The organism is Paenibacillus sp. J45TS6 (assembly GCF_018403285.1).
GTDB lineage: Bacteria > Bacillota > Bacilli > Paenibacillales > Paenibacillaceae > Paenibacillus.
This window is the reverse complement of sequence record NZ_BOSJ01000004.1, coordinates 288357-346027: the sequence shown is the minus strand read 5'-3', so window position 1 is coordinate 346027 and position 57671 is coordinate 288357. Positions and strand designations below refer to the sequence as shown.

At 42.8% G+C, this 57671-nt stretch carries 46 protein-coding genes, 1 tRNA gene and 1 pseudogene (2 of these 48 cut by a window edge); 3 read left to right on the top strand and 45 right to left on the bottom strand.

Annotation, left to right across the window (positions count from 1 at the left end; genetic code table 11):
• The 10 genes and pseudogenes from KJS58_RS08760 to KJS58_RS08715 all read right to left on the bottom strand — a co-directional run.
• Positions 1 to 827 carry the 5' portion of a carbohydrate ABC transporter permease gene (locus KJS58_RS08760; protein WP_213532146.1) on the bottom strand. 40 nt of this gene lie to the left of the window's left edge, so only the first 827 of its 867 coding nucleotides appear in the window; it begins with the start codon at positions 825 to 827; the stop codon falls past the left edge of the window.
• On the bottom strand, positions 824 to 3088 hold the full coding sequence (locus KJS58_RS08755) for a DUF5696 domain-containing protein (protein WP_213532145.1): 2265 nt from the start codon (positions 3086 to 3088) through the stop codon (positions 824 to 826). The genes KJS58_RS08760 and KJS58_RS08755 overlap by 4 nt, the downstream gene beginning before the upstream one ends.
• On the bottom strand, positions 3085 to 5217 hold the full coding sequence (locus tag KJS58_RS08750) for a YIP1 family protein (protein WP_213532144.1): 2133 nt from the start codon (positions 5215 to 5217) through the stop codon (positions 3085 to 3087). Before KJS58_RS08750 ends, KJS58_RS08755 begins: the two co-directional genes overlap by 4 nt.
• A gap of 30 nt (positions 5218 to 5247) precedes the next feature.
• Positions 5248 to 6120 (bottom strand): carbohydrate ABC transporter permease, encoded by an 873-nt coding sequence (locus KJS58_RS08745; RefSeq protein ID WP_213532143.1) that lies wholly within the window; start codon positions 6118 to 6120, stop codon positions 5248 to 5250.
• A pseudogene (locus KJS58_RS08740) lies at positions 6120 to 7100 on the bottom strand (carbohydrate ABC transporter permease). The gene KJS58_RS08745 and the pseudogene KJS58_RS08740 overlap by 1 nt, the downstream one beginning before the upstream one ends.
• Positions 7081 to 10053, bottom strand: a complete 2973-nt coding sequence (locus KJS58_RS08735) for an extracellular solute-binding protein (protein ID WP_213532142.1) — start codon at positions 10051 to 10053, stop codon at positions 7081 to 7083. The pseudogene KJS58_RS08740 and the gene KJS58_RS08735 overlap by 20 nt, the downstream one beginning before the upstream one ends.
• A gap of 27 nt (positions 10054 to 10080) precedes the next feature.
• A complete protein-coding gene (locus tag KJS58_RS08730) occupies positions 10081 to 11202 on the bottom strand; it encodes an ABC transporter ATP-binding protein (protein ID WP_213532141.1) in 1122 nt (373 codons plus the stop codon).
• Between the two features lie 95 nt (positions 11203 to 11297).
• On the bottom strand, positions 11298 to 12641 hold the full coding sequence (locus KJS58_RS08725; RefSeq protein WP_213532140.1) for an ABC transporter substrate-binding protein: 1344 nt from the start codon (positions 12639 to 12641) through the stop codon (positions 11298 to 11300).
• Between the two features lie 441 nt (positions 12642 to 13082).
• Complete coding sequence (locus KJS58_RS08720; protein WP_213532139.1) at positions 13083 to 14135, bottom strand: alpha/beta hydrolase family protein; 1053 nt, start codon at positions 14133 to 14135, stop codon at positions 13083 to 13085.
• A gap of 25 nt (positions 14136 to 14160) precedes the next feature.
• Positions 14161 to 14526, bottom strand: a complete 366-nt coding sequence (locus KJS58_RS08715) for a DUF4180 domain-containing protein (protein WP_213532138.1) — start codon at positions 14524 to 14526, stop codon at positions 14161 to 14163.
• Between the two features lie 540 nt (positions 14527 to 15066).
• On the opposite strand from KJS58_RS08715, the gene KJS58_RS08710 reads away from it, so the two are divergent.
• Complete coding sequence (locus KJS58_RS08710; protein WP_213532137.1) at positions 15067 to 15375, top strand: hypothetical protein; 309 nt, start codon at positions 15067 to 15069, stop codon at positions 15373 to 15375.
• Between the two features lie 62 nt (positions 15376 to 15437).
• Here the strand turns inward: KJS58_RS08710 and KJS58_RS08705 are convergent, their stop codons facing one another.
• The 7 genes from KJS58_RS08705 to KJS58_RS08675 all read right to left on the bottom strand — a co-directional run bounded on the left by KJS58_RS08705 (position 15438) and on the right by KJS58_RS08675 (position 25695).
• A complete protein-coding gene (locus KJS58_RS08705; RefSeq protein WP_213532136.1) occupies positions 15438 to 15902 on the bottom strand; it encodes a GNAT family N-acetyltransferase in 465 nt (154 codons plus the stop codon).
• A gap of 2 nt (positions 15903 to 15904) precedes the next feature.
• Positions 15905 to 20293 carry an Ig-like domain-containing protein gene (locus KJS58_RS08700; RefSeq protein ID WP_213532135.1) on the bottom strand — a complete coding sequence of 1463 codons (4389 nt, stop codon included), beginning with the start codon at positions 20291 to 20293 and terminating at the stop codon, positions 15905 to 15907.
• Between the two features lie 213 nt (positions 20294 to 20506).
• Positions 20507 to 21037 carry a phage tail protein gene (locus tag KJS58_RS08695; protein WP_213532134.1) on the bottom strand — a complete coding sequence of 177 codons (531 nt, stop codon included), beginning with the start codon at positions 21035 to 21037 and terminating at the stop codon, positions 20507 to 20509.
• Positions 21038 to 21052: 15 nt separating this feature from the next.
• Positions 21053 to 21556 carry a phage tail protein gene (locus tag KJS58_RS08690; protein ID WP_213532133.1) on the bottom strand — a complete coding sequence of 168 codons (504 nt, stop codon included), beginning with the start codon at positions 21554 to 21556 and terminating at the stop codon, positions 21053 to 21055.
• Positions 21557 to 21585: 29 nt separating this feature from the next.
• A complete protein-coding gene (locus tag KJS58_RS08685) occupies positions 21586 to 22104 on the bottom strand; it encodes a phage tail protein (protein ID WP_213532132.1) in 519 nt (172 codons plus the stop codon).
• A 28-nt stretch (positions 22105 to 22132) separates the two neighbouring features.
• Entirely contained in the window at positions 22133 to 25306 is a 3174-nt protein-coding gene (locus KJS58_RS08680) for a coiled-coil domain-containing protein (RefSeq protein WP_213532131.1), read from the bottom strand.
• Between the two features lie 316 nt (positions 25307 to 25622).
• Positions 25623 to 25695 (bottom strand) — tRNA-Ala (locus KJS58_RS08675).
• Between the two features lie 179 nt (positions 25696 to 25874).
• Here KJS58_RS08675 and KJS58_RS25845 point away from each other — a divergent pair.
• Positions 25875 to 26081, top strand: coding sequence for a DUF6199 family natural product biosynthesis protein (locus tag KJS58_RS25845; protein ID WP_483874588.1), 207 nt, complete (start codon positions 25875 to 25877; stop codon positions 26079 to 26081).
• Positions 26082 to 26190: 109 nt separating this feature from the next.
• On the opposite strand, the gene KJS58_RS08670 is transcribed toward KJS58_RS25845, so the two are convergent.
• Together KJS58_RS08670 and nrdR are read right to left on the bottom strand one after the other, a co-directional pair.
• Complete coding sequence (locus KJS58_RS08670; protein ID WP_213532130.1) at positions 26191 to 27327, bottom strand: DUF2264 domain-containing protein; 1137 nt, start codon at positions 27325 to 27327, stop codon at positions 26191 to 26193.
• A 33-nt stretch (positions 27328 to 27360) separates the two neighbouring features.
• The gene (gene nrdR, locus KJS58_RS08665) at positions 27361 to 27828 is read right to left on the bottom strand and encodes a transcriptional regulator NrdR (RefSeq protein ID WP_213532129.1); all 468 of its coding nucleotides are present in this window, start codon (positions 27826 to 27828) and stop codon (positions 27361 to 27363) included.
• A gap of 116 nt (positions 27829 to 27944) precedes the next feature.
• On the opposite strand from nrdR, the gene KJS58_RS08660 reads away from it, so the two are divergent.
• Positions 27945 to 28169 carry an alpha/beta-type small acid-soluble spore protein gene (locus KJS58_RS08660; protein WP_191797975.1) on the top strand — a complete coding sequence of 75 codons (225 nt, stop codon included), beginning with the start codon at positions 27945 to 27947 and terminating at the stop codon, positions 28167 to 28169.
• An 87-nt stretch (positions 28170 to 28256) separates the two neighbouring features.
• Here KJS58_RS08660 and KJS58_RS08655 read toward each other — a convergent pair whose 3' ends face one another.
• From KJS58_RS08655 to KJS58_RS08525, 26 genes are all read right to left on the bottom strand, one after another.
• Positions 28257 to 28820 (bottom strand): lytic transglycosylase domain-containing protein, encoded by a 564-nt coding sequence (locus KJS58_RS08655; RefSeq protein ID WP_191797974.1) that lies wholly within the window; start codon positions 28818 to 28820, stop codon positions 28257 to 28259.
• Positions 28817 to 29413: a dephospho-CoA kinase gene (gene coaE / locus KJS58_RS08650; protein ID WP_213532128.1), complete on the bottom strand. Its 597-nt coding sequence runs from the start codon at positions 29411 to 29413 to the stop codon at positions 28817 to 28819. Before coaE ends, KJS58_RS08655 begins: the two co-directional genes overlap by 4 nt.
• A 14-nt stretch (positions 29414 to 29427) precedes the next feature.
• Complete coding sequence (locus KJS58_RS08645) at positions 29428 to 30165, bottom strand: manganese efflux pump (RefSeq protein WP_249717036.1); 738 nt, start codon at positions 30163 to 30165, stop codon at positions 29428 to 29430.
• A 157-nt stretch (positions 30166 to 30322) separates the two neighbouring features.
• Positions 30323 to 31153 (bottom strand): DNA-formamidopyrimidine glycosylase, encoded by an 831-nt coding sequence (gene mutM / locus KJS58_RS08640; protein WP_213532127.1) that lies wholly within the window; start codon positions 31151 to 31153, stop codon positions 30323 to 30325.
• Between the two features lie 65 nt (positions 31154 to 31218).
• Positions 31219 to 33876 (bottom strand): DNA polymerase I, encoded by a 2658-nt coding sequence (gene polA / locus KJS58_RS08635; protein ID WP_213532126.1) that lies wholly within the window; start codon positions 33874 to 33876, stop codon positions 31219 to 31221.
• 148 nt (positions 33877 to 34024) lie between these two features.
• Positions 34025 to 35623 (bottom strand): glycine betaine ABC transporter substrate-binding protein, encoded by a 1599-nt coding sequence (locus KJS58_RS25720; RefSeq protein WP_306433066.1) that lies wholly within the window; start codon positions 35621 to 35623, stop codon positions 34025 to 34027.
• An 83-nt stretch (positions 35624 to 35706) separates the two neighbouring features.
• Positions 35707 to 36375, bottom strand: coding sequence for an ABC transporter permease (locus KJS58_RS08620; RefSeq protein ID WP_225229008.1), 669 nt, complete (start codon positions 36373 to 36375; stop codon positions 35707 to 35709).
• A complete protein-coding gene (locus tag KJS58_RS08615; protein WP_213532125.1) occupies positions 36362 to 37519 on the bottom strand; it encodes an ABC transporter ATP-binding protein in 1158 nt (385 codons plus the stop codon). The genes KJS58_RS08620 and KJS58_RS08615 overlap by 14 nt, the downstream gene beginning before the upstream one ends.
• Before the next feature lie 274 nt (positions 37520 to 37793).
• Complete coding sequence (gene phoU / locus KJS58_RS08610) at positions 37794 to 38453, bottom strand: phosphate signaling complex protein PhoU (RefSeq protein ID WP_213532124.1); 660 nt, start codon at positions 38451 to 38453, stop codon at positions 37794 to 37796.
• Positions 38454 to 38508: 55 nt separating this feature from the next.
• Positions 38509 to 39267, bottom strand: coding sequence for a phosphate ABC transporter ATP-binding protein PstB (gene pstB / locus KJS58_RS08605; RefSeq protein ID WP_213532123.1), 759 nt, complete (start codon positions 39265 to 39267; stop codon positions 38509 to 38511).
• A gap of 191 nt (positions 39268 to 39458) precedes the next feature.
• Positions 39459 to 40190, bottom strand: a complete 732-nt coding sequence (locus KJS58_RS08600; protein ID WP_213532122.1) for a response regulator transcription factor — start codon at positions 40188 to 40190, stop codon at positions 39459 to 39461.
• A gap of 106 nt (positions 40191 to 40296) precedes the next feature.
• Positions 40297 to 42114 carry a two-component system histidine kinase PnpS gene (gene pnpS / locus KJS58_RS08595; RefSeq protein WP_213532121.1) on the bottom strand — a complete coding sequence of 606 codons (1818 nt, stop codon included), beginning with the start codon at positions 42112 to 42114 and terminating at the stop codon, positions 40297 to 40299.
• Positions 42115 to 42161: 47 nt separating this feature from the next.
• A complete protein-coding gene (locus KJS58_RS08590; protein ID WP_213532120.1) occupies positions 42162 to 43127 on the bottom strand; it encodes a bile acid:sodium symporter family protein in 966 nt (321 codons plus the stop codon).
• Between the two features lie 158 nt (positions 43128 to 43285).
• The gene (locus KJS58_RS08585; protein ID WP_213532119.1) at positions 43286 to 44149 is read right to left on the bottom strand and encodes an SDR family oxidoreductase; all 864 of its coding nucleotides are present in this window, start codon (positions 44147 to 44149) and stop codon (positions 43286 to 43288) included.
• A 326-nt stretch (positions 44150 to 44475) separates the two neighbouring features.
• Positions 44476 to 44895, bottom strand: a complete 420-nt coding sequence (locus KJS58_RS08580) for a hypothetical protein (protein WP_213532118.1) — start codon at positions 44893 to 44895, stop codon at positions 44476 to 44478.
• A gap of 210 nt (positions 44896 to 45105) precedes the next feature.
• The gene (mdh, locus tag KJS58_RS08575; protein WP_213532117.1) at positions 45106 to 46047 is read right to left on the bottom strand and encodes a malate dehydrogenase; all 942 of its coding nucleotides are present in this window, start codon (positions 46045 to 46047) and stop codon (positions 45106 to 45108) included.
• Positions 46048 to 46059: 12 nt separating this feature from the next.
• Complete coding sequence (icd, locus tag KJS58_RS08570) at positions 46060 to 47355, bottom strand: NADP-dependent isocitrate dehydrogenase (RefSeq protein ID WP_213532116.1); 1296 nt, start codon at positions 47353 to 47355, stop codon at positions 46060 to 46062.
• 126 nt (positions 47356 to 47481) lie between these two features.
• The gene (gene citZ, locus KJS58_RS08565) at positions 47482 to 48594 is read right to left on the bottom strand and encodes a citrate synthase (protein WP_160032941.1); all 1113 of its coding nucleotides are present in this window, start codon (positions 48592 to 48594) and stop codon (positions 47482 to 47484) included.
• Positions 48595 to 48899: 305 nt separating this feature from the next.
• On the bottom strand, positions 48900 to 49295 hold the full coding sequence (locus KJS58_RS08560) for an FxsA family protein (RefSeq protein WP_213532115.1): 396 nt from the start codon (positions 49293 to 49295) through the stop codon (positions 48900 to 48902).
• A gap of 6 nt (positions 49296 to 49301) precedes the next feature.
• Positions 49302 to 49820, bottom strand: coding sequence for an acyl-CoA thioesterase (locus tag KJS58_RS08555; protein WP_374705798.1), 519 nt, complete (start codon positions 49818 to 49820; stop codon positions 49302 to 49304).
• Positions 49821 to 49928: 108 nt separating this feature from the next.
• Complete coding sequence (gene pyk, locus KJS58_RS08550; protein ID WP_213532113.1) at positions 49929 to 51344, bottom strand: pyruvate kinase; 1416 nt, start codon at positions 51342 to 51344, stop codon at positions 49929 to 49931.
• 140 nt (positions 51345 to 51484) lie between these two features.
• Positions 51485 to 52450: an acetyl-CoA carboxylase carboxyltransferase subunit alpha gene (locus tag KJS58_RS08545; protein ID WP_213532112.1), complete on the bottom strand. Its 966-nt coding sequence runs from the start codon at positions 52448 to 52450 to the stop codon at positions 51485 to 51487.
• Between the two features lies 1 nt (position 52451).
• Entirely contained in the window at positions 52452 to 53342 is an 891-nt protein-coding gene (gene accD, locus KJS58_RS08540) for an acetyl-CoA carboxylase, carboxyltransferase subunit beta (RefSeq protein ID WP_213532111.1), read from the bottom strand.
• Between the two features lie 211 nt (positions 53343 to 53553).
• Positions 53554 to 53742, bottom strand: a complete 189-nt coding sequence (locus tag KJS58_RS08535; protein WP_191797943.1) for a glutamate decarboxylase — start codon at positions 53740 to 53742, stop codon at positions 53554 to 53556.
• Positions 53743 to 53910: 168 nt separating this feature from the next.
• Complete coding sequence (locus tag KJS58_RS08530; RefSeq protein ID WP_213532248.1) at positions 53911 to 54402, bottom strand: phosphatidylglycerophosphatase A family protein; 492 nt, start codon at positions 54400 to 54402, stop codon at positions 53911 to 53913.
• A 199-nt stretch (positions 54403 to 54601) separates the two neighbouring features.
• Positions 54602 to 57671, bottom strand: the 3' portion of a protein-coding gene (locus tag KJS58_RS08525; RefSeq protein WP_213532110.1) for a DNA polymerase III subunit alpha. Its footprint extends 638 nt past the window's final position; the window shows 3070 of its 3708 coding nt (coding positions 639–3708); its start codon lies beyond the right edge, outside the window; it ends in the stop codon at positions 54602 to 54604.

Sequence of the window (57671 nt, the reverse complement as noted above, 5' to 3'; positions counted from 1 at the left end):
AGAAGAAAGATGAGCCCGAGAAGAAGAAAAATGATGGTGAAATAGATCCAAGCCAGTGCACTGGATTGTCCGTAATTTGACGTATTCACCTTCGTAAGAATCGGGTTCGTCGGAAAAGTAAACAAATCCACCACCGTATAGATGAGATTAAGCATAATAAAAGGTGTCATTGCAGGCAGTGTAATTTTCCAAAAAACTTCCCAAGGATTTGCTCCATCGATTCGTGCAGCTTCATATACAGAACCTGAGATCGTTTGACGTCCTGCAAGAAAAATCAAAATCTGTACACCCGAATACCAGAGTACGAGTACAAACGAATCCATAATGGCAACAATCGGTGTAGCCAGTGTTTTTGGAAGATTCTCTGCGATAATTCCAGATATATTGTATTGGTCAAGAAAATTAAGTTTTCCTTCGCCTTGGCTAAGAAACTCCTGAACCAGCTGCCCCGATGCGAAGATCACCGGCAAGAAGAAAACTCCACGGAAAAATCCTCTCCCCACAAAGCGCTGGTTCAAAACAATGGCAATCATGAGCGAGAAAACAATAATTACAGGGAGCATCATCAGTGATTGAATAAGAAACGGGATAAGATCGTTGTATAAGATACCCCCGCTAGTAAACAAAATGAATTTGTAGTGATTCCAGCCCTCAAAACTGGTTTTAATTCCCGTAGCCAAAATTTCAACATTATGAAAACTCATGTACAGAGAGTAACCCAGCGGAAAAGCCATAAAGACCATGAACCCGATGAGCCAGGGAGAAATGAATAGCAGGCCTTCTAAGTACTGAATGGTCGTGCCGGATAGTCTTCGTCGTCGCTTCATGAGGCTTCCTCTCCTTTCACGAGCGTATAACCAAGCGCAGGAACAGATATCTCCTCGTCATAATAGACTTCATCTCCATAATTCACTAGAATGCGAGTTCCATTCTCGTAAACGGTCTCCTTCACCCTGTTCGTAATAGATCGGTGAGAGACAATGAACTGGTCCTGTACCGCGGAGAATAGTTCATTAAATATCTGGTATTCTTTTACTGCTTCCGATTCCCATTCCGAGAACTGGGTGCTGAAGTACCGGAAGGCATATGCGTCTGTCATTGCTGACGCAGGTACGTCTGTAAAAATAAAAGCAGGATACGATCCATACTCGATGTCTCTTAGCATATCTCGCTCATGCTCTTCGCGGTTGTTAGCGTATCCAGAGGAATAACTGATAAGACCATGAAGTGCCATTTGAGCGAAAGGTATAGGAGTATCTGTTAACAAATCATGAGAGTAATCATCATCGAGATCCTGAATCCGATTCAGGTAAGGCAGAGAATAAAAACCTGATCCATTCCCTTGCACATGTTCAAGCTGATCCTTAGCTTCTTTTAAAATAGACTGCTGCAGGATTTTCGCTTCACTACGAGTTGCCTTATGTTTAGTGTTGTAATCACTAAACAAATCACGCCCGATGGTGTTGACACTTATCCCATCTATGTCTAAAGCTCCGTAATCATCCCACTTGCCTCTCATTTGGGCCTCTACAAATCGGTTGCTGACAAGGGGTGCTTCCTCACTTTTTCCGAAAAGTTGGCTCAGCTTTCGACCCGCTAGGTTAACAATTCCATCAAAATTGCGTTTAAATCCTCCCGCACCGGTGTTATTTAAGCCATACTCGGTATCCAAATACACCGAAGCACCTAACTCATGTGCCAGCTTCACAAAGCGTTCCATACCGCGATTCCCGCCGATCCTATTATCCACGGGGAGTCCTTTACCGTAAGCACTGACTCCGTTTTTTTGCCAGCCCACATAGGTGACTTCCATACTTTTAACTCCTTGATCAGATAGCTGGCGCAGCATTTTTTCGGCTTGATTCGTTGTCGTTGCTTTAATGTAGCGATCAGTCAATATTCCTTTCTCCTGGTCACCGCCAAGAAAGGTAAGATAAAGCGGAATAAATGGTGCAGACTCCATTCGCTGTATTCCTTTATCCTCCATTAGATAATCCCGATAACGTCCTGCCATGCCTGAATAATTTGCTTCATCCTCTGGAAGCAGATAGTAACGTGTCGTTCGATCGCTTCCGAATAGTTCCTTCTCGTTATAAGCGGTGTACCCTTGATTTTGTTTTCGATTGGTTGTCTGGTAGAACATAGACCGGTAGTTCATCTGAGAAGTTACCCAATTGAAACTGGTGTATACGCCAGCAGGTGCAGCCACGATATCCGCATATTCTTCGCCTTCCTGAAGTACTGCTATAAATCCGGTGCTCCCGGACTTCATACCGTACACTGGCATCACAATGCGACTTCTAGTTTCCAAATTACTCTCATTAAGCCGGAAGGCTTTATCATGGCCGTATACGCTAGCCTGATAAATAGATGTTTGGATCGCGGACGAGACCTGCTCTTTAAACGTAATCAATGCCCCGCCACCATCAGGAACGAACATATACCCATCTTGCCCTGCCGACTCTACGGCTTCAAAAAAAGGAAACAGCCTTATCCAAATGAGCCCATTTATACTTTCTTTAATTCCTTCACGAAGCACCGTCGTCTCAATATAATCGTCTTTAATCGTGACCTGTACTGGAATTTCTAGTCCGGTGTTTGGAAGTTCATAGGTTAATCTGTACCCGTTCTCTATTTCTTCAAAGTCTTTGACAGTGCCATCGTCCTTCAGTAGATCCGATTCTTTTGGCTGAGCTTTACTATCATTAAAATTCAAGGTCTGGAACATGATAGGTGAAGCAGTATGCTGCTTCCAAAGCCCTTTAATCCCTGCTTTCTTCCACTGCTCAGGATCCGGAAATGTTGTATACTCATGGCCGTTTCGTTTATCCTTCGCAATAAAATGTCCGGTGGCTTGATCGACACTCAGCTGAATAATCTCCGTCTCAGCAACGGGTTTGAATGCAGCGGATTCAGGCAGTGCTGCTTCCTTACCATCGCTTTGTGCAGTTGATACCTTGGCTGATTCAGGAGATTCGGCTAAGCGCAGCTCGAACTTTATATTCATGCCTGCAGCTACGATGAGAATAAACACAAGTATCGCTGCTGTAATTCCTATCACTACTGCTTTTTTACTAAATCTTCTCATCGCAGGCTCACCTCCAGATAAATCTCCCTGATGAACGATAGCAGATCTCCGCCAAGCCCACCGATGACATATACCATGACCGCGATCATGATTAGCGTAAAGGCTGATAATAAGATATTGATTGATGTCTCGCCTACGCTATAGTTATGAATAGATTGAATCTGCCAAAAAAACAGCAGCCCGATCCATAAAAGCATCCCTTTATCAAAAAAACCATAAATAGAAGCTTCCGACATGGTCATTCCATTCGATAGAATGGCTAGTGGAAGTCCAATCAAAATAACAGGAAGTAAACAGTAACTGCTTCCAATAAAAACGTCCCGGAACCGACCTTCCCCCCGGTAAATGGAGCTGATTAAATAATTAGCCAGTACCCAGCCGAACCAAATGAGCAAAAAACGCAGCATAATAGAGATTACATCAATCTCACGAACAACGATTTTATTAAAGGAAAAACTAGTCATATATTCATTTGCAATCAAAGATACAATGGCACATGCTAAAACGATTCCCGCTCCCAAGTAGCTCGCCTTCGATTCATATCTGATCGCTGTAAAACCATCAATAGGATGGCGCAATAAATAAAAAGCATGCTTCAGCTCTGTAAGGAACGTTCTCTTCTCCGCATGTAATGGCTGAGAAGACTTTCTCTTCTTCCCTCGCGCCGCCCATTTCGTGACTCCCACATACAAAGCGGTCACAATCAAAAACAACATAACCAATCTAGAGAAGTTTTTCTGAAACCAAACCAGGCGGATTTGCCAAAATGAGTCTGAATAGCCCTCTTGTGAACCGGCTTGCCGGAACAGCTCTTTGGCCTCCTCATATTGACCTTTCTTGTAAGCAGCTTTCGCTAGTCCAAACACTGCGGGAGTAAACCCTGCATTCTGACGTAGTACTTCCCGCCATGGTTTCTCACTTTCCTCATAACGCCCATTTAGAGTTAACTGATTCGCTGCACTGACCAGACTTCCAAACTCCGTAAGACGAAAACCTTGAATCAGGTTCATTTGATCATCAAGCACAAACAACTCGCCGCGAGAATTGAAATCAAGTGCTCTTGGACTTTGCAGCAGCCCTAACTGATTAGAGGACGTAGGGGCTGGGCCTCCCCAAAAGTAGAGTAAATTCCCGGTAGAATCATAGTGACTGATATATTTAAACTGTTGATCAATCACTGCCATATTGCCACTACGATCCACAGCAGTGTCGATAAGCTGTACTTTCTGTTCAGCCTTCTTCACTTCTGAAATCAGGTACTCTCCGTAAGAGCCATCCGATGTTTTCCCAAATTCACTCTCCGCGGTAAGCAGGTTATCGCCCCGTGTATTCAGCTTCCGCAATTGATTCTTCTCAATATCTCCACCACTAACTGTATAGATGAATCCTTCCTCATCGGTAGTGACGCTATTGATCGATCCAGGAAGTTTGCTAATTTCGTTAGCATACATCTCTTTGCTGTACAAGGCTCTCTTAATACCATCCATTACAGTAAATCTTGCATCATTAGCCCCGTAAAAAGATTGAAATTCACCGTCAGGATCTAGTTGTAGAAGTCCTTGATACCCACCGTTGGTAGCAATATACAAAAATCCTCGTTTATCCACGATCAGCTTCACCGGATCATACTTGAGTGACTCTGGAATATACCTTGACTCAGGACGTCCGTATTCCTTTACTAACTGTCCATTCGCATCTAGTTTTATAACTCGCTGATTTCCTGTATCTGCAACGTAAATATCTCCGGTATCCGTAACGAATACACCTTCTGGATTATTTAGCGGACTGTCCGGAATGGTAATATAACGAGCCAACTCTCCACCAGCATTCAACTGAATAATACGGTTGTTGCCTGTATCCGCAATATAGATATCATCCTTTTTGTCAATGAAAATATCCTTTGGCCCCTGCAGTTTCGAGGGCAGTGTCTTGTCCGGGTGGTCTGGATCCTGAACGGTCAGATCATTCCCATAGACACTGTCCGGATAATAAACAGGCTGCATATATACCAGATCCGAATAACTGTTCAGGGTATAGGTGGGATATTTCACATCAGCCATTACTTTTGCCGGTGCCGCCGCAAGGATAATGAGCGAAAGAATAAGCAGGAATCCGGCTTTTCTATTCATATCTGACCCCTCCTATTTTAGGCGCTGTTATTACTTGATCCCGGAATGGGCCATTGTTTGAATGACTTTCCGTTGAAAGAAAAGGAAAAATAAAAAATTGGGCAAAAACAAGATTAAGGCTGCTACAGCGGCTGCCCCTTGACGCGCCACATTATTAGCCAAATTACTTGTGAGTGTATTTAGAAAAAATGGGAACGTCTTCATTGCTTCGTCCTGCATAAAGAGGGTTGAAGTCTGGGTGTCCCCCCAAACTCCCTGAAATGTGATGATCGCCACCGTTGCAATCGCAGGGCCCACCATAGGAAGTACTATGCGGGCAAATAACACATGCTCATTTGCACCATCCACCTTGGCTGCTTCGAAAAGTTCCTTAGGAATCTGATCAATAAATTGCTTGAGCAGGAAAACCCCGACGGGAGCAGCCAAATGCGGTAAAATGTGTCCGAAGTATTGATTATTAAGTCCAAGATTAACGGCAACAAGATACCTTGGAATTGCTACTGTTTCAGGTGCAAACATTAAGGACAATAGAATGGTCCCGAAAAACAGCTTATGTCCCGGAAACTGATGCTTTGAAATTGGATAGGCACACAATGCGCTAATGATGGTTACTAGAACAACGGTAACGGCTGATACCACAACACTGTTGAATAAATATCGACTGATCGGAACAATGGAATTCTTCGTGATATTGAGCAGTTCCTGTAAATTCTGTAGTGTAGGCTGTCTAACAAAAATCGTAGGCGGATAGAGAAACAGCTCATGATAAGGCTTTAACGCATGATTAAAAATATAAAAGATAGGCAGCAACATAAAGATTGCACCCGCTGTCATCACAACAAGCAGCATCTTTTGAAAAGGGTCCATCGCTTTCAGCTTTGAGGCTTTGCGGAACAGCAGCATTATTCATCCTCCTTCGTTCCGAACAGCTTGATGCTAAACCGATTGGCGGCGAACATGATGAGAAGCAGAAATACTGAGATAGCTGAGGCGTAGCCCAGTTCATATCGTACACCGCTGTAATCGTCAATAGAGCTGATAATAACGTGTGCTGAGTATTCAGGCGTCGGGAATGAACCAGATAAAGTCGTACCAATTTCGCCTGATTTTAGTGTTCCTACAATAGCCATTACGGCACCAAACAACATCTGAGGCTTCATTGATGGTATGGTGATATACCAAATTTCCTGAAGCCGACTCTTGATTCCGTCAAGACGCCCTGCCTCATATAACTCCTGATTAACATTGAGAACACCGGCTAACATAGCCAGAAAACCAATCCCCATACTTGACCATAGGGTTACACCGATCATCGACCCCATTAGATAGGCTTTGTCTTGTACCCATAAAATAGGAGAATCTATAAACCCAAACTTCATTAGGAAGCTGTTTAAGTAACCGATTCGGTCACCTGCTAGTAACGGAAGCCATACAATACCCATCGCAATGGTCCCTGTAAGTGAAGGTGTATAGAAAGCAAGTGCATACCATGTTCGCGCCTTGTTTGGCAGTTGGGCAATAAGCCAAGCGAGTAAAAAAGAAAGAATATATCCGCCTGGCCCAACGAAAAGAGCAAATTTGAACGTATTCGGCAGCGAATGCTGAAGAAAAATCAAATCTTGAGATAATAGATATTAAAAGTTCTTCCACCCAATGAAGCGTGGAGGTTCGATGGCATTGTAGTAGGTAAAACTAAGACCAAATGCCATCACAATCGGAATGAATATAAACGCCAGAAAACAGAAGGTAAACGGCGCGATATATAGGTACGAAATCCGGTGTTTATAGATCGCCTTGAGAAGCTCGCGCAACCTCGAGTTTCCTTTGACATGCCGCTGGATGTCCTGTGGATTCACCAACAGCTCATTTTTCGGCAATTCCATCCACTCCTTCCCAAGGTTCGTCGATTTGCGGCAGATCCAAGGTCTTCAGCAGATGTCCTTCTTTATCAACAAGCCCAAACTCCTGCTGCTTCCGAAGCAGCTCTCTGTTGATTTCCATGACAGCCTGCTCCAGCGAAGAACGATAATTCATCCCATCCAGAACAGTGCGATACCAGGCATTATTCAGTTCTCGTGTCACAAAATAAGAGCCAGGTACTTGAGGCACTCCCTTATACCACTTCCACTGTTCTAGAATGACTTTCAGTTCCTCCTTCGACCAAGGCAGTCTAGCAAATGCCTCAACATTAGAAGTATTCCAGCGGAATTGAACGCCGTTTAGCGCCTCCAGATCGGAGCCATATTTCTCTTGAATATCTGCAGATAACCACCACTTCATAAATTCCCAAGCTTCCTGCTGTTTATCTGATTTTTTAAAAATAACAGCTGCCTGTTCGCCTCCCTGTGCCCATCTCTCCACGGTGCCATCTTCACTTTTTTTCCCTGGAAGCGGAGCGATTCCCCATCTTCCGGTAAGCTCAGGAGCAGCAACACTCATCGTGACATACATGTTGTAGTCAGCTACCCCAACCGGCATAGAACCGTCTCTAAAATGTTGATAAAAACTGGGTACGCTTTTCTCGATGCTGTAGATCGTATAAAGATTAGTCCAATCCTTAAATCCCTGAAAGGCTTCTGGACTGTCAAGACCGCTCTTCATCCCATCTTCCGTAAAGAAATCCGCACCATTTTGATATATAAAGGTAGAAAAATCATTCGCCGGGAAATAAAAATCCATATTATCTTGCTGAAGAGTTGGCAGCATACTGATCACATCATCCCATGTATCCGGAACGGTAAGATTCAGTCGCTCCAAAATATCTTTACGATAAAAAAGTACTTTAAAAGATTGGGTCTCCGGCAAACCATAGATCCCTTTATCGTAATAATAGGGAAGAAGTGCACCGGGAGCGAATGCGCCTGCAGTCTCTTCATAATCATGAAATTGGGATAAATCGACAGCCGCATTACGAATCGCAAAGTCAATTGGTTTATCTTCTGACAAACCCAAAGCAATATCGGGTACGATATTAGCGGCGTTTGCGAGAACAAGCATATTCGGGTCATTCAGCAAGTTTACTTTTACTTTCATACCATTTACTGGCGTGTAATATTCATCCGCATATTGCTGTAGCAAGTTGACATAATCTCTGCCCCTTGCAACCCACACATTCAGTACATTTTCATCCATATCATTTAATTGATTTTCTTTCACAAAAGAATAGCTGAATTCGTCAAATCTATTTTTGGCCTTTGACCACCAGCCTGCTTCCATCTTCGGAAAAGAAGACTCAGCTGGAACCCAATAGATTTGATCAAGCTGCAGTGGAGAAGCACTGAGCCCTGACTGAATATTTCCAAGCTTTCCAAGCAGGTTTGTAATATCGTCGTAATGATAAGGGATTTCATCTCGATTCTTGCTGATGCTTCGCAGATCTTGAACTGCTGATTGAATCGTTTGAACATAGGTATCTCGCTTGCCATTGATTTTTGTAATTTCCTTAGCAATCTCAGTAAGCTCGTTTTGAATGATTTCAAGACGCTCAATAATGTCGGGATAATCTTTCTCTGCATTCCAAGTCCGATTGCGGTCAATCTTACTGCCCGTCATCGCCTTCACATCATAGTCAACCTCACGCAGTACACTCAGCACATCAAGTAGTCGTTCTATGGAAGGGGAAAACGGGGCATAGGTTGCTTCCATCTGGATCGTATGGCTGCCCTTTTCTAAATAAAAGCGGTATGGCTCACCTTCTTCGCTAGAGATGACACTACCCTTCCACTTGGATGCATAAGGAAACCGGTAATCAAGGAGTTCGTTAAAAGGTACCTTACCGTCAATATAAATGGTTCGAAATACGGCCTTGTTGGAAGTAAAACCCTGATAGGTCCGCATAGCAAGCTTATAGATCCCGCTTTCGGGTACATCAAAGGTCCAAGTCAATGCCTGATTGCCTGAAGACCACCTTTCTCCGCCAACTGAATTATAAACAATATGATTATTAGCTTTAGGCGTCATTGCCGGATCTTGTTCGGAGACAAGTGGAATTGCTACATCATTTTTCATGTCAAATTGTTCCGCCTGAATAACGATCGTTTCTGTAGAAGCATTTTTTTGCTGCACCGGGTGCTCGTAAGCTTCGGTTTGTACTGGTGGTACAAGTGCTATGGACTCAATAGCTAGGGATTCTGGACTTATGAGCCGGATCGTGTGAGTTCCTTTGCTAAAATGCCATAACAGCGGTTCTGTATAACGCCCATCGGAATCACGCAAAGCTTGCGTCTGCCACTCTTCGATCGGCTTCGGTTTTGGCCTCACTTCATCTCCTTGATCGTCTTTACGCACCTGCTTTTCATCCGCAAAATATCGAAATAATGGTAGAGCTCTCGCTTCCATGAATGGATAGGTCCCGTCAACGGTCATCGAAAGCACAATCGGCTGATAAGAGATTCGTGCATTCTCGGATGTATCTGAAATAACATGATACGTGATATGTAGTTCATACAAGCCTTCATCTGGTATATCCGTTTGAAACTCAATCCAAGAAGAATCCTTATTGCTATTCCAGACCAGTACATTCTCCTTTCCCTTATAACTCTCTGCTTTGACACTTGCCTCTGTGTCATGATGTACCAGCCGATCTGCTGTGATCTGAACCTGTTCTTGTCCAGTAATGATCTCCTTGTTCTTCCATTCCTGCCTCATTTCAGCTTGTCTAGGTTCCATGGTTTGTGTAAGCTCATCCGAATTCCCCTCTACAAGCGACTTCAAATCCGTAACCGGGCTTGCTTCGGCTGAACTGAGATTCGGCCTGGCAGCTTGAAGCGGATACATTAGGCCAATACAGATGAGAAGCATGAGCATGCGGCGAAGCTTGAATATAACAACATTCATGATTCATCTCTCTCCTTCTGTACATGCTTAATCGATGAGCCGTTCACCGGTATCCTTATGAAAATAAAGCGCCTTGCTCATATCTACCGTGACATGAAGCTGTTCATCCCTCGCATACTGATTTCGTGGATTCACTCTAGCAATGAGCCATGACTTAAAACCGATATCAAGGTATATATATCGATCTGCCCCCATAAGTTCAGTCAGTTGAATGGAACCTGGAATCTGACTACTCGGAGAAGTGTCATCCATCAATGGCCCTATACCCACATTTTCCGGGCGAATCCCGAGTGTCACCGTCTTATTCAGCATTCCGCGCTCCCTAAGTGCCTTCGCCTGGTCCCCCGGAATATCCAGATCAAACCGCCGAGTACGAAAAAAAAGATTACCGTCTTCCGCTTCCTGCAGCTTTCCCTCAATAAAATTAATAGGAGGCGAACCCACAAAACTGGCAACAAAGGTATTAACCGGTTTGTTATAAATTTCTTCCGGTGTATCCACCTGCTGAATGATCCCATCTTTCATAACTACAATCCGGTCTCCCATTGTCATCGCTTCTGTCTGGTCATGAGTTACGTAAATTGTCGTGACTTCCAGTTTTTTTACAAGTCGAATAATCTCTGATCGCATCTGGACCCGAAGCTTTGCGTCCAGATTGGAAAGCGGCTCATCCATAAGAAAAACTTTAGGATTACGAACTATGGCTCTTCCAAGTGCAACCCGCTGTCGCTGTCCGCCGGAAAGCTCTTTGGGCTTGCGTTCAAGGAAAGGTTCGATTTCAAGAACTCTTGCCGCTCTTTTTACCGCTTGATCAATTTCATGTTTAGGCAGCTTTCGCAGCCGGAGTCCAAATGCAATATTTTCATAAACAGACATGTTCGGATACAAGGCATAATTCTGAAATACCATTGCGATATCCCGATCCTTTGGAGGCAGGTCATTGACTAGTACATCATCAATGTAAACCTCACCATCTGAAATATCCTCAAGCCCTGCAATCATCCGCAGCGTCGTTGATTTACCGCAGCCGGAAGGGCCGACGAATACGATGAATTCCTTATCACAGATTTCCAAATTGAATTGGTCAACAACCGCCTCTTTATCTTTTCCGTACCTTTTGCTTACCTGTTGAAAATGAATTTGAGCCATCTTTCCTTCCTCCTCTCTTAAGGTGCGGCTATCCGCTCGTAAATAAAGGAACCGCCGATCCCTTTACTGTAAGCCAGGAATCGACGGCATCTACTTTACTTAGCCTTTTTCTCAGCCAGCAGTGCATTCACTTTTTCATTTGCTTCACGCAGTGTCGTGTTGATGTCTTTTCCTGCGTAATATTCTTTAAATGCATCCCATACAATGCCGCGGGCATCATTCTCATAGCTGGAGAAATAAGGAGCTTGAAGCGGCTCATAGATCATCTCACCGATATTTTTATCTTTTAGATGCTCAAGATCAGCTCCGAACTGTTTATTTAGTTCCGGGTCGTTAAGTGGGCTAAGCCGCGCCTGGTTACGCACCATTTCCTGCTGATTTTCTTTGGATGTAATAACAGAAAGTGCCTGAACAACTTGCTCCTTATGCTTGCTTGTTTTTGTCAATCCAAGAATACCGGCTTCTGTATATCCATGATTATCAGGAAGATCCGTATACACCGGGTAAGAGACAACACCCCAGTTAAAATCTACATCAGCTAATCTTCCTAGTACGTAAGAAGCGGAAGGAAGGATAGCTATATTTTTCTCAGTCGCGAAGTTATTAGGAGCGTCAAATGTCATCATTTTAGGAGGTTCATTACCCGGAATAGACCAAACTTTTTTAGCTGTCTCATAAATACGCTTCCATTTTTCATTATCAACGGATGCCTCTTCTGTTTTTCCATCGATATGCGAAGCTGCCAGCTGACTGGTCATTCGGCCCAAGTTATCAGAGTCAAGCCCACGATACTGGATACCATTCTCGTTTCGGGTCAAGCTTTTAGATAGTTCAATCATTTGATCCCATGTCATGTCATTCGTCGGATAATCCACGCCAAACTTATCAAAAATATCTTTATTATAAAATGTAATATTGAAACTCATGTTAAATGGTAGCGCATACAATTCGTTGTTAGATGAAAATTGACGAATGGTATCTAAAGTAGATGGCTGAAAAGCATTCAGATCAATTCCATGTTTCTCTGCTAATGGAGTAATATCTTCAAACAAGTCCAGGTTCGAATACTTTCCAAGATCTCCATTCCAGGTGAAAATGATATCCGGTACATCATTTGCTGCAATTAGTTCTTCGATCTTTTTACCTTCATCAGGTCTAACGGGTTCGATTGTAATATTGGGATATTTCGCCTTGACCGGATCTACAATGATCGAGCTAAGTTCCTCATCGCTGATTCCTGTACCAATGTAGAGCTTCAGCGTAACAGGATCATTATTCTCCTCAGATTTCGGTTCGACCGTCTCACTGCCGGGTTTTTGTTCCTCTGTTCCCTTCGCAGAATCTCCCCCGGAACTCGTACCTCCCCCAGAGCATGCGGACACAACAAGCATGAATACCAGAATCATAGCCGTAAGGAACGGCTTCATTTTTATACTCATTACATAGACCTCCATCCATTAATTAAGCTGTCTTTCTTAACGCTCTTCTGTAAACCCGCTTACACAGATAACAAAAAAAGAAAACTTATGAATTTACAGCCCCCTCTACAACCTCCTTGCCAATTTGATAACGCTTTAATTCTATCGCAGATAAAAACCAAACTCTCCCCCTTTTCATGCTCTATTTCGCGAAAACTAATTATTATTTGCTGTCTAGGCAATTAAATGTGATTCATTAATGAGGTGAAATAAATATACTTCTTGTGCTTCTGCAGAGAGAACTGGTACTATTTTGTTCGCTATATAAAAAATCTATCTTCCTGCTGACTGATACTTTTCTGATGAGTAAAAACGCAAAAAACCAGTGAAATCTGCAAGATTCCACCGGTGAATAGCAATCATTTTATACATTCATTGCCTGTGGTAATAATGTTCTGTACATCAAACTCTGTGTTCGTTCCCCATCCCAAACTGTTCTGCCATCCAGTCGTAGGCAATGTGTCCGCTGATTTCATGACCGCCAGTAAAAAAGTCGGCTGCGAGCTTCTCCTTTACCCCGGCTGCTTCATAAATTTGTTCGAGAATGGTGTATGCCTGTTTAGCCCCTGTTATAGGAAATACCTGATCCTCGCTCCCAGCTTCGATCAGCAATGGTCTAGGAGCAATTAAACCAATCAGATCCGCCATCCTTGCCTCTCGTAAGACACCAGGAATGTAATTATCGAGACAATGACTTCTTGATAGAATGCTGTCTTCAAATGTATTGGCATATCCGCTGATGACAGCTGCGCCAATACGTTCATCGAGCGCGGATACCAAAGAAGCAATCATGCCACCCCCGGAAATTCCCATACATCCTATACGCTTCACATCTGCCTCTTCTCTGAGCTCTATATAATCGAGCGCACGTATCGTTTCATAGACGCGGTAACCAGCTAGTGTCTCTCCTGCCATCAGCAGAGCCAAGGCAAGACGCTGACAGGAACTTTTTTTCGGATCATCTATAAGGTCTTCCGTGAGCCTGCGGTCTCCAAAGCCAAGCAGCTCAAGGGCAATAACAATAAATCCACGTCTAACCCATTCAAGCGCAAAGTCTTTGTGTAACCCGGGGGATTCGGTTCGTTCCGCACCATCCGCCTCCAGACCAACAATCTCACGACTTCCATATCCATGTCCATGTAAAGCGAGCACTACAGGCCGAGGTTCGTGCCTAGGCTCAAGTGGGGACAAAATATACATTGGCATGCGGAGCCCTTCATAGGTAGTGATCTCCACCCGTTCGCGGATATGGTCAGGACGTTCTGTTCGTTCCAACAACACGGGAGCAAGTGCTGCGGGAGATTCGGGGAACTTACCCAAAAGCGGTATTAATCGCCCTGTAAGTTCTTTTCTCCATTGTCCCCACTCTTTTTCTGATGTAAAAGCGCTCTTCGGCTGTATATTCTGACTATGCTGTGCAAAATAAAGATCGGGATTCCACCTTTCTGTTTCCATGACTTTCCTCCTATTTAATCATTTTTTATAATATACTTAATTTCTCAATCGCTTGTTGTTCCGTTGGCAAGAAAAAGATATCTTTTCCACTATTACATTCATGGATAAAATCCTTAAGGTTCTGGCTTGGATACATCGAAAAATCCCCGATAATAGCAACCTTCACCCGGTAATTAGTAAACTTTTGAAGAATTTCACCTGCAAGACGGGTTTTCAAATCAAAAAATTGTTCGCTCAGTAACGATTTATGTATTCCGATCCGGTCGCATCCTGCTTCATACTGTACAGTTGCCATCAAATCAAGTGCTGTCTGGACATCCTTGATTACCACCTCATCACTATTTAAGATCGCTATATTTATCCCATTCACTTCCGTCTTCATTATATCCATCAATTTACCTCCCATTATTAACTGCAAGTCCGAGCTCAACTATTACACCCTACCCATTTTATCCCTCTGATTTCAGCTCATATCCCTTTGTTTATAAAGCAATTAACTCTACTATAAATAATCACCATCTCTGCACGAGTAATAGCTGAATTAGTTAGAACATTCCCTCTTATTTATACCTAAGTGTATCTATTGAAAATGTGTACTATTACATCTTATATTCCCTGCTTATTCGTATAACACCTCCTATACACATCTCCAATTTCTACACATTCAACTAATCTTCAACTTTGTAATATACAATTGGCCACTAATAAAAATCGTGACTTCACTTTGAAATATGACTGTTAATCAAGTGTGTTTAAATCACACAATGTAACTAACACTCACTTTAGACCCTTTATTTATATGTGGAATATATGCATCCACAAAATATGAATGTACAAGGAGGCAGATATGATCGAAGAAGTTATGCTTAACCGACTGCGGCAAATTTCAGTTTAAGATCGGGTATTTGTAGAGAAATCAGAAGACCAGAAATTGTTGCAACAATGGAACGTGTCAGGTGTGAAATTTGCGGCTTCTGCCGAAAATCTGGAAGATACCTATTATTCAGCACTGCAGAAACTACTCGCTTGTATCAAATCTATGGGAGAAGACAAGCTTATTTTACTCGAAGGAGGTAGCTATCTGGGATGCTGGCTGGAGAGCACCGGTACGATCAACGATGAGCTGTTATCGCGTCTTAATCCATCTGTATCGGAAACGACCTTTCTTATTCGTTGTCATTATTGCAAGCCATCCTATGTCAAGCTTGTCCTTCATATAAAAAAAGCTGACGCAGTTTGAATACTGACGTCAGCTTGCAAGATTGGGCTTATTTGTTTATGTCTTTTCAGATAGTAGCGGCTCTAAGGAATCCACTCCATTGTTAAATAAAGAGGGGTATCACCCTTTAATACAAAACCTAATCTTTCATACAACTTGTACGCAGGGTTAACACTCAGTACATGAAGCTCGATCGAAATCCCCTTGTCCATTGCATATTTCTGATAACGAGAAATCAGTTCTGTCCCGAATCCCCTGTTGCGAAAGTCGCTAAGAAGGGCAATATCAACAATCATTAGCATCTCGTCCATTTCTCGGGTTAACATCCGGCCGATCCGTTCGCCCTTGTAGAAAATGATTTCTTCTTTCAGCGAGCCGGGATGCGAGGAATAAGAACGTGTCTGAGCATCGAACTGCATTCGCATAAACATTTCAACTTGATCCTCATTCCATCCCCACGAAGCTACCTCTGACTTTCGAGTATCGATATACAATTGAAAGAGAAACGGCCTATCCTCTAGGTTTGCCAAGCAGGTATTCAGTTGCATGCTTAGATCAACCCAGATTTTTGCAAAAGTCTTTGCATGATAACAGCTATTTCAGATCGGGTTAAGTCATCCTTTGGAGCAAGCATTTTCATATATTTACCGTTTATAATCCCCGCTTGCAAGGCCGCTGCCGTATGTTCTTTTGCCCAGATAGAAACCTTAGAAGCATCGGCAAACGAAGTTAGAATCTCATTGGTATTTTGCTGAGGTGAATTCTCCTTTAGGCCCGTAAGGGTCATAGCTTTGGACAGAATGACCATCGCTTGTTCACGAGTAATCTTATCTTCTGGACGGAATGTACCATCCTTAAAGCCGTTGATCAACTTATAATCGTAAGCGGTTTGAATAGAACCTGCATACCAAGATGATGCACTAACATCAGCGAATGGTGAAGAACCGTTTTCCAATTTTAGCCCCAAAGCTCGGACAATAATCGAGGCGAATTCTGCTCGAGTAATTTCCTGATTAGGACTGTATAAACCATTCCCCGTGCCCTCAACAATCATTCTGGACCCCATATCGTTAACTGCAGCTTTGGCCCAGTGATTAGCAACATCCTTGAACTCAAGTGGATGCCAGACTATCGAATATGTACTATTCGTCAAGCTGTTAATGACTGCAGAATAGACTCCATTCATTTCTACCACTTTAGTGGGTACATGCCGAACACTACCGTCTGGTTCAACGACAATACCCGTTGTGATCTTGTTAGGGTCAATCCCTTCAGGCAAAGTTACGGTTCGTTCTACATAAGCATTAAACTGGGTAATATCGACTTTCGTGTTCCCGTAAGAACCTTGAATGGAAAAATCAAGCGGCGGAATGACGATGCTAAAGCCTCCATCGTCCGCTGCATTTTGAGCTACCTGCTCCATTCCCGATTCAGGTACCGAGATCTGAATTTGAATCTTGATATCTGCGAGGGCAATCGATTGTCCCATTTGATTAGAAAGGGCATCAATATTTATTTGCTGTGCAGGTAAAGTATAAGTAGCGTTATTCGTTTGAATTTTCACTACTGCTTGCTTCTGCTCCATATTTTTGACCATTTGACCATTCAATTCCCCAATTATGATGTCAGCACCGCTAGTGACAGGAATGGTTACGATGGCATGATCGCCTTCAGCAGCCAGCTTTTCATTAAGCTTAACCGGATCAACAACAATGGTCGAGACCTTGTGATTATTCAAAGTCGAATTTACCAATGTTCCCGCCTTTTCAACCTTCCCATTCACCAGGACTTCCACTGCATTATCCTCAGATTGCGCTGGAGTCGCAGGTATTGATGGCACTGGATTTATTGGCGCCGGTATTGCTGGTTCCGGCGTTGTTGACTCCGGTATTGTCGGCTTCGGCGTTGTTGGTTCCGGTGTCGTTGGCTCCGGCGTTGTCGGCTCCGGTGTCGTTGGTTCCGGTGTCGTTGGCTCCGGTATCGTTGGCTCCGGTGTCGTTGGCTCCGGTATCGTTGGCTCCGGTGTCGTTGGTTCCGGTGTTGTTGGTTCCGGCGCTACTGGTGGTAAAGGATTGGTAGTAACACTTTGGGGTTCTACGACTTGGATAACCTGAAATGAAACGGCAGACAGGTGATCTGCCGTTAAGCTAACAGTTGCCCTATAGGTTCCAGTTGCTAAACCATCTTTCGCTCTTACAGTAAAAGTGTCCTCTTCTCCACTATCTATTTCCCCAGCGACTGGAGTCACCTCAAATGCGTCAACATCCCCTGCGGTCAATTCAGCTCGCAAGTTAGTTAAATTTCCCGTTCCTGTATTTGATACGGTAATGGACTTTGTTTCCTGTGTCCCTGATTCGTATGCTTCGGTCAGTGGAGTCATTGTTTGATCGGAAATTGTCCCTATGATGTATGTCGGTTCTATCGGTGCTGATGTAACTGTTATAACCGACAATGCGAACTTGCTAGTATCCTCGGTTGAGGTTGCTTTTATTTTATATTCGCCTAGCATAGCGTCTGAAGCCACTGTCACTTTGCCGGTTTCGTCAACGGCAACCTTTGAAGCATCACTACTTGTCCAGGTCACCGTCTGTTCTGCTCCGCCTACCACTTCGATGTTAGCCGTCAGCTGCTTACTTTCTCCCTGCATTACATTCGCACTGCTTGGAGTTACGGTTACACTTTTAACAGCAGGTGCTGGAATAACTGTAATCGTTGATGTACTCAATTTGCTGGGATCTACAGTTGAAGTCGCCGTTATTGTGTATTTCTCCGGTTTAGCGTCTGAAGCTACCGTTACTTTTCCGGTTTTGCCTACTGAAACCTTTTCAGAAGCATCGCTGCTGCTCCAGGTCACCGTTTGTTCTGCCCCGCCTACCACTTCTACATTAACCGTCAGTTGCTTACTTTCTCCCTGCATTACTTCTGCACTGCTTGGAGTTACGTTTACACTCTTAACCGCTGGTGTTGGAGTGACTGTAATCGTTGATGTACTCAATTTGCTGGGATCTACCGTTGAAGTCGCCTTTATCGTGTATCTCCCCGGTTTAGCGTCTGATGCTACCGTTACATTTCCGTTATCGTTTACTGCAACCTTCAAGGCATCGTTGCTGCTCCAGTTCACTGTTTTGGCTGCTCCTCCTACCACTTCTACAGCAGCAGTTAGCTGCTTACTTTCTCCCTGCATTACATTCGCACTGCTTGGAGTTACGGTCACACTCTTAACTGCCGGTGCTGGAGTGACTGTTATCTTAGATGTACTTGTTTTGTTGGGATCTACAGTTGAGGTGGCCGTTATGATATATTCGTCCGGATCAACATCCGAAGCTACCGTTACGTTCCCGTTCTCATTTACTATGACTTTTCCAGTATCATCGCTGCTACTCCAGATCACCGTCTGGTCTGCTCCGCCTACCACATCGACGTTAGCAATCAGCTGCTTACTTTCTCCCTGCATTACATTCGCACTACTTGGAGTTACGGTTACACTTTTAACCGCTGGTTCAACAGGTGCTTGCGTTACCTTAATCGTGGACGTGCTCGATTTGCTGGAATCTTCGGTTGAAGTTGCCGTTATCGTGTATTCCCTCGGCTCCGCGTCCGAAGCTACCTCCACGTTTCCGTTCTCATCTACCGTCACTTTTCCTTTATCATCGCTGCTACTCCAGGTCACCGTCCGGGCTGCTCCGCCTGACACATCGACGTTAGCAGTCAGCTGCTTACTTTCTCCCTGCATTACATTCGCACTGCTAGGAGTTACGGTCACAATCTTAACTGCCGGTGCTGGAGTGACTGTTATCTTAGATGTATTCATTTTGCTAGGATCTACAGTTGAAGTCGCCGTAATGGTATATTCCCTCGGATCAGCACCCGAAGCTACCGTCACGAATCCGTTCTCATTAACTATGACTTTTCCAGTAGCATCGCTGCTTGTCCAGGTCACCGTCTGCTCTGCTCCGCCTACCACTTCTACAGCAGCCGATAGCTGTTGAGTTCCTCCCTGCACTACATTCGCACTGCTCGGGCTTAATTCAACGCTAGTAACTGCTGGTTCAACAGGTTTTTTTGTTACCTTAATCGTAGACGTACTCGATTTGCTGGAATCTTCGGTTGAAGTTGCCGTTACTGTGTAATCCCCTAGCTTAGCGTCCTTGGCTACCGTCACTTTTCCAGTTTCGTCTACTGCAAGTGTTGTAGCATCACTACTACCCCAAGTCACCGTCTGTGCTGCTCCACCCACAACTTTTACTTCGGCTGTCAACTGTTGACTTCCACCCTGCTCTACATTCACACTGTCAGGGGTTACGGTCACACTCGTGACTGCAGGAACAACCGGGGCATCAGTATCATCGGGATCATTAATACTTCCAGGACCAGTTACTTCAAAAGAAACGTTGCCTTCAGCTCCGTTCCAAAATCCGGTCATAACCATATAATAGGTTACACCGGCCTTTAGATGAATATTGCTGATTCGAGACAAATTATTATCAACGTGTGAAATATCATCATTACCCGCTATTAAATTATGCAGTGGATGATCGGGATAAAATCTATCTTTATACACATATAGAACCGTATCCTTTAAAGCATTTTGATCTTCTTTATCTGGGGGAGTTACCAAAAAGTTATAATCACCGTCAATAGATGGAGTAATGGTTCTATAAAAATAATTTCGAAGGTAGGATTCTCCCTCGGGTTCATCATCTCTTACCGTCACTTGAAACGGATATCCTTTACCTGTGAAGTCCTGACTAACAAACCATGTTCCACAATAATTATCTTTTCCAGCTCCGCATTCTAAGCTATTACTTCCTTCTTGAAAATACCATGTCGGCTCCAGCAAATAAGGATCGTATATATCTTCATCATTCTTCTCATTAGAAACATCTAACGAAACATCACCCGGCATCTGCAGTCTTACAAAAGTAGAGTTCGTATCCAAGCTACCACTAAACTGGGTAGTTATCATATCAGCATTTCTAGTATCAGCATTAGCTGTAAGAGGTCCAGAGAACAATGACCCACTAATTAAAACAAAGGAAAGAAAAATATGCCCGAGGACCTTACTTTTAGAAGAGATTTTGTACATAAATCTGTCCTTTCATATAAATTTCTCAAAGAGAATTGAAGATATAACGTTCAAAATTCGTAATCCTTAGGATGTTTTTTCAGGAAAAACACCTTGCAAGGCTATAATAAAATTAAGCTCTGTATAAGGCTGCATATTATTGTGCGGCTGCGATTCACCCGTCGTACCAATCGCGAGCGGATTCATGGATACGGACGGCGTATTGGAATAATACTTTGGTGCTGCATTCTTCCCGATTTTCGAAGTTGGAGTCCATACCGCTCCTTCAGGACTCAATTCACTGCCCTTGAGCTGAGTTTGCGGAGTATGGCTGTGACTCGGTATTTCCGCTTCAAGAAGTGTAACCTGAGCTTCTCCATCCGGTTTTCCAAATGCTCGAGGGGTTAAACCGATGCCTTGACCCGAATGCATGGGTGCTCTTCCGCGAAGATCGGGAAGTTGAAAGGTTGTCTCTCCGTCTCCTCCAAACTGGTTTCCTATCACACTAAACAATACTGAATTTTCTTGAATTTGCAGGGTCTGTCCATTACAAAACTCCCAGTCCCTCGGTGCATAAGTGCCTGCAAATAATCGAATTTCTCCTACATACGGATCCATTTAATTCCCTCCTAATTAACTTCTCGGCGGAAAGATACCTATGGTAGCAATACAATAGTTCACTACAAGGTAGGGCTGCATATTCGAGTGAGCCTCACTATTTCCTGCTGTTGTTAAAGCTTCACTGGACATTGTTTTATCAGTCTGATCTGCATAAGGGGTTATACCCGAGGTTGTCCCCCAAGTAGCATTGTTCGAATTAGCAGTTACGCCGTCAGAACCGGCGGAAGCATCGTGTGTATGCTGCGGCATTTCATTTGTCGTTAAGGTATGCGTTTCTTCTCCGCCATAAGGGTTTGGAGTATATGGATTAATCGCCCCAAGAGGAACGCGGCCCTGAAGATCGGGAAGTGCAAACGTCTTAGGGGCTTCCCCACCGAAACGATCACCTAATAAAGCAGACAAAGCTTGATTTTGTGAAGTTTGAAGTATTTGTCCGTTACATTCCGCCCAGCCTTGTGGAGGGTTTCCATACGCAAAAGCGAATAGGCGAATTTCACCTATAAAGGGTTCTGCCATCTTTTTAATCTCCTACTCTTTATTAATTATCATTGTGACGGATATAGGCCTTGAAGCGCAATAATAAAGGAAACGGGTAAATAAGGCATCAAATTGTTATGCGGGCTGCTTCCACCGGTTGATGAAACGGATGCTGTATTCATAAGTCCAGTAGGATTCTTATCTGCCGAATACTGTTTTGACGCGCTAGCTGCCCAAAATGCATTTTTCGGATCGCCTATAATTCCTGCAGTAGATTCAGCATTAACAATGTGGGTATGCGCTGGTAACTGCGCTAAAGTTAAAGCGACCGTCTCCGTCCCTCCTGTTTGACCCATTGCATATTCGGTACCACTTTTACTATTTGTTCCTTTATGAAGCGGCAATCTCCCTCTCAAATCAGGCAATTTAAAGTTAGTTCTTCCATCCCCGCCATACGTTACTCCAATGATTGAGTAAAGACTCTCATTATCTGTAATCGGGAGAATCGCACCATCGCAAAACGCCCATCCTTTAGGAGGATAATTGCCTGCAAACATACGAATTTCGCCTACATATTGATCACTCATCCGAAATCTCCTTTTTCTATTCTGAGGCTTATAGTTCTATAACAATCGAATCAGATAATTTCTCCTGAACAGTGACAGCATCTGGTTCTTTTCCTGGCAGGCTAAACATTTCATTATCAGCAAAAATATCATTACTATTCATAGGCTTCGGCACAGCAAAAGCACTCATTTTGCCGGATGGAGTCTTAGGCGCATAAGCTTCCGCTTTTCCAGCCAAGGTCATTACGATTTTCTTAACATCACTTAGATTAACGCCTTCGTTCAGCTTGCAGCCACTTCGATCCTCAAGCGGTACCTCAATAGACCAGAGGGATAATAAACCTGGCATGATCCGGGTAGTCCCATCTCCTACTGCTCCGCCGGATTGATTGATTATTTTTTCAGCAGATTCGCCTGTAATTCCCTTTCCTTCTTCGGGTGTTACTTCATATTCATAGAAACCATGGCTTTTATTATGAACAAAATCAAACCGCTCACCATATAAATTCAGGAACGTTGAATGACCATAGTGGGTATATTCCGTATGAATACTCCCCGCCGTATGCCGGGCTCCGGGCAATTGAACATGACAATCACTAACCATCATGTGCGCTTTACCTGCAATTTTCTCCCGTATGAGTTGATTATCTATAGACAAAGGGAAAAAGGCCGGCTTGTGTTCACGTAACGCTACGAATTGTTCTGGGAAAGATTCTTCAGTGAAAATAATAGTTACATTTTTGAATGGCTGTACTGGATTTTCTGAAGCATTCAACGCATCTTTTAATTTCACTGTGATTTCAGCATGGATGCGACTGAGCTCAGCTACATGACTATCCCGAATCAATGGGAAAAGGTCCTTGCTAAGAACCAAATATCGATAAGCCTGATATTCTTGATATAGGAAATCAGTTAAAGCTAGCTTCAATCCGTTATAAAGATCTAGTATATATGTATGAAATAACGGCAGACTGGCATCCAGGTCATCACCAATCGCCTGTTTAATATGATCCTCGTCTGCTCGCCGTTGCTCCATTTCGGCAAACAGTCTTGCTTCCTCTAAATGTTTTGCTTTAATGGATTGGGTTTTACTTTGATAGTCTTCGACAACATTAAGATACTGATTAAAAGCTTTGCGGTATCCATCGACTTTATCCCCAGGCATCTTCCCATAGACCGGCTTTAGCATATCGTCAAACTGTTCACGCGACATTGCAAGCATCGATGAATTATAGCCAAATGAATCACGCGCCTCTTCGATCTGCCCTAGCAGATCAACCAGTTCGGCACCACTCTTTAATACACCGAGGCCGGAAGAGAAAACAGTGCTTACATTCTTCAGTGATTTAGAAAGTTCCTCTTCTTTTTCTTTTTTCTCTTTTGCTACGGTCTTGTCGCTTTTGAAAGTATCATCAATCACAATTGTTTTTCCGGTGTTCCAATAGTTGCTCACAGCGGAAGCGATGGCCCCGCCTGTTTTAAGTGCGGTTAGAGCAGGTGTAACGTTGGTTACCAGCGCAACTCCGTTAACGACCAGATCAAAGGTAGCCTTAAGGGAATCCATCGCAAGCTTTGATCTTAACTCTTCTACAAATTCTTCTGCTACGTTCTGTAGATTCTTTTCATTGGATAATATGCTTTCATATAGCTCGCTCGCTTCAGATACCAATCGTTCTCCATCAACAATCGATTTTTGCCTTTGATCTTCCAAGTCATTAATCCGTTTCTCTGCAACGCTCATAGCATCCCTTAGTATCTTCACTCGGCCTCTTTGATCATTGTCAGCCTTTAGATAATCAAGATATAGAGTTTCAGCTTGCTGAGCAGCATTAATGAGGTTGCTGCCTAGATCCTGATATTTGTCCAGCGGCATTAGTGGTACCCAGTTCCAAGGATGTCCAAAGTAGTCTAGCCCTTGTCCCAACTGTGATAGCAAGATGATCGCCTTATTACGCAAAGAGAGCCACTGAATGGAAGTATCCAGCATACTCTTTTGAAAAGAGGAATAGGAGTCCAAAGCTCGAACTGCATCAAACCAAGAATCATTAGGTGTTGTTTCATGCAACCAATTTAGAAGAATAGCTGACTCTTCGAGTTTTTCCTCACTGCCTGTAAGATAAGCGAGCCCTGCTTTATTGAGGGTTAACATCTGGCGTTCGAGAGAAGCACTTAAAGCTGACTCTAGATCGAGCGTCGAAAAATCCGTGTAAATCTCTGTTCTGTCTACTTTTATTCCATAAAATTGCCCATACTGTATTTGGAAAACTCCAGTGTTAGCGGGCTGACCGTCAACAGGATTAGCGGCGTAAATCCCCGGATCCCCATCTCTGCCATTTGAACCGCTTGGCTCCCTCTCTTGGCTTACTATTTTGACCGCTGTTGTTCTTCCAGTGACAACTTTAAATTTACGGCCACCTATTCCGCCCTTAGCTCCGGCACCAAATTTTCCTGGACGGGTAGGAGCTCCGGCAACTCCGGGTTGACTTTCCATTGTGATCTTTTGTTCTGCACAATCAATCACATACCCGACAAAAATATGCCCAGCGTCTCCTCCATTTCCTGAGTGCCCAGCATTACCGGCTTTGCCTCCATTACCTCCATCTTTACCGGGTTCTGAGGAATCATCCGATGAAAACCAATGGGTTTCCGCGTCTCTTCCATTCTCTCCATCACGGCCGTTCATGCCGTCTCCTCCGTCTTGTCCACGTCCCCCATTGCTGCCATTTGCCGAAAGCTTTAATTGACCTTGCAAGTCGAAATGCTCTGCTACAAGTACAATATGGCCGCCGGACATCCCGTCTCCCCCGTCAAAACCATTATCGCCATCGCCACCATTGTCTCCGTTTCTGACAGGCATATCTCCTGGATTAGCCTTAGGCTGGCTAACAAAGTTCTTTTCTTTAGGGACAGGGGTTCCTGATGTACTGATCGAAACGTCTCCATCCGAAGAGATCACTCTAGCATTCAGGGTCAGATTACGCCCTGGTAAATTCAATGATCCGGCAAAATGAATCGTATCCGCCTGAATCAAGTAGTGAGCTGTTACATCGGAAAAATAATCTTGATTTAAAGTTAAATCTGCAGCCGTTAAATAAATCCATTCTTCTTTTTTGCCTCGCTGCACACCGGAATACAAAGACTGTCCGGTAATTTCCATAACACCCATCTGCGGCTCTTCCTCCATATTATAAAATTGTGACATGGCCGCTCTTATGTAATCCAAAATTGCTGTCCTACTAAATTATGATCATTGTCACATTGCCATCTTATTGTAATGGTATTTTCTTCATAAAAAAAGACATTTTTTTCTCTTTTTCGACATTTTTTTATTTACTGTTTTATTTCTTATTTTTATACAATTTGTAATAGAGTTTTGGGAGAATAAAATCGAAATTTTATTATTGCAGAATGAAAAAATTAAAAATCCTAGAGAGAGAAAGGTGTTAAGTTAATGGGGAGTTTTACATGGAGGAAAACTAACTAAAATACAATGATAAAAAAGAAAAAACCCGCTAAAATAGCGAGTTTTTTACCTGAAATGGAGCCTAGGGGGATCGAACCCCTGACCTCATCGCTGCCAGCGATGCGCTCTCCCAGCTGAGCTAAGGCCCCTTAATTATGTAGTTGGCTATTAATCAACATTTGTGTCTGCAGTAACTTTCCGACTTAGTTATTATACACTCAGAAACGTATCGTTGCAAGTATTTTTCATTGAAATTTAGACTCACAAATAGAATAGATTGGAACTTGATTTCATGCCATAGCGTATTTACTTAAAAGGGGCTGATCTGATGTTCATTTTTTATTTTCTAATGGGTGTTTGTGTAATAGCACTTGGGATCCTCGCTATTAAGCGTCCTGATTCTTGGTTATTCAAAAGAATAGGTGATGATAGAGAGCCCATTGATACTTGGCTTTCCTATGTTAAGTTCGCTGGGGTAATCAGCATAATCATGGGGGTGATAATCATTATATTAGGCATGCAACATCTTTTCTAATGACATTCAACTTACCGCTCGATGGTGACTAGGATTCATTCGCTCAAATGATAATGCAGTCACAGACAACAATCGAGATAACACTACTCACCTCTCCTCCAATGATTAGTTAGAATACTGAATGATCCAACGAAAAGGATTGCCCGCTCCATGCTCTTTTCTGTGTCCAGGGTTCATCCGGCATTGCCCAAAATGGTTGATCACTTGATAGTCCTAGCGGCAGAAAAAAGGTACTGCACAGATATAAACTTCCTGTAGAAATATAACCTTCCGCTATATCGGGTTGATTGCCGTAAAATCCAATCTGAAGCCATCCATTCTCATCAAATGTACCTTCGCCAGCAATGGCTCTCTGCAATACTGCGGTAAGCGCACAGCGTACACTTGCACAATTCAACTTCTCAGGAAGCGTTTCCATCAGTGCAAGCTGAGATAACAGCTGAAAAGCACCAAAACGGTATGCAAGCGAACGACCTACTGGAGGGAATGTTCCTTCTGGTGAAATCATACGTTCAAGCAGTGCGCCATATCTTTGTGCTCGGGGCAGTACGAACTCGTAAGCCGAGTCCCAATCAGGGTACATCCCTTTAAATGTACGATGGATATCAATAAGCATAGGCTGAATGACAAAGCTATTATAGTAGTCCCAGTGAAAATTAGGACCATCTCCGTAGGTTCCATCCCCTAGATACCAATGCTCATGCTGTTTGAGAGCGTAATCGACTCTCATCACATCAAAGTCCTCTTCTCCCATCATATACAAGGCTGCCTCAACCATAGCAGAGAATAACAGCCAGTTCGAGGGGACGGCTTTTATACGACGAGTCTTCTTTAAGCACTCAATAAGCTGCTGCTTCACTCTCGGTTCCAGCTGTCCGTAAAGTTCCTGAGGAGCTCTCACAATCGCGTGGGATAAAAAAGCTGCATCTACCAGCGGCTGACCGCCTTCTGTAAAATTCATAAAATCTGGTGAATTCCGATCCGTTCCAGCATCAATCGCTTGTCTAGCCATTGCTGCATACTTATTTCTTAGAACTTCTTCTTCTCCATCCTGCTTACGTTCTAGCCATGGAGCTATTCCAGCAAGTAATCTGCCAAGTGCTTCGAGATGAGCATAGGTTTCCCTACCCACTAAGGGAGAATCCACAGGCATGAGTTCCTTTAACTTCCGGTTCGATAAAGCTTCCAATACAGGATCTGCTATTCGAAGCATCGATTCAAGCCATAATTTACGACTATGTATCATGAAAGTGAATTCTCCTTTATGATAAAGGTATGTTTACTCTTCGTAGGGTTCCTTGGATAATAACGTTTTTAGTTCTTTCATAAACATATTAATATCTTTGAACTGCCTATATACTGAAGCGAAACGTACATAAGCAACTTCATCAACGGGATACAGCTGTTCCATAACAAGCTCTCCGATGTCTCTGCTCTCTACTTCAGCAACAGCAGTATTTCGTAAAGAAGACTCTACGGCAGAAGCAATATGATCAAGCTGTTCAACAGATACAGGACGTTTCTCACAGGCCCTTATCAATCCTCTCAGCAGCTTTTCTCTGCTAAACTCTTCTCTGCTTCCATCTTTTTTAATGACGATCAGCGGTGTCTCCTCAATCGTCTCAAAGGTGGTAAACCTGCGGTTACATTGTTCACATTCGCGGCGTCTGCGAATGGACTTGTTCTCATTAGCGGGCCGAGAATCCAGTACTTTCGTACCTTCGTACGCGCAATACGGACACTTCACGGACATCACTCCTCTTATTGTATATACTTTCCAACTATTTTTCTTTTCAAAAGTGTAATGAAAATCACATATCCGAGACATAATACTTTTACCAACTCGCAAGGAGGTGAAAGGCAATGGCACAAGGTAACAACGGAAATTCAAACCAACTAGTTGTAGCAAACGCATCTGGTGCTCTTGAGCAAATGAAGTATGAGATCGCTCAAGAACTAGGTATCAGCATCCCACAAGATGGATACCAAGGTAACATGACTTCCTACGAGAACGGTTCTATCGGGGGTTACATTACAAAACGTCTTGTAACGATCGGTGAACAACAACTCGCTGGTCAATTTCAATAATAAGTAATTATAAAGTGCTGGACAGGTTAGCCATCAGGCTGGCCTGTCCAGCACTTATTCGTATTTTAATCTAAAAGATAATAAGAATCAAAACTCCTTATAGATATCTTTATACTGATTATAATAATAAATAACCCGCTGTACATAATGCCGGGTCTCTCCTACCGGAATTTCATTAATGGTATCGAGTTTCCCATCCCATAAGCCCTTCTTAATCCAACTGCCTACATTCCCTTGTCCTGCGTTATAAGCGGCGATCGCTGCTATTGGATTGCCATCAAAATGATCGGATAAGTAATCAAGATACCATGTACCAATTTCTATATTCGCCTCAGGTTCATGTTTCAGTTCATCCATCGTTACGTTCTTTTTCTGTTTTTTCTCCAACACCCAGTTCGCTGTGTCAGGCATCAGTTGCATTAAACCGATAGCGCCTTTTTTCGATTCGCGGCTCAGTTTATAATTGGACTCCACTCGAATAATAGAGGCTACGAGGAATGGGTCCACATCATAAGCTTCTGCTTGGGTACGAATCTCATCTTTATAATGAATCGGATAAAACCAAGACATCCAATTGGTATTAAAAAATAGAAGAAATAAAAAGGAAACAAGTATAACAAGCAGTACTCTTTTTTTACGAAGCCATCTCATGATAGACCCGTGTCACGCCAAAAGGCCAAAATTTGCTTCTTCGTTTCTTCAAAATCCCCGCTGTTATCTATAATAATATCTGCTTTTTGTTTCTTCTCTTCTATATCCATCTGTGCTTTCAGGCGAAGGATCGCCTGATCCTTGTCCAATCCATCTCTCTTCATTAACCGCTCTAATTGAACTTCCCTCGGTACATATACCAACATGATCTGTTCATACCCATCTTCAAGTCCTGACTCATAGAGAAGAGGGATATCAGCAACAACAAGACGGTCTGGGAACTGTTCTTCGAATTTATGCTTACGGTCTCTCATCTCCTGACGAATGGCAGGATGGGTAATTTGATTTAATGCTTGAAGCTGATCTGGATGATTAAAAACAAGCTCACCGAGCTTCTTACGGTTCAGTGATCCATCTTCTAGCAGAACAACTTGTCCGAAATGTTTTGCGACAGCAGCAAGCACAGGGTGCCCGGGAAGCATGACTTCCCGAGCGATCTGATCTGCATCAATTAAAATCGCTCCAAGGCTTACAAGAAGCTTGGAAACACTGCTTTTACCTGACGCAATTCCGCCTGTTAATCCAATATTCATGTATTCACCTCAAATTAAATCAGCTTCAATATTCCCATAATAATTAACATAATGGCAGGTAGGGCTGTCAGAGACTGTACAAAACTTGAGTTTGCAAAACGAAAACCTGCCTTTAAACCAAAGACGAGAAACATACCGCTGAAAAAAGCGATCATTACTGAGGTTAATAAAGGTGGTAAACCAAGCAGTGCAGCACCCAGCCCAGCGCCAAAGGCATCTAAAGATAATGCAATCCCAAGCCACATCGCTTCATATCCCGAAATACTTCCTGAATCGTCCATATCTGCAGCAGACGGTTTCTTTAATATTTGGATCACAAGACCAAACTTTTGAATCTCCAATAAAAAAACGGTTGTTTTTGATTCCGATTCGGACGATTCTCCCTCAGCAGTACTATGCTTTCCCGTTTCCCGAGATAAAAGCGTAGTATCTGAAGATAAGTTCGCTTTTTCCTTCCAAGGATCCGTCTCTGAATCCGCAGATTTAGACCTGAATGACTGAATGAGTGACCAGGTTCCCATAGCAATGAGAATCCCTGCTCCGATCCACGATGCTACATCGGGAGATACGAAAGCAGATAATAAAACTCCAAGCTGCATCGAAACTCCAATCACAAGACCAGAGCAGATAGAGATAATTACGATCGACAGCCAAGGAATTTTCATTTTGCGAAGGCCGTATGTAATGCCTATACCAAAGCCATCCAGACTAAGCGCAAAAGCAAGCAAAAATAACGTCAATGAATGAGGCACCCTTCATTCCTCCCAAAACTAGGCCACAAAGCTGCTTCATTAGCAGAAAGCAGGCTAATGCCTAAGACTGCGTTGCCCTAGCAGTATATGGGAACCGGGTTAAAAGGGTGCCTATTCATAAAGGCTCGCTTACCTAAAGGTTGTTTATTTAAATTCGTTACACCAACACCTGACATCTTGGGCAGGTATGGGTACCGCGTCCACCTACCACGGTCTTGACAATCATTGTTCCACAATGTTCACAAGGCTGATTTTGACGGCCATATATTTTGAACTGATGCTGAAACATGCCCACTTCACCTTGGCCATTGACATAAGATTTAATGGTAGATCCGCCGGCTTGTACCGCTTCAAGGAGTGTATCAATGATAGACTGATGAAGCAGTTCAAACTGCTCGTCAGTGAGCGTATTCGCGGGTTGTTCTGGATGAATCCCTGCCTTAAAAAGCGACTCATCAACATAAATATTCCCGATCCCTACGACATATTCCTGATTAAGAAGCGCAACCTTGATTTTGGTTGATCGTTTCCCAATTGCTTTACGAAAAGCTTCCAGTGTAAAAGATTCGTCTAGCGGCTCAAGCCCAAGCTTCATCAGCGGTTTGTTCGTAAGGTCTTCCCCCGTGCGGAACAAATGCATGGTTCCAAACTGTCTTACGTCCTTGTAACGAAGCTCTGTTCCATCAGAGAAATGAAATACAACATGAGTGTGTTTCTCCAAAGGCTCATCTTCAGGATATAAACCATAACGTCCTTCCATCCGGAGATGGGAGACAAGTACAAGTCCATCCAGTATAATTCTCAAAAATTTACCTCTTCGCTCCACACCTTGAATGGTATGTCCGACAAGTTCCATAGCAAATGCATCAATATCATCTGGCCGCTGAATGATTCGCGGTAAATGAACGGTAACACGATCTATATATTTTCCTACGATTAACGAATTTAATGTTCTTTTGACTGTTTCTACTTCCGGAAGTTCCGGCATGATGTCTTCACCTCATCCTCCATTATAGCGGATTTTGAGGCAATCTTATACCCTTTGACTCGGATTTACTTGGCCTCATACCAGTTTCTGCCGAAGCTGACTTCTGCTTTCAGCGGAACGGCTAATTCCAAAGCTTTCCCCATCACTTCAGGCACTAATTCCTTCATTGTTTCTAATTCCTCTTCCGGCACTTCAAATACCAATTCATCGTGTACCTGCAACAGCATACGGCTTTTCAGTTTTTTCTCCGTAAGTGCTGCATCCATGTGCACCATAGCCAGCTTGATAATGTCAGCAGCGGTTCCTTGAATCGGTGTATTCATCGCTGTACGTTCTGCAAAAGAACGAAGATTAAAGTTGCTTGCATTAATTTCTGGTAAATAACGGCGGCGTCCAAGAAGTGTAGTTACATACCCATCTTGTTTGGCCTGTTTCACGATATCGTCCATGAATTTACGAACACCTTTGAACACTTCAAAATACTGCTCAATAAACTGTGATGCTTCTTTTCTTGTAATGTTCAAGTTCTGAGACAGACCGTAATCGCTAATTCCATATACGATTCCGAAGTTAACAGCTTTTGCTGATCTCCGCATATTGCTGTCTACCGCTGATTCCTCTACTCCAAATACATCCATTGCCGTTTTTGTATGAATATCCATATCATGTACAAAAGCTTCTTTTAGATTATCGTCATCCGAGATGTGAGCAAGCACACGAAGTTCGATCTGTGAATAATCGGCAGCGAGAATGTACCAATTTTCTTCGGAAGGAACAAACACTTTACGGATCTTACGTCCTTCTTCGAGACGAATCGGAATGTTCTGCAGGTTCGGAAACTGACTGCTGAGTCTGCCTGTGGCAGCAATCGTTTGACGATAGTACGTATGCACTTTCCCTGTTTTATCCGAAATTTCTTTCAGTAACCCTTCTACATACGTCGATTGCAGCTTCGCAATCGAGCGGTACTCTAAGATGTGCTGAACAATTTCATGATACGGAGCGAGCTTCTCCAGTACTTCTGCATCTGTTGAATAACCTGTCTTTGTTTTCTTAATAACCGGTAATCCCAATCTATCAAAAAGAATTTCACCTAGTTGTTTTGGAGAGTTCAGATTAAATTCAGTTCCGGCAATCTCATAAATTTTCGCAACTAACGAAGATATCGTCTGTTCAAATTCAGATCCAAGCGCTTTAAGTTCGTCTACATTCGCTTTGATTCCTTGCTTCTCCATGTCAGCAAGTATGCGTGACAAAGGCATTTCAAGATCATAGAAAAGTTCATGCATTCCTGTCTCTTCTAAATCCTTCTGCTGTAAAGAAATCAGACGGGAGATCGTTTCTGCTTTGCGGCATAAATATTCACAAACAATCTTCTCTTCTGGAAGTTTATATTTAGCCCCTTTACCGAACACTTCATCATCTGACTGTAGACGAGCCAGACCATACTTCGATGCAACTCCCCATAACGTCTGGTTTGAATCTGTTGGATCAAGCAGATAACCTGCAAGATGCACATCAAAATCAGCACCCGCAAATGGCAGCCCGTTCGCATGCAGTACAAGGTCTACCCTGTGCAAATCATACCCCTGTTTCGGATAATCTGGGTTGCTTAACCACTCTCTTACCCCTGCGCATGCTTCCGTAGAGAGCATCTCTGGAGAAATAAAATAATATTTTTCACGATCCGTCAGTACAATCCCAATCAAAGCAGCATGATGAGGGTTATCCCCTCGTGATTCAACATGAACGATCTTGATACGAGGAAGTAGCGGCAGCAAGTCTGCTATGTTCTCTTCCGTTACAATAACGGTCTCAATCTCTTCTTCTTCCGGTGTATTCTCATCCGCATCTGCCTGTTTAACAGTAAAGGCAAGTCGCTCTAACAATGATTTAAATTCCAGCTTCGCGAGTGCGGGAGCAGCAGACTCTTCCTGAATACCGCCAAATACCATGTCATCCCAAGTTTTCTCAAGCGGTACTTCTCGGTAAATAGTAGCCAGCCGCTTACTGAGCCGTGCATCTTCTGCATGAGTCTCTATTTTCTCTTTCATCTTCCCTTTTAGTTCCGAGGTATTGCTTAATACCTCTTCAACTGATCCAAACTGATGAAGCAACTTCAGTGCTGTTTTTTCTCCCACTCCAGGAACACCAGGGATATTATCAGAAGGATCGCCCATCAGTCCTTTAAGATCAATAATTTGCAGCGGAGAAAGACCGTAGCGTTCTTCAATTTCTTTTGGACCGTAATTTTCAATTTCAGATACGCCTTTACGAGTCAATGCAATATTTACGTTCTCAGATGCCAGCTGTAACATATCCTTGTCACCCGTAACCACAAGGACTTCGCGGCCCGCTTCATCGGCACGTTTTGTGAGAGTTCCAATGATATCGTCGGCTTCATATCCAGATAGTTCAAACTGAGCAATACCGAATGCGGTAAGCAATTCTTTCAGTACAGGGAATTGTTCCGATAATTCAGGCGGTGTTTTTTGGCGTCCGCCCTTATATTCTTCATAACCTTCATGGCGGAACGTTACTTTCCCTGCATCAAAAGCCACCATCATATGTGTCGGCTTGTGTTCTTCCAGCAACCGAAGAAGCATGGTCGTAAATCCGTACACCGCGTTTGTATGTAATCCGCTCGAATTCGTCAGCGGGGGCATGGCAAAAAAGGCTCGATAAATAATACTATTTCCATCAATCAAAATAAACTTTTCCATAGATACACCTCTCTTGTTTCACTTCTCCCTATATGATAACACATGGGAACTCTGCTTCAAAAAACAAAACAAAATAACTAGTCACTCTCCTGCATTATCGGCCAAATGGAAGAAAAACAGTCCGAACCGAAGTCCAGACTGTTTCCTTTTACCGTTTTGCTATTTTAAATCGTTCTGCCAGTCTTCCAAGGAAGATATCAGCCAGAATGGCAAGTAAAGCAGCAGGGATGGCCCCGGCTAATATTTTAATATTATGCCGCTGATTAAGACCCGCATAGATTTCACGGCCAAGTCCATCGCCCCCGATAATCGGTGCGAGTGCAGCCACACCAATTGCAATGACCGCAGCAACACGTAAACCTGCCATGAGGAAGGGAATGGATAACGGCATTTCCACTTTCCACAGCAGTTGGAACCTGCTCATTCCCATCCCTTTTCCTGCATCCTGAAGTCCAGGACTTACTTCCTTCAAGCCAACATAAGTATTACGCACGACAGGATTTAAAGAGTAAAGGAATAAGCCAATAACGACACTTTTGAATCCGAGACCGAACATAACCATGAGTAGAACGAGCAGAGCCATACTTGGAAGTACTTGAATAATGTTTGTAAAGAACATGATGACTCTACCTGTTTTTTCATAACGAGCACTAAGAATACCAAGCGGAATCCCAATAACTAAAGCAAGTCCCAACCCGCAAAGCACCATTAAAATATGTACCCATGTTAAATGTAATAAGTAAGATGCATTTTCAGTAACGTAATAATAAAATTTCATGAATGAATTCGCATCTGGATGCATCGCTGATGCAGGAAGTTTTGATTCATCAAGTAATCCAAGCTCGACCAAATACTTCATCGCGACGGTCCGCGGTTCCATTTTTTCTACATCGACTTGATAACTTAGCTCTGTCATCGTATCTGCATCAATCGTTCCCACAAGAGAAGAAAGTATTTCATCCAGTTCAGGATGCTCTTCAATCAGCTCTTTACGAACCACCGTTGAAGCATCAAATGGAGGGAAGAATTGTTTATCATCCTCAAGGGTCACAAGGTTAAATTCTTTAAGTCCTGGATCTGTAGTATATGCTAGAACAACATCTACAATGTTATCAGCAACTGCGGAGTATACGAGTGAAATTTCCATAGGAGAAGTCTGAGCAAAAGTAAAACCGTACTCTTTTGTGAATGCCGGATATCCATCAGTCGGACGTTCAAGCCAAGTCGTATCCACTCCAATTCTCATAACTCCTGCATGTTCTTTTAAATCAGACATCTTGCTAAGACCGTACTCATCTGCAACTTCTTGTTTTACCGCCAATGTATACGTATTCTCGAAGCCAAGCGAATCATACCATTTCAGATTCCATAGCTTATCAAAACCTTCCTGAGCCTGACGGAGTACTTCATCTCGATCCCTTGTATCCTCAACTTCAAAATAACCGTTAAAAATTTCTCCTGAATATAAACTTCCCATATCCATTTCGCCTTTGCTAAGTGACCTTAGCAGCAGACTGGAAGAAGCTAGATCTGTCGTTACATCAACACTTAAATCCGTACGATCTTCAATTAATGCCTTATATATCTCAGCAAGCACTTTGGTTTCTGTAAAGGTTTGTGTACCTATTCTCACCCGGTCAGCAGCTTCTGCCTTACCAGGCAAGCTTACTGAAAAAATGGACAGAATGAGCATAAATAGAACCAGTGTGCGCGTGACTTTCAACGATTTTTGTTTAGTAACTCTCATTTGTACGATCTCCCTCTTTCCTTAGTAGCTTATGAGACTTGATCTTTTATATCTCATATGATTTCTTCAGACAATTAGGAAACCTACGCCTTTGCACTATTTTGGTTCGGTCTAATTGCTTTCTCAAGTGCTCCAAGTAACAAGTCAGCAAGCAGTGCAAAAAGAATAGCTGAAAGTGCGCCTGCTACAATAAGTTCGGTCTTGTTTACCCCAAGTCCCGACATAATTAACTGTCCGAGTCCACCAGCTCCAATAAGTCCAGCGAGAGTAGTCCAACTAATGATATAGACTGTCGTTATTCTAATACCTGACATAATGTACGGAACCGCCAAAGGCAGCTCGATCTGAAATAAACTTTGAAGTCTGCTATAGCCCATTCCCTTCGATGCATCTCTCAGTGCAGGGTCAACTGCCTGTAATCCAGCATATGTATTTCGCAAAAGCGGCAACAAAGAGTATAGAAATAATGCAACGATTGCTGGTGTCATTCCAATACCGAATAAAGGAATCATCAGAGCAAGAAGAGCTAAACTTGGGATGGTTTGAAATAGATTCGCCACACTGAATACCAGGGAATTCACCCATTTAATCTCTGAACTTGAGATCATGATCGCTACGGGTATAGCAACAACGATACCTAGAATGGTAGCAATCGCTGCGATTAAAGCATGCTGACCTGCGGCACTAAGAATATCTGGGTAACGTTCACCTATGAAAACAAAGAAACTTTTTATCGATTCAAATACCTGCATTCACTTCTGCCTCCTCTGGTTCTGGAGTATAGACGTCTGCAAGCAGTCTTACCACACTACCTCTCGTGATGAGACCAAGGAAAAGTCCATCTTCATCAACTACAGGCAAATTAGAAAGCTGGTTCTCATTCAGTATAGTAAGCGCAGTGGTAACCGAATCTCCTCTATAAAGTACGTGCTCTACAGGGTTCATAACATCGACTATTTTCTTATCTTCTTCACGATAATGTTTGATTAACTGATAGATCGTCACGTTACCAAGCAAACGTTTATTTTTATCCACAACCAGCAATGAGTCTACTTTACGTCTTTGTAAAATGGTAATTGCTTCTGCAATCCCTCTAGATGGGAACGCAGTAGCAGGATTGTTAATCATGACTTCTTCGACATTCGGGAATTCGGTGATGTCTTCTGACAGCAAGCGATCTTTACCAATAAAGCTTTCTACGAATTCACTTGCCGGGTGACGTAAAATCTGATCCGGCGTTCCTACTTGTTCTATTTGTCCACCTTTCATAAGTACAATGGTATCGGCGAGTTTGATCGCCTCATCCATATCATGCGTAACAAAAACGATGGTTTTTTTCACTTCTGTTTGAAGTCGAATTAACTCATCTTGCAGTTCTTCTCTGCTAATCGGGTCAAGTGCACTAAAAGGTTCATCCAGCAAAATAATATCAGGGTCTGCTGCTAGTGCTCGAATGACACCGATCCGCTGTTGTTGCCCACCACTTAGTTCGGAAGGATAACGATTCCCAAATGTCTCGGGTGCAAGTCTGACTTGATTAAGGAGTTCATCTACACGTGCATCGATTTTTGCTTTATCCCATTTCAGCAGACGCGGTACGACACCTACGTTCTTAGCGATTGTCATATTGGGGAACAAACCCACACTTTGAATGACATAACCTATGCTTCTTCTGAGATCTACTGCATCTGTTTTCGATATATCTTTCCCGTTAATCAAAATTTGTCCATGGGATGGAACATTCAAACGGTTGATCATTCGCATTGTTGTTGTTTTACCACAACCAGAAGGACCAATAAACACGGTAATTTCACCTTTTTTAATCGTAAGATCAATGCCTTTTAACGCTTCAAATCCATCATCATACACTTTCTTAACACCTTTAAATTCAATCATGAATCGTTTCCCCCTGTCATATTTCGTCCCTACGCCTAAAAAACTCCCAGCATATAGAAAAAGAGCCGATGTCAACAGCGGCTCATTTCACTATCTTTACGAAATTTGCTAGGTGAGTTGCTTAACTGACAGAGTATAATTACCCACTACTGAACAAAAAGAAACAGAATTACCCGAAAATTCCTAAAAAAATAGAAATTTAAAGATAATCCTGCCATTTTGAGGGGTCTAAAAACCCATATTTTACTACGCATTCCTATGCTTTTCGTCCTCTTTATTGATTCAGGTCAGGACGTTTACCTGTAACTAAATATACAGCACTCTCACCAATATTGGTTGCATGGTCACCAATTCGCTCGATATAGCGACCCACCAGCATAAGAAGCATGGCCTGGGAAGCATCTTGCGGATGATCCACCATGAGCGCATATAAGTCTGTTATCATATGGCTGTACAGTTCATCCACTTCATCATCCGTTTTTGCCATTTTGTAAGCCAAATCTGCATTTTCATCAAGATAAGAGGTAATGGAATCATCAATCATAAGCTTTACAATCTCCCCCATACGCGGGATATCGACAAGAGGCTTGATTAGTTTCTGACCTTCCATACGCAGTGTCACTTTGGCTACATCCAGTGCAAGATCACCCATTCGTTCTAGGTCACTTGAGATTTTGAAAGCTACGATAATTCTTCTTAGATCTTTAGCGACAGGCTGTTGTGTGATAATTAGCTTCGTTCCAAGTTCCATAATCTCTTCTTCCATTGCATTCAGCTGGATATCTTCCGATACGACCTTCTGGGCAAGTTTGAGATCACCTGACTTTAAGCTGCTAATGGCATCTACTAATGCTGTGTTTACGTGTTCCGCCATCTTAAGCAATAAATCCCGAAGCTGATTTAATTCCCGGTCAAATCCTTTTCTACGAATCATCCTTGCTGTTCCTCCTCATGTAAATGAAGTGTAGCTATTTTATTCGTACAATCCGTTAACCAAAACGTCCAGATACATAGTCTTCTGTTCTAGGGTCTTGTGGATTGGAGAAAATTTCGTTCGTTTCTGCCGCTTCGATCACTTCCCCATTCAGGAAGAAGACCGTTTTTCCAGATACGCGAGCAGCTTGATGCATATTATGTGTAACCATGACAATCGTGTAGTGATCTCTTAACTCTTGTACAAGTTCCTCAATTTTGAGGGTAGAGATCGGATCGAGAGCTGATGTTGCTTCATCCATAAGCAGCACTTCAGGTTGAACTGCCAAAGCACGGGCAATACATAAACGCTGTTGTTGTCCTCCCGACAGACTCATTGCCGAGCGTTTCAAGTAATCTTTCACTTCATCCCACAGTGCAGAACGGCGCAAACTTTGTTCAACAATTTCATCAAGAACTTTTTTATCCGTTGTTCCGTGAAGACGTGGACCATAAGCGATGTTATCATAGATCGTCTTAGGAAAAGGATTGGGTTGTTGAAACACCATACCTACCCGTTTACGAAGAGTCTCAATCGGCATGTTCTCACCATAAATATCTTGTCCATCGATCTCTACTTTTCCTTCAATTCGTGTACCCGTAATCATGTCATTCATACGATTGAGTGTACGAAGGAGTGTAGATTTACCACAGCCGGAAGGACCGATAAAAGCAGTTACTGTATTTTTGGGAATCTCAAGATTTACATTTTTTAGCGCATGAAAAGATTCATAATATAGATTCAGGTTTTTAATATTTATCATCGTGCTGTTCATCCCTGGTTTATCTCCTTTACTGCATAGTGAGGATCATCTTGTCCTGCGAATAACAAACCTCACAAAATAAAAGCTTAACATCATTGTAACGCCCCATTGTAAAGGCTATATAAACAATTGTTAACGCTATGTAAAATGTAAATCAGAAAACCCCGCTAATCCGCTTATTTTCAGCTTCAAAAAGCAGACTTTCATCGAAGCTGTGAAACCGTCTTTCGTTTCCCTGCTACAAGCTTATATCCCACCCCACGTATGGAGTCGATATGAACCGTTTCGGGATCCAGCTCCAGCTTTTTCCGCAAAGAACTTACATGAACATCTACGGTTCGCTGCCCTCCAATATAATCAAATCCCCAAACCGCATTCATCAAATCATCCCTTGTTAACACAACACCAGGCTTTTTAGCTAAATACAAAAGCACTTCAAACTCTTTCGGACGAAGCTGTATAGGTTGTCCACTCAGCGTCACTTCATACTTCTTCGGATAAATCTCAAGTTCTCCCAACACAATTCTTGATCCGTCCTCTTCATCAGGTATCGGCTGTTCCTCAATTCCAGATACCCTGCGCAGTACAGCATCCACCCTGGCCAGCAGTTCCGATACCCCAAATGGTTTTGTTATATAATCATCTGCACCCAGTTTTAGTCCTTGAACGACTTCATTTTCCCCATTTTTAGCAGTGAGAATAATGATAGGGGTTTTCACCCCCGTACTTCTAAGTTTACTTAGAATCTCGAGTCCATTCATTCCAGGGAGCATAATATCGAGCAGGATCAGATCAAACTCCTGAGAAGAAGCTCGTTCGTAACCGGATGTACCGTGATCTTCTACTGTTACATCATAACCTTCTTGGGTCAAGTTATAGGAGAGTAATCTTGCTAGTGTAGGCTCATCTTCAATAACTAATAATCGCTGTGCCATGGTATCCCCTGCTTTCTTTTCATGTTCATTCAGTTCATAATATCATTACTTTGTTATCGTGGTGTAAAATATGACCGTCTATATTATCTGCTATTCATTTGATAATCTATTCCTCATCCGCATGTTCCTGAAGAAGCGGTAAGACAACGGTAAATGTCGTTCCCGTACCCAGCTCACTCTCCACCATTAACGTTCCATGATGCAGTTCAACCAAATGTTTCACAATGGATAATCCTAGACCTGTCCCGCCAGAATTACGAGATCTTCCTTTATCTACCCGATAAAACCGCTCAAATACTCTAGGCAAGTCGGCTTTTGGTATACCGATTCCCGTATCGCTGATTTGGAAAGCTACTTTCTCTTCTCCATCATTTTTGTCAATGGATGCCTGAATTTTCACTTGTCCACCCTCAAGAGTATAGTTAATCCCATTACTAATTAGATTCAAAAAGATCTGTTTCAGTTTATCCTCATCGGCTTCCATAAATAATTCATTAGGCACGTCTACAAGAAGACGGATCTGTTTTTTCTCTGCTTCATTGCTTAACGTTCCGATCACCATATCAAAGAACGAATGAAGATGAACCGGAGAGCAATCAAGGTTAGATCTTTTAGATTCTATTTTCGATAATTCCAATATGTCACCAATCAAGCGGTTCAATCGGTCACCTTCATCATATATAATTTGCAAAAAGGATCGTACGGTCTCCTCGTCCTTTACTCCTCCGCTAAGAAGGGTCTCTGCAAAACCTTTCACCGCTGCTACAGGTGTCTTCAATTCATGGGATACATTAGCTACAAATTCACTCCGTATATTTTCTAGACGCCGAATGGCTGTGATATCTTGAAGTAAAAATAGCATCCCTCGATAACTTCCATCATTCTCGAACATCGGAACCCCGTCTAAACCAACAATTAATTCTTCAGGTGTATATAAACGTACCTCTTCATGTATACGATCTCTATGATCAATAGAAGATTCAATGAGTTTCGTTAACTCATAATGTCGTTTTTTGAGTTCATGATAGGGTCTGCCCATCACACGATGCTGTTCAACACCAAGCATACGCTCACTTTCTTTATTGAGCACAGCAATATTTTGCGTGGCATCAATCATAATAATACCGCCTGTCATATTACTCATTACACTCTGAACCAAATCCTCACTATCACGGATCATTTTCAGCTGAGTCTGCAGGCTGTCAGCCATACCGTTGATCGCTTTGCCCAGTTGACCGATCTCATCATCACGATTAAATTTAACTCTTGCATCATAATCCAGTTTAGATATTTGATTCGCTACCTTCGTAATGTGTTCAATAGGACTCGTAAGACTTTTCCCCACCCGATAGCAGACAAATGCCACTAATACAAACAAAATAATAAGAGTGATAAACATAAGAAACCAGCCTCGGCCTAGTCCTTCGTCTACTGCTTTCAAACTCATAGAAAGCCTGATATATCCATCAAAGTTCCCATCTGATGAAGTTACAGGAAGCGCGATATATAACATCTTATCGCCAAGTGTTTCGCTCGTCCGAATCGAATGTCCGTATGAAGTAGACCCTTCGGTAATGGATGTAATTTCCTCACGGTTTAAATGGTTATCCATTTTTGATGCGCTATGCTCCGAATCACCAATAACCGTACCATCTCTAAGAATGAACGTCGTTCTAGAATCGGTGAGTTCCTCAAGTTCTATGGCTTTTTCTGTATAATATTTGGTTACCGTTTCGGAATCCCCTTGCGTCTTCATAAAAGGAAAATGGGTTTGCAGTAGTTTAATCTCACGCACCATATTTTCTTCAAGGGCATTAATATGTACTTCTTTGAATACTTGACCCAGAGCCACACCTGCCGCTAAGACAGAAATAAAGATCAGCGTCATCATAATGGCGGTAAGCCGAAAACGAAAAGTCTTCATATGCGTTATTTACTCATCCTTTATATAGTTATTCTAAACATTGTATTTTACATTTCTTCTTTTTGAACGGGGAAAAAACGTTGCAGCAGCGCATGATGCAGTGTTGCAAGCGGCTGCTGAATCATAATTCCAAGAACAACAGGGATCGCTGCTTGCGGCGAAAAATAACCCATCGCAAGAACAAGTCCGAGTGAGATATTACGCATTCCAGCTGCATAAGACATCGTCACCCTTATTTCCCGGGAAACATTTCTCATAAGATAAGAGCCTGCAAATCCAATACAATAGCATAACGCAACTAACAATACGACAGCAATAGATGCGAGAATAACACTTGTTTCCAATGTTCTCATATGAGGAGCGATGGCTGCCGCATTTAGAAGCACGACTGCAGCGAAGAATATTTTTGAAATAGGCAATGTAACGGGAGCAGACCACGCTTTGAATTTTCCTTTTGAAATTTCGTAGATGGTTACGCCAAGTACAGTAGGAACTACAATAATTAACAAGAGATCCTTCATCAGTGAAACGGTATCAAATTTGATAGCAGCTCCAAAAAAAAGTTCAATGAGCCCTGGTACAATAAGCGGGCTAAGTGCTGAATCTACAACTACCATGGCAAGCATTAAGGGTACACTTCCATAAGACATGCCGACCCATAATACCGAAGAAACACCTAAAGGAATAATCGAGAATAAGACCAATCCCACCGTATAGTCAGAATCTGGACCAAACAGAGCTGCTCCAAGCGCAAAAGCAATAAGTGGTGTCAGTACATGAGCTAGAAGCAGCGTAATAAATACAGGCATCGGTTTGTACACTACATTCTTCAAATGAGTAAGACCACATCCCAAAGCCATGACAAACGTAACAAAGCCAAATAGATAGGGAACCCAAGAAACAAATGGTAAAAAGAGTTCAGAAAAAACAATCCCTACAATGAGGGTGAATGGAATAATAGCAAACATATACTTCTCAAACCAGGCTGCAAATCGAAGTGACCAAGATCCCATATATTATCCGATTCCTTTCCATAATTCTATCAAATTGATCATACCACACATTAAACGGTGTACTTCGATCGTTATGTAAATTTTATCAAGTTAATGTAAAAAGGTCTCATACGGACGTAAGACCGCACAAGACCTAATTAGTTAAGTTATAGCTAATATTAACCGTTCACTACTTCTCCGCCATTTACATGGATAACTTGTCCACTCACGTAAGAAGAATCACTAGATGCCAGATATACGTAAGCTGGTGCGAGTTCTTCCGGTTCACCTGGACGTTTCATCGGCTGTGTTGCTCCGAATTCACTTACTTTCTTTTCATCAAAAGTAGAAGGAATGAGCGGAGTCCAGATCGGACCCGGTGCTACCGCGTTTACTCTGATTCCTTTATCGGCCAAATGCATGGACAAGGAACGTGTGAAAGCAGTAATGGCTCCTTTCGTAGCAGAGTAATCAATTAAATTTTCACTGCCTCGGTAAGCGGTGATGGAAGTCGTATTAATGACAGCACTACCGCTTGTTAAATGAGGCATTGCTGCTCTTGTCATATAGAACATACTGAATATGTTCGTACGGAACGTTTTTTCCAGCTGTTCATCTGTAATATCTTCAAAGTTTTGCTGTGGATGCTGTTCAGCTGCGTTGTTCACTAGAATGTCCAGCCCGCCTAATTCATCTACTGTTTGTTTGATCGCTTCGCTACAGAATGCGGAATCCCGAATATCACCTGGGATCAGAACACACTTCACACCCTCTTGCTCTACGCATTTCTTCGTCTCCTCTGCATCGCTGTGCTCATCTAAGTAGACGATCGATACGTTTGCACCTTCTTTTGCGTAGGCTACGGCCACAGCACGTCCGATTCCGCTGTCACCGCCCGTAATTAGAGCAGATTTCCCTTTCAATTTCCCTGCAGCTTTGTAGGATTCTCCCTTGTACTTCGGTCTTGGGGTCATTTCCGATTCAATCCCTGGCTGTTTGCTTTGTTGTTGTGGAGGTAACGTTTTGTTTTGATTCTCTGACATGATCTCGTTCTCCCTTCCTTTTCTAGAATGTTTTATCACGTATTTTCATAATCAAGTTATAGGATGGCTAATCTTGCTGTCCTTATACGTCAATCTTTGAAACCTAACAGTAGACTATCAACCATCCTCTTCGTTATGATTTTACCCGTCCTCTGCTTAATGAAACTTACTTGCCCCATTCTATGAAAAGAAAACTCAACCTTTTACTATGGAAAAACGCAAAAAAAAGACAGAACATTTCGCAAATACTTGCGAATAATTCTGCCTTACTTAAAAATATATAGGTTGATGAATACTTTATATCGATATGTATTCTTACCTGGTTTCTACCAAGGGTAGACCATGATTCCAAGCATCACGAGCAACAATACAGCTAAAATAATACTGAACATACGCAGTTTATTTTTCTCTGCACTGATATCTCGTTTTTCTTGAATACCTGCAATCCCAAGACGAAGTGATTTACCCATGATTCCACCAATCGCGAGCATTGCGAGAAAGATCACAACAACTACGATCATCCAGGAAACAGCATAATCACCTTTGCTCATGATGTATCCGCCTGTAATCAGCTGAATGATCAAACCGTATTGAGCAATACGATTAAATGTTCTGACAGCAGCGATACTTCCCTCTTGTGCTGGTGCTGCTAGTTTCATAAGCGCACTAACCACGAAAGGAAGTAATAGATAATAACCTACCGATACCGCCCCGAGTATGTGTACAAAATAAAAAATTGAACCCATCTTTTCCATTCACTCCTTTCCTACTATTCTATTATAATCTTAACCGTAGAAATAAAGCTGGAATCAATCCATGGACAATTAATGAATGACTTTATTCCTATCTATCAAATTATACTGATTATGAAGCATAAAGAAAAGGAAACCCTGCTCATCTACAGGATTTCCTTATCATTCATTCACTATTTATTCATTTTTTTATTAGAATAAGTCCTATACCGATACGACTGACATGACATTTCGCACAGATTCAGCCGATTGATCAAGAGCTGCTTTTTCCTCTGTTGTAAGATCAAGTTCAAATATTCTCTCGATACCATTACCACCGAGGATCGTAGGAACACCAAGAAATAAATCATGGTAACCATATTCTCCCTCCAGATAAGCAATGACGGGAATAATCCGTTTTTTATCCTTGAGAATAGCTTCCGTCATCTGTACAAGGGAGGCAGCAGGCGCATAATAGGCACTTCCGTTACCAAGCAAGTTCACGATTTCTCCACCGCCAACACGAGTTCGCTGTACGATGGATTCAATCCGCTCTTCTGAGATCAGTGAGTCGATAGGAATACCGCCCACGCTGGAGTAACGGACGAGAGGAACCATATCATCCCCATGACCCCCAAGTACGAAGCCGCGAACATCTTCGACAGAAACATTCAGTTCTTGAGCGATAAAAGTGCAATACCGAGCCGTATCCAGTACACCAGATTGCCCAATAACACGGTTCTTAGGAAAACCAAGTGCATGATAGGCAGCATAAGTCATCGCATCCACTGGATTACTTAATATAATAACGATGGAATCAGGACAATATCTCTTAATATTTTCACAAACCGATTTGACAATCCCTGCATTGGTGTTCACCAGATCATCACGACTCATGCCTGGTTTCCGAGCAATTCCAGCAGTGATAATGACAATATCCGAATCAGCTGCATCTTCGTAGTCTGAAGTACCAACGATGTTACTATCAAAACCTTGAATTGGGCTTGCTTCGAGCATATCAAGCGCTTTTCCCTTCGTTGGGTTCTCAAGTTGAGGAATGTCAACAAGAACAACGTCACCAAGTTCTTTTTGAGCTATCATAAGTGCGGTAGTAGCTCCGGTAAACCCAGCTCCAACGACAGTAATTTTTTTACGCTGAATTGTCAATAGATTCGCTCCTTACAGGTTTTTTATAATCTCATTAGCAAATTCGGAACATTTTACTTCTGTTGCTCCGTCCATCAAACGTGCAAAATCGTAAGTTACGGTTTTGTTATTGATGGAAGTTTCCATACCTTTGTAGATCAGGTCAGCCGCTTCCTGCCATCCCAAGTGTTCAAGAAGCATTACACCGGACAAAATTACGGAACCTGGATTAACCACGTCTTTGTCTGCATATTTAGGAGCAGTACCGTGGGTTGCTTCAAAAATAGCATGTCCTGTTACATAGTTGATGTTCGCTCCAGGCGCAATACCGATACCGCCTACTTGTGCAGCAAGAGCATCAGACAGGTAGTCACCGTTCAAGTTGAGGGTTGCAATCACATCAAATTCAGCTGGACGAGTCAGTACTTGTTGAAGAGCGATATCCGCAATCGCATCTTTAATAATGATTTTACCTGCATCTTCTGCTGCTTTTTGAGCGGCATTCGCTGCATCCGTACCTTCTTTTTCTTTGATTTCATCATACTGAGCCCAAGTGAATACTTTATCGCCGAATTCAGCTTCAGCCACTTCATAACCCCAATTTTTGAAAGCACCCTCTGTAAATTTCATGATATTACCTTTGTGTACAAGTGTAACGCTCTTACGTCCATGAGTAATCGCATACTCAACAGCAGCACGTACAAGACGTTTGGATCCTTCGGAGGAAACAGGTTTGATGCCAATACCAGAAGTTTCAGGGAAGCGAATTTTGTTAGCGCCCATTTCCTGTTGCAAGAACTGGATTACTTTTTTCACTTCTTCAGAACCTTCTTGGTATTCAATACCTGCATAAATGTCTTCTGTATTTTCACGGAAAATGACCATATCAACAAGTTCAGGACGTTTTACCGGAGAAGGTACACCATCAAAATAACGTACAGGACGCAAGCACACATACAGATCAAGTTCTTGACGAAGTGCTACGTTCAGTGAACGGATTCCGCCACCGATTGGTGTAGTAAGTGGTCCTTTAATTGCTACAATATACTCACGGATTGCTTCAAGTGTATCTGCAGGAAGCCACTCACCGTATGTATTAAATGCTTTTTCACCAGCAAAAACTTCATACCAAGCAATTTTCTTTTCGCCGTTATATGCTTTCTCAACAGCCGCATCTAGTACGCGTTTGGATGCTTTCCAAATATCGCGGCCTGTTCCGTCCCCTTCAATGAAAGGAATAATTGGGTTATTAGGAACTTGAAGCTGTCCATTATCAATCGTAATTTGCTCGCCTTCTGTAGGGAGTACGAATTTTTCAAAGTTTGGCATAATATATTTCCTCCTTGTTTTGTAAATCTACAGCATCACATGGGCATAGAAGAGCCCTGCAACAAATTTCCTCCACGGAAACTATTGCCAAGGGCGCTTTCTTTTATTATACATGTTTCTTAGTAACTAGCGACGTTCAATCGGGATATACTTCTGATTCGTCGGACCGGTATACTCTGCACGAGGACGAATAATCCGGTTATCAGAAAGTTGTTCAAGGATATGAGCAGTCCATCCAGACACACGACTAATCGCAAAAATCGGTGTGAACAATTCTCTATCAATACCAAGCTGTGTGTACACAGAGGCTGAATAGAAATCTACATTCGGTTTCAGACCTTTTTGAGAGGTGATCAACTCTTCAATCTGAACTGACATCTCATATAGATCGGTATTTCCTTTTTGCTCTCCAAGTTCAAGAGACATTCTTTGCAGATGTTTCGCACGCGGGTCGCCATTTTTATATACCCGATGACCAAAACCCATAATCTTTTGGCGGTTATCCAGTTTGTCTTGAATGTAGGATTCGAGTTTTTCTACTGAACCGATCTCACTAAGCATCTTCATTACCGCTTCATTGGCTCCACCGTGAAGAGGACCTTTGAGCGCTCCGATAGCTGAAGTCACCCCTGAATAAATATCAGATAGCGTAGCTACCGTCACTCGGGCAGCAAATGTTGAGGCATTAAGTTCGTGGTCTGCGTGAAGCACGAGTGCTTGATCAAGCGCTTTTACAGATGTTTCGGACGGTTCTTCACCCGTCAGCATATACAGGAAATTCTCGGCGATGGATACACCCTGTTTAGGCGCTACGGGTTCATTTCCTTCACGAATTCGGGCAATCGCTGCAACGATAGTTGGAAGCTGAGCCTGCAATTTCACTGCTTTAATCTCATTTGCTTCCTGTGAATCATCTTCAGCATTCTCATCATAAAGTGCCAAAGCTGAAATGGCAGAACGAAGAGCCGCCATGGTGTTTAGTTTTTTTGGATATAATTTAATTTGAGAAATAAGTGCATCAGGAATAGGTGCATATTCACTTAGCTTCTGTTTTAGGTTATCAAGTTCAATTCTGTTCGGCAGTTTGCCAAACCAGAGCAGATAAGCAACTTCTTCAAAGCAAGCATTGGATGCTAAATCATCAATATCATACCCACGATAAGTGAGGACGCCGTCAACAATAGAACTGATTGAGGAAGTTGTCGCCACAATGCCTTCAAGTCCTTTGGTAGCTGTCATTTTACACCTCTCCTTTTGTACAAAATAGAGTTCTAATCAAAATGAAAACAGTTACATTATTAAATATTCGTAAGAAATTCTAGGCTCTGCAGACATCATGTGTAAAAGTATCACTTCCATCATCATACTGGATTTTGTCGATGATGTGAACAATTTGAAGGTTTCAAAGGATATCAAAGATTTCTTTCACAGGCATAAGTATTTTTTTGTAACCACTTTCATTGACAAATAAGGATTGCTATGTATATATTTACCTACCATAAAAAGGAGCAGGAAGAAATTATTCTCCCTGCTCCTATAAATAATCAGAATCGCCGATGAATTCTAATTTTTCCTTCTTTCAATTTCTTCTCCAGCCATTTTAATAAAAAGATTCGATATAATGGTCTTGTCAGCGGAAAGAGAAGAGTAAAGCCAATAATATCAGTTACAAACCCTGGAATGACAAGTAGCATGCCCCCTACAAAAACACAGAGGCCATCCAGCATCTTACGGCCAGGCACCTGGCCATTTTGCATTTCTCTTCGGGTGTCCTGCATTACTTTACGGCCTTCAAATTGCATCATCGCGATCCCGATCAGCGATGTTAAAACAATCAACAAAATCGTGGATCCAGCGCCGATTCTTTCACTTACCCATATAAATCCAAACAATTCCACACCGGGAATGATTAAAAGCGCAGCCCACATCCAATTTCGCATGTACGGTTACTCCCTTCCAAGCCTTAAAGCCTTACTTAATGCATCGTACAGGTTCGGAAAACTTTTATCAAGTCTAACAGGCCGAAAATCACCGTTTACCCATGCATGCTGCGTAGTGCCGGTAACAAGAAGTTCACCTGGAAGCTCCGCAGATGAGGTGATAGGGCCTAAGGAGATCGGGCTTTGCCCTTGTAATGACAAACTCTCATCTCTCCGCACTTCATACTCATAAGTAAGCCGAACACTGCTCATTTGATTGATTCGAGTCCAAACGGTGACACAATCATCATATTTGGCAGGTTTTTTGTATTTGAGATCGAGACCGATTACAGGTAACATCACCCCTGCTTCTTCCATACTGCGATACGTCAGCCCAAGACTGCGGATCATCTCGGTTCTGCCAATCTCAAACCAATTCACATAATTGGCATGATACACAACGCCCATTTGGTCACTTTCCTGATAACGCACACGAAAACAAGTACCGAACCACGCACTTTTCTCTTGCCCGTCCCTATCCTTTATTGGACTCATAGGTTTTCACATCCTTTACAGAGGTTCATTACTGTGAAAAAAGCAATGGGACCCATTGGCCCCATTGCTTTTTGTCGTCTTTTATTTTAATTATATCGATTAGATATGATCAATTTTGATGAGGTTAGTAGAACCAGAGCGTCCAAGTGGAATACCTGCTGTAATAACAACAAGATCGCCTTCTTCTACAATACCGGATTTTCTGCCGCCTTCTACTGCATTTGCAAACAATCCGTCCGTAGTATCACAAGGTTTACCTTTAACAGGAGTTACACCCCAAGTCAAAGCTAGCTTACGCATCGTACGGTCTTCATTTGTTACGGCTACGATTGGAGCTTCAGGACGGTATTTGGAAACCATACGAGCAGTATGACCAGATTCCGTTGAAGTAAGAATTGCTTTTGCATGTAGTTCATATGCACTAATTGCAACAGATTGGCTGATCGCCTCAGTTACAGTGATTTCTTGAGCACTACGTTGCTTTTTATAAAGTTCTTTGTAATTTAAAGCAGATTCTGCTTTTTCTGCAATACGAGCCATTGTTAGAACAGACTCAACTGGGTATTTCCCTGCTGCTGTCTCACCAGACAACATGATTGCATCTGTACCGTCAAAGATTGCGTTCGCAACGTCACTCGCTTCAGCACGAGTTGGACGAGGGTTACGCTGCATAGAATCCAACATTTGAGTTGCAGTAATTACTGGTTTACCAGCAATGTTACACTTCTCAATCATGCGTTTTTGCACAAGAGGTACCTCTTCTGCAGGAATTTCTACACCAAGATCACCACGAGCAACCATTAAACCATCGGAAGCTTCAAGAATTTCATCAAGGTTATCTACACCTTGTTGGTTTTCAATTTTGGAGATAATGTGGATATGGCCAGCGTTATGCTTTTCAAGCAATTCGCGAATTTCAAGTACGTCACTTGCTTTACGTACGAAGGAAGCCGCAACAAAATCGATACCTTGTTCAATTCCGAAAATGATATCGTTAGCATCTTTCTCGGTAATACCTGGCAGGGAAATGTTAACTCCTGGTACGTTAACGCCTTTTTTGCTCTTAATCGTACCGCCGTTAACGATGCGGCATTTAATTTCTGTGCCATTTACTTCCACTACTGTTAAACCGATCAAACCGTCATCAATCAAAATTGTTGATCCTGGAGATACATCTCCTGGCAGATCTTCATAAGTAACAGAAATACGATCTTTAGTACCGAGGATTTCTTCGGTTGTAAGGGTAACAAACTCATCTTGAACTAGTTCAATCGGTTCTACTTCAAGTTTACCTGTACGAATCTCAGGACCTTTCGTGTCAAGCAAGATTGCAACAGTCTTGTTCAACTCTTCAGAAGCCTGACGAATCGTTTTGATACGTGCTCCGTGCTCTTCATAATCACCGTGGGAGAAGTTTAGACGTGCTACATTCATACCAGCCATGATCAACTTTTTTGTGTTCTCCAACGATTCACTGGAAGGACCAATGGTACATACAATTTTTGTTTTGCGCATTTTTGTAGTTTCCTCCGTTTTCAAGACTCTCTTTATATATCCTTTTCCAACAATTAAATCTACTACAAATTTCGTCATTTGTATAGGAACTTTGTCATATTAATCTTTGCCGAAAGAAGAATCTTCTAAAAGAGGGTCTTTTATTTTTCTAAATTTTCTTGAAACTTTCCGATTTTGCGGAATTTGTTGTATCGATCTTGACGAAGTTCTTCCCCTGTCATACTTATTAACTCGGAAAGATGCTGCTCAATCATTAGTTTAATTGATTTGGCTGTCGCTTCGTAGTCAAGATGAGCTCCGCCTTTAGGTTCAGGAACAATGTCTTCAATAACTTCCATCTCTATTAGATCCTGTGCTGTAATCTTCATAGCTTCTGCTGCTTGGTCTGCCTTCGCGGCATCTTTCCACAGAATAGAAGCTGCACCGTTAGGCGAAATTACAGAATAAATGGCATGCTCCAGCATAAGTACCCGGTTTCCAACGGCCATCGCTAATGCTCCGCCGCTTCCACCTTCTCCAATTACGACACAAATGACAGGTACTGACAGCTTCGCCATTTCAATTAAATTGCGAGCAATTGCTTCTGACTGTCCTCTTTCTTCCGCTGTTTTACCAGGATAAGCACCTTTAGTGTCAATAAACGTAATGATTGGACGACCAAACTTGTCCGCTTGGCGCATCAAACGAAGTGCTTTTCGAAACCCTTCCGGATGAGCGCTCCCGAAAAATCGTGCAATGTTATCTTTGGTATCTTTACCTCGCTGCTGACCAATAACCGTCACCGGTCTGCCTCCAAGTTTAGCAAGACCTCCTACTACTGCGAGATCATCACCAAACAGGCGATCGCCATGAAGTTCCATGAAATCGGTAAAAACAAGCGTTATAAGATCTAGTGAGGTTGGACGCTGATGATGCCTTGCAATATGCATTTTCTGAGGAGCCGTGATGGAAGAATATACTTCTTCCTCAAGTTTGGCATATCGCTCTTCCAATCGGTTTACCTCATCTGTAAAGTCAATTCCTTTTTCAAGACCGAACTGCTGAAGCTCTTCAATCTTCTTGCGCATCTCCGTAAGGGGCGCTTCATGTGGCAACTCTCCCGCCAACTTACACCTCTCCCTTCACTTCATGCATATCTAGTAATTTGGCTAGAGTAGTCCGTAAATCTTTACGATGTACTACCATATCGAGCTGTCCATGCTGCAAGTTAAATTCAGCAGTTTGAAAATCATCCGGTAACTTTTGACGAATAGTTTGCTCAATTACAATTCGGCCGGCAAATCCAAAAATAGCTCCTGGCTCCGCAATGTTAATGTCGCCAAGCATAGCAAAGCTGGCAGACACACCGCCTGTTGTTGGATCAGTGATGACAGAGATATACAGTCCCCCCTGCTCGTCCAATCTTGCAAGAGCACTGCTTGTCTTAGCCATCTGCATTAAACTTAAGATACTCTCCTGCATTCTAGCTCCTCCGGATGTGGAGAAGATAATCAGAGGCAACTTTTTCTGGGTCGCTTTCTCTATAGCCCTTGTGATTTTTTCGCCAACCACCGAACCCATACTTCCCGAAAAGAAGTCAAAACTCATAACACAGACCACTACAGGATGACCATCTATGCTGCCTTCACCAGTAACTACAGCATCCTTCAGACCTGATTTCATGGTTTGTTGTTCAAGCTTTGATTTGTAACCTGGGAACTCTAATGGATCCACTGAGACCATATCCGAGTCATATTCGATAAAGCCTTCATCAAGTGTCATCTTGACACGTTCCATTGCATTTAAACGCATATGATAGCCGCACGAAGGACAGACTTTCAGATTCTTTTCAAGCTCTTTACTATATTGAATCGTGCCACATTTACTGCACTTGTTCATGAGCCCTTCCGGGACCTCACGTCTTGGGCGGTCCACTCCTTCAGGAGCATCATTCTGCCCTGTTCGCTCTGAAGGTATGGTCGCGTATTTCCGCTTTTTCTGGAATATATCTTTGAACACAACTACACCTCTTCAGCCGTAAATTTGATGGCTTGCTAGTCTAGATATGACCAGCCATTAACAACATAGCATGGGCAAACATAAAAAGTGCCTATACGCAAAAAAAAGAGGAGACAGACACACACAGACAAGGGAGTCGTTCGCTCTTTCCTTTAAATTCCCTGCCGCATAAAATAGGTCCGCAAACAAGAATAGAACTCCATTGCTTCATTTAGGAATGCAAGATGGAATTCAGTACTTCCTGAACCTCTTCTAACTCACCGGAGGGAACGAGAATTTCATACTGTTGCTTGGATAAACTGATGGGACGGGTCTGTACTAGAAATCCTTCATCCGCAAGCCGAGTTTTTAGTCTGTCAGCAATTTTCGCTGTCGGTGCAATATATATCACCGTCCACATGCCATTTCCGCCCCCTAAGCCCTATGATCAAAGCTCGCATAATGGCTTAATGATAACATAACTCTCTTTTTTTTCGCAAGAAAGGCTTGGAGGCAGAATGATTCATGTATTTTTACCTATTCATGTAACTATTGTTTTCGCCTATTTTTACTTAAGATAAACCTTTATTTATGGATTAAAAGGATAATTTTTGGCGCTGATGTTCTTATGAGCAATTCTTGCAGATGCGGCAGCGGCAAGACCTGCAACTAAATCATCCAAAAAAACATGAACTCCTGAATTTTTGTCATTCAGTGTTTCAATGATCCCCATTTTCTCTTTATCTAAGTAACCAAAACTCGTCAGACCAATCATCCCATATACACTAGTAATACCAAGTGCTAGAGTCTCGTCCACACCATAAAGGGGCTCATCAGCTTCGAGCAGTGCCTGAAGTGGCTGCGGTAACAGTTTTTTCTCTGCGAGCTCATCCAGTGCAATTCCTGTGTAAAGTGTATACTGGACCTCCCGTTTACATAAAACCGCACGAACACTCTCCACACACTCTTCTTCTTTCAGTTCCGGGTGAAACTTCTTCTGAAGGGTGAATACGATCTCTGCAATCGATTCAATCGTCACACCTCGTCGTTTCAGCATCGCTTCCACAATTTCATATGACATCCGCTGATTCCCCCATCCCTGTAGCCATGATTGTCTCATTTTGAAAAGGTCTATACCAAAGTGAGAGCAAACCATCTACTTAAAAATGCACCAAATGTTTGGTGTTCCTAAGTGTATGCAGCCGGGATGGAAATTGTTCGTAAAAAGTACGTTAAATGAATCATTTTCACAAGACCTTACTCTTGCTTAATCACAAGTATTACTTCACTACGACGGTTCCCTTACCCAGAATTTCTTCAAGCCCGGCAATCAGTTCAGGAGAAGGTTTGATACTATAAGCCTCACTTAATGCTCTATAAGACCTGTGCTCTTCATAGAATAAAACAGTTGTTACAGGTCCGGGATGTTGCTGTAATACAGCCTTCAGTTTTGTAAGGACACCTGACTTTTCTGCTGCTGATGTTATCTTCATATACACCCGCTGTTTTACACGCACGTTAAGTTTAGGTGTTGACTCGTTTCCTGACCCCGTCTTAGTTGTCCCTTTCGCTTTGTGAGAAGCAATAGAAGTCCCCCTAGGCGATGTATTCACTGTAGCACGGTTCGCTGCTTCGGGAGTTCGCTGCGACAGAGGAGACGTAGCTGTCTTCGTCTGAACAGAGGAACCATATTTTTTATCCTGCCGCCCTGTACTTCGCTGCTTTTGTAAGGCAAGACGATGTAGGTTCTCACTGGATAAAGGAGCTATTTCGTCAGCAAGGAGCTTAAATCCTTCATCCTGAAGCTGTACTTTAGCTCGAATCGCAAGTAACGCACCTTTGTCAATCAGTTGTGCGCTTTTTCGCCATACTTCTGGAAAAAGAACCACTTCTGTCCGCTCGATCTGATCCTCAAGCTCCATAAAGGCCATCGATTTTCCTTGTTTGGTCGTAATCTGTTTGACCGATACAACCATGCCTGCGGTAACAACCACTGACTCATCTTCGACATCTGCAAGTTCCATCAGCTTGCTTGCTTCTTCTGCCTCCAAAACTTCACTATAATCGTCAAGCGGGTGTCCAGAGAGGTAAAGCCCAAGCAGTTCACGTTCGAGTTCAAGTTGTTGTGACATGCTATGTTCAGGGATATTCGGATACTCAATCTCCCAGTTTGGCGTTTCTACAAAATCAAAAAGTTGAATCTGTAAGTCTTCTCGCTCTTTCCGCCATTTCAGTGCCGCTTCCACCACCTCATCCAGCATGGCAAGCAGCTGTGCCCGGTGGCCTGGAAGCTTGTCAAAAGCACCTGCCTGAATCAGAGATTCAATTACACGTTTATTGCAGACTCTAAGGTCTACTCTTCTGCAAAAATCAAGCAAACTTACAAATGGACCGTCTTTGCTGCGAACAGCAAGGATACTCTCCATCGCTTGAGTTCCGACATTTTTAATGGCAGCCAGCCCAAATCGGATACATCCCTGCGGCTTCTCTTCTTTAGCCGGATCATCTCCAAGAGAGTCTCCATTATGTCCTACGATTGGAGTGAATAAAATCCCGCTCTCATTCACATCAGGCGGAAGAATCGGGATGCCCATTCGTCTGCATTCGACGACATATTCCGCTACTTTCCGGTGATTTCCCATGACCGCAGTTAACATGGAAGCCATAAATGGTGCAGGATAATGTGCTTTCAGATAAGCGGTTTGAAATGCCAAAATCCCATAGGCTGCCGCATGCGCACGCGGGAACCCGTAGTTGGCAAAACGAACAATCATGTCATAGACTTGATCCGCTTCTTCCTTGCTATATCCTTGCGCTGCACTTCCTTTAACAAAGTGTTCTCGTTCACGATCAAGCACTTCTCTTTTTTTCTTGGACACAGCTCTGCGCAGCAAATCTGCTTCTCCAAGTGAAAATCCAGCCATGCTTGAAGCAATCTGCATGATCTGTTCCTGATATACGATAATACCGTACGTATCTTCTAGAACAGGGATGAGATCTTTATGCGGATACTCCACTTCAATGAGTCCATGCTTACCCTGAATATACTTAGGAATAAATTCCATTGGACCCGGACGATATAAAGCAAGTACCGAGATGATATCTTCAAAAACAGAAGGTTTAAGATCCTTCAGCACCTTCCGAATTCCTGCAGATTCCAATTGAAAAATGCCTGTCGTATCCCCATTTCCCAGCATTTCGTAGGTCTTCGGATCATCATCAGAAATATACCGAAAATCTGGAGCTTTGCCTTCCTGTTCACTAACCCAGCTCAAGCAGCGTTCGATGATAGACAGAGTTCTTAGTCCCAAAAAGTCCATCTTGAGCAAACCAATGGACTCTAGGTTTTCCATAGAGTACTGCGTCAGCGCTGCTCCTTCGCTGCCTTCCTGAAGAGGAACCACATCTGTCAGCGGATCTCTCGATATGACAACACCAGCCGCATGTGTCGAAGCATGTCTTGGCATGCCTTCTACTTTTTTCGCCATATCCAGCAGTGCTCTTGTTTTGGGCTTGGTTTCATAGAGTGCTTTGAGCTCAGGAGTGAGTTCGAGCGCCTTGGCAATATTCATGCCAATCTGACCTGGAATCAGTTTTGCTGCTTTATCAACTTCTGCATACGGAATGCTGAGTACTCTTCCCACATCCCTTACTGCTGCCCTCGCAGCCAGTGTTCCAAAGGTAATAATCTGTGCGACATGCTCGCGTCCATATTTTCTGGATACATAGTCGATAACTTCATCTCTTCGCTCATCACTGAAGTCAATATCGATATCAGGCATCGTAATCCGCTCTGGATTTAGGAATCTTTCAAAAAGAAGACGATATTTTATCGGATCGACATTCGTAATGCGTAGAACATAAGCGACAAGGCTTCCCGCTGAGGAACCCCGTCCTGGTCCGGTTGCAATGCCCTCCTGATGGGCATAGGCAATAAAATCCCAAACAATTAAGAAATAATCAGAAAAACCCATTTCTTCAATTACACCAAGCTCATAATACAGCCGGTCAAATAGTTCCTTTTTCCCTTCTTCACTGCTAAAGTGGCTTGTATCCTCATATCGTGATCTAAGTCCTTCTTCACATAGCTGTTTAAGATACTCGCCTGGTGTGAGTCCTTCTGGTATCGGTCTATAGGCCGGCAGAATATAGTTTCCAAACTCAAGTTGCAAGTTGGTACGCTCCGCGATCCGTACTGTATTTTCAATCGCTTCTGGTACATGCGGAAACAGACTTTGCATCTGCTCACTGCTCTTTAAATAGAGCTGGCTTGAGGGGATACGAAGCCGGTCTTCATCATCCACGGTTTTACCCGTACCAATGCAGATGAGTACGTCCTGAACTTCCGCA

What these genes read in the sequence shown, in the direction of transcription:
- KJS58_RS08695 (WP_213532134.1), bottom strand. Translation starts at nt 21,037, where the DNA reads ATGGATCCGTATGTAGGAGAAATTCGATTATTTGCAGGCACTTATGCA.
- KJS58_RS08655 (WP_191797974.1), bottom strand. Translation starts at nt 28,820, where the DNA reads ATGAGATGGCTTCGTAAAAAAAGAGTACTGCTTGTTATACTTGTTTCC.
- KJS58_RS25720 (WP_306433066.1), bottom strand. Translation starts at nt 35,623, where the DNA reads ATGAGAGTTACTAAACAAAAATCGTTGAAAGTCACGCGCACACTGGTT.
- KJS58_RS08705 (WP_213532136.1), bottom strand. Translation starts at nt 15,902, where the DNA reads ATGCAACTGAATACCTGCTTGGCAAACCTAGAGGATAGGCCGTTTCTC.
- KJS58_RS08735 (WP_213532142.1), bottom strand. Translation starts at nt 10,053, where the DNA reads ATGAATGTTGTTATATTCAAGCTTCGCCGCATGCTCATGCTTCTCATC.
- KJS58_RS08670 (WP_213532130.1), bottom strand. Translation starts at nt 27,327, where the DNA reads ATGATACATAGTCGTAAATTATGGCTTGAATCGATGCTTCGAATAGCA.
- polA (WP_213532126.1), bottom strand. Translation starts at nt 33,876, where the DNA reads ATGGAAAAGTTTATTTTGATTGATGGAAATAGTATTATTTATCGAGCC.
- KJS58_RS08620 (WP_225229008.1), bottom strand. Translation starts at nt 36,375, where the DNA reads ATGCAGGTATTTGAATCGATAAAAAGTTTCTTTGTTTTCATAGGTGAA.
- KJS58_RS08690 (WP_213532133.1), bottom strand. Translation starts at nt 21,556, where the DNA reads ATGGCAGAACCCTTTATAGGTGAAATTCGCCTATTCGCTTTTGCGTAT.
- KJS58_RS08585 (WP_213532119.1), bottom strand. Translation starts at nt 44,149, where the DNA reads ATGTCAGAGAATCAAAACAAAACGTTACCTCCACAACAACAAAGCAAA.
- KJS58_RS08745 (WP_213532143.1), bottom strand. Translation starts at nt 6,120, where the DNA reads ATGCTGCTGTTCCGCAAAGCCTCAAAGCTGAAAGCGATGGACCCTTTT.
- KJS58_RS08715 (WP_213532138.1), bottom strand. Translation starts at nt 14,526, where the DNA reads ATGGATATAATGAAGACGGAAGTGAATGGGATAAATATAGCGATCTTA.
- KJS58_RS08660 (WP_191797975.1), top strand. Translation starts at nt 27,945, where the DNA reads ATGGCACAAGGTAACAACGGAAATTCAAACCAACTAGTTGTAGCAAAC.
- KJS58_RS08560 (WP_213532115.1), bottom strand. Translation starts at nt 49,295, where the DNA reads ATGCGAAATTGGATGTGGGCTGCGCTTTTAATCATTCCCGGTGTGGAA.
- KJS58_RS08615 (WP_213532125.1), bottom strand. Translation starts at nt 37,519, where the DNA reads ATGATTGAATTTAAAGGTGTTAAGAAAGTGTATGATGATGGATTTGAA.
- KJS58_RS08750 (WP_213532144.1), bottom strand. Translation starts at nt 5,217, where the DNA reads ATGAATAGAAAAGCCGGATTCCTGCTTATTCTTTCGCTCATTATCCTT.
- KJS58_RS08720 (WP_213532139.1), bottom strand. Translation starts at nt 14,135, where the DNA reads ATGGAAACAGAAAGGTGGAATCCCGATCTTTATTTTGCACAGCATAGT.
- icd (WP_213532116.1), bottom strand. Translation starts at nt 47,355, where the DNA reads ATGCCAAACTTTGAAAAATTCGTACTCCCTACAGAAGGCGAGCAAATT.
- KJS58_RS08580 (WP_213532118.1), bottom strand. Translation starts at nt 44,895, where the DNA reads ATGGGTTCAATTTTTTATTTTGTACACATACTCGGGGCGGTATCGGTA.
- pstB (WP_213532123.1), bottom strand. Translation starts at nt 39,267, where the DNA reads ATGAACAGCACGATGATAAATATTAAAAACCTGAATCTATATTATGAA.
- KJS58_RS08600 (WP_213532122.1), bottom strand. Translation starts at nt 40,190, where the DNA reads ATGGCACAGCGATTATTAGTTATTGAAGATGAGCCTACACTAGCAAGA.
- coaE (WP_213532128.1), bottom strand. Translation starts at nt 29,413, where the DNA reads ATGAATATTGGATTAACAGGCGGAATTGCGTCAGGTAAAAGCAGTGTT.
- KJS58_RS08530 (WP_213532248.1), bottom strand. Translation starts at nt 54,402, where the DNA reads ATGTCATATGAAATTGTGGAAGCGATGCTGAAACGACGAGGTGTGACG.
- phoU (WP_213532124.1), bottom strand. Translation starts at nt 38,453, where the DNA reads ATGATTCGTAGAAAAGGATTTGACCGGGAATTAAATCAGCTTCGGGAT.
- KJS58_RS08730 (WP_213532141.1), bottom strand. Translation starts at nt 11,202, where the DNA reads ATGGCTCAAATTCATTTTCAACAGGTAAGCAAAAGGTACGGAAAAGAT.
- KJS58_RS08590 (WP_213532120.1), bottom strand. Translation starts at nt 43,127, where the DNA reads ATGGGATCTTGGTCACTTCGATTTGCAGCCTGGTTTGAGAAGTATATG.
- KJS58_RS08755 (WP_213532145.1), bottom strand. Translation starts at nt 3,088, where the DNA reads ATGAGAAGATTTAGTAAAAAAGCAGTAGTGATAGGAATTACAGCAGCG.
- pyk (WP_213532113.1), bottom strand. Translation starts at nt 51,344, where the DNA reads ATGCGCAAAACAAAAATTGTATGTACCATTGGTCCTTCCAGTGAATCG.
- KJS58_RS25845 (WP_483874588.1), top strand. Translation starts at nt 25,875, where the DNA reads ATGTTCATTTTTTATTTTCTAATGGGTGTTTGTGTAATAGCACTTGGG.
- KJS58_RS08535 (WP_191797943.1), bottom strand. Translation starts at nt 53,742, where the DNA reads ATGTGGACGGTGATATATATTGCACCGACAGCGAAAATTGCTGACAGA.
- mutM (WP_213532127.1), bottom strand. Translation starts at nt 31,153, where the DNA reads ATGCCGGAACTTCCGGAAGTAGAAACAGTCAAAAGAACATTAAATTCG.
- citZ (WP_160032941.1), bottom strand. Translation starts at nt 48,594, where the DNA reads ATGACAGCTACCAAAGGACTTGAAGGCATTGTGGCGACAACTTCCTCA.
- pnpS (WP_213532121.1), bottom strand. Translation starts at nt 42,114, where the DNA reads ATGAAGACTTTTCGTTTTCGGCTTACCGCCATTATGATGACGCTGATC.
- KJS58_RS08725 (WP_213532140.1), bottom strand. Translation starts at nt 12,641, where the DNA reads ATGAGTATAAAAATGAAGCCGTTCCTTACGGCTATGATTCTGGTATTC.
- KJS58_RS08685 (WP_213532132.1), bottom strand. Translation starts at nt 22,104, where the DNA reads ATGAGTGATCAATATGTAGGCGAAATTCGTATGTTTGCAGGCAATTAT.